At 61.7% G+C, this 57,451-nt stretch carries 49 protein-coding genes and 1 CRISPR repeat array (1 of these 50 cut by a window edge); of the genes, 19 read left to right on the top strand and 30 right to left on the bottom strand.

The features are described from left to right. Positions 1-489, bottom strand: the 5' portion of a protein-coding gene (locus tag BW995_RS09270) for an alpha/beta hydrolase (protein ID WP_076399906.1). 213 nt of this gene lie to the left of the window's left edge; 489 of the gene's 702 nt are visible here — the first part of the coding sequence; its start codon is at positions 487-489; its stop codon lies beyond the left edge, outside the window. 310 nt (positions 490-799) lie between these two features. Here BW995_RS09270 and BW995_RS09265 point away from each other — a divergent pair, with 310 nt between their 5' ends. After that, positions 800-1,717, top strand: a complete 918-nt coding sequence (locus BW995_RS09265; protein ID WP_076399905.1) for a DMT family transporter — start codon at positions 800-802, stop codon at positions 1,715-1,717. Between the two features lie 8 nt (positions 1,718-1,725). Here BW995_RS09265 and BW995_RS09260 read toward each other — a convergent pair whose 3' ends face one another. The 8 genes from BW995_RS09260 to lptF form a co-directional block, all read right to left on the bottom strand. Next, entirely contained in the window at positions 1,726-3,324 is a 1,599-nt protein-coding gene (locus BW995_RS09260) for a 3'-5' exonuclease (protein ID WP_076399904.1), read from the bottom strand. A gap of 32 nt (positions 3,325-3,356) precedes the next feature. Then, complete coding sequence (locus BW995_RS09255; protein WP_245821368.1) at positions 3,357-4,040, bottom strand: response regulator; 684 nt, start codon at positions 4,038-4,040, stop codon at positions 3,357-3,359. Positions 4,041-4,245: 205 nt separating this feature from the next. Beyond that, positions 4,246-5,205 carry a response regulator transcription factor gene (locus BW995_RS09250; RefSeq protein WP_076399903.1) on the bottom strand — a complete coding sequence of 320 codons (960 nt, stop codon included), beginning with the start codon at positions 5,203-5,205 and terminating at the stop codon, positions 4,246-4,248. An 82-nt stretch (positions 5,206-5,287) separates the two neighbouring features. After that, positions 5,288-6,175, bottom strand: a complete 888-nt coding sequence (gene rsmA, locus BW995_RS09245; RefSeq protein WP_076399902.1) for a 16S rRNA (adenine(1518)-N(6)/adenine(1519)-N(6))-dimethyltransferase RsmA — start codon at positions 6,173-6,175, stop codon at positions 5,288-5,290. Positions 6,176-6,209: 34 nt separating this feature from the next. Continuing rightward, a complete protein-coding gene (gene pdxA / locus BW995_RS09240) occupies positions 6,210-7,271 on the bottom strand; it encodes a 4-hydroxythreonine-4-phosphate dehydrogenase PdxA (RefSeq protein WP_076399901.1) in 1,062 nt (353 codons plus the stop codon). A 61-nt stretch (positions 7,272-7,332) separates the two neighbouring features. Next, positions 7,333-8,640: a peptidylprolyl isomerase gene (locus tag BW995_RS09235; protein WP_076399900.1), complete on the bottom strand. Its 1,308-nt coding sequence runs from the start codon at positions 8,638-8,640 to the stop codon at positions 7,333-7,335. Positions 8,641-8,655: 15 nt separating this feature from the next. After that, positions 8,656-10,911: an LPS-assembly protein LptD gene (locus BW995_RS09230; RefSeq protein WP_084194714.1), complete on the bottom strand. Its 2,256-nt coding sequence runs from the start codon at positions 10,909-10,911 to the stop codon at positions 8,656-8,658. Positions 10,912-10,987: 76 nt separating this feature from the next. Continuing rightward, complete coding sequence (gene lptF, locus BW995_RS09225; protein WP_245821366.1) at positions 10,988-12,058, bottom strand: LPS export ABC transporter permease LptF; 1,071 nt, start codon at positions 12,056-12,058, stop codon at positions 10,988-10,990. 532 nt (positions 12,059-12,590) lie between these two features. Here lptF and BW995_RS09220 point away from each other — a divergent pair. Next, positions 12,591-13,055, top strand: coding sequence for a hypothetical protein (locus BW995_RS09220; RefSeq protein ID WP_139332845.1), 465 nt, complete (start codon positions 12,591-12,593; stop codon positions 13,053-13,055). A 303-nt stretch (positions 13,056-13,358) separates the two neighbouring features. Here BW995_RS09220 and BW995_RS09215 read toward each other — a convergent pair whose 3' ends face one another. After that, positions 13,359-15,590 (bottom strand): CHASE domain-containing protein, encoded by a 2,232-nt coding sequence (locus BW995_RS09215; RefSeq protein WP_076399897.1) that lies wholly within the window; start codon positions 15,588-15,590, stop codon positions 13,359-13,361. Further along, positions 15,580-16,689, bottom strand: a complete 1,110-nt coding sequence (locus BW995_RS09210; RefSeq protein ID WP_084194712.1) for a cache domain-containing protein — start codon at positions 16,687-16,689, stop codon at positions 15,580-15,582. The genes BW995_RS09215 and BW995_RS09210 overlap by 11 nt, the downstream gene beginning before the upstream one ends. Before the next feature lie 206 nt (positions 16,690-16,895). Between BW995_RS09210 and BW995_RS09205 the strand changes: the two genes are divergently transcribed. From BW995_RS09205 to BW995_RS09190, 4 genes are all read left to right on the top strand, one after another. Continuing rightward, positions 16,896-18,398, top strand: a complete 1,503-nt coding sequence (locus BW995_RS09205; protein WP_076399895.1) for a leucyl aminopeptidase — start codon at positions 16,896-16,898, stop codon at positions 18,396-18,398. A gap of 2 nt (positions 18,399-18,400) precedes the next feature. Further along, a complete protein-coding gene (locus BW995_RS09200) occupies positions 18,401-19,999 on the top strand; it encodes a leucyl aminopeptidase family protein (protein WP_084194711.1) in 1,599 nt (532 codons plus the stop codon). Positions 20,000-20,145: 146 nt separating this feature from the next. Next, positions 20,146-20,427, top strand: a complete 282-nt coding sequence (locus BW995_RS09195; protein ID WP_076399894.1) for a type II toxin-antitoxin system RelE/ParE family toxin — start codon at positions 20,146-20,148, stop codon at positions 20,425-20,427. A 12-nt stretch (positions 20,428-20,439) separates the two neighbouring features. Next, positions 20,440-20,754: a HigA family addiction module antitoxin gene (locus tag BW995_RS09190; protein WP_139332844.1), complete on the top strand. Its 315-nt coding sequence runs from the start codon at positions 20,440-20,442 to the stop codon at positions 20,752-20,754. 345 nt (positions 20,755-21,099) lie between these two features. On the opposite strand, the gene BW995_RS09185 is transcribed toward BW995_RS09190, so the two are convergent. Beyond that, entirely contained in the window at positions 21,100-21,807 is a 708-nt protein-coding gene (locus BW995_RS09185; RefSeq protein WP_076399893.1) for a class I SAM-dependent methyltransferase, read from the bottom strand. Between the two features lie 197 nt (positions 21,808-22,004). Between BW995_RS09185 and BW995_RS09180 the strand changes: the two genes are divergently transcribed. The 4 genes from BW995_RS09180 (at position 22,005) to BW995_RS09165 (ending at position 24,822) form a co-directional block, all read left to right on the top strand. After that, positions 22,005-22,289 (top strand): hypothetical protein, encoded by a 285-nt coding sequence (locus BW995_RS09180; protein ID WP_076399892.1) that lies wholly within the window; start codon positions 22,005-22,007, stop codon positions 22,287-22,289. 253 nt (positions 22,290-22,542) lie between these two features. Beyond that, positions 22,543-23,181 carry an acrylate utilization transcriptional regulator AcuR gene (acuR, locus tag BW995_RS09175; protein WP_076399891.1) on the top strand — a complete coding sequence of 213 codons (639 nt, stop codon included), beginning with the start codon at positions 22,543-22,545 and terminating at the stop codon, positions 23,179-23,181. Positions 23,182-23,231: 50 nt separating this feature from the next. Continuing rightward, a complete protein-coding gene (gene acuI / locus BW995_RS09170) occupies positions 23,232-24,215 on the top strand; it encodes an acrylyl-CoA reductase (NADPH) (protein WP_076399890.1) in 984 nt (327 codons plus the stop codon). Between the two features lie 28 nt (positions 24,216-24,243). Continuing rightward, positions 24,244-24,822: a peroxidase-related enzyme gene (locus BW995_RS09165; protein ID WP_076399889.1), complete on the top strand. Its 579-nt coding sequence runs from the start codon at positions 24,244-24,246 to the stop codon at positions 24,820-24,822. 44 nt (positions 24,823-24,866) lie between these two features. Here the strand turns inward: BW995_RS09165 and arsB are convergent, their stop codons facing one another. From arsB to BW995_RS09150, 3 genes are read right to left on the bottom strand one after another with little or no spacing between them, the layout of a single operon-like run. Next, positions 24,867-25,886 carry an ACR3 family arsenite efflux transporter gene (gene arsB, locus BW995_RS09160; RefSeq protein ID WP_076400421.1) on the bottom strand — a complete coding sequence of 340 codons (1,020 nt, stop codon included), beginning with the start codon at positions 25,884-25,886 and terminating at the stop codon, positions 24,867-24,869. Between the two features lie 28 nt (positions 25,887-25,914). After that, the gene (locus BW995_RS09155; RefSeq protein ID WP_076399888.1) at positions 25,915-26,373 is read right to left on the bottom strand and encodes an arsenate reductase ArsC; all 459 of its coding nucleotides are present in this window, start codon (positions 26,371-26,373) and stop codon (positions 25,915-25,917) included. Further along, on the bottom strand, positions 26,370-26,804 hold the full coding sequence (locus tag BW995_RS09150) for an ArsR/SmtB family transcription factor (protein ID WP_076399887.1): 435 nt from the start codon (positions 26,802-26,804) through the stop codon (positions 26,370-26,372). The genes BW995_RS09155 and BW995_RS09150 overlap by 4 nt, the downstream gene beginning before the upstream one ends. Before the next feature lie 543 nt (positions 26,805-27,347). Here BW995_RS09150 and BW995_RS09145 point away from each other — a divergent pair. Then, the gene (locus BW995_RS09145; protein WP_076399886.1) at positions 27,348-28,835 is read left to right on the top strand and encodes a methyl-accepting chemotaxis protein; all 1,488 of its coding nucleotides are present in this window, start codon (positions 27,348-27,350) and stop codon (positions 28,833-28,835) included. 101 nt (positions 28,836-28,936) lie between these two features. Here BW995_RS09145 and BW995_RS09140 read toward each other — a convergent pair whose 3' ends face one another. Next, entirely contained in the window at positions 28,937-30,478 is a 1,542-nt protein-coding gene (locus tag BW995_RS09140) for a thioredoxin-like domain-containing protein (protein ID WP_084194709.1), read from the bottom strand. 417 nt (positions 30,479-30,895) lie between these two features. Between BW995_RS09140 and BW995_RS09135 the strand changes: the two genes are divergently transcribed. Next, on the top strand, positions 30,896-32,185 hold the full coding sequence (locus BW995_RS09135) for a PDZ domain-containing protein (protein WP_076399884.1): 1,290 nt from the start codon (positions 30,896-30,898) through the stop codon (positions 32,183-32,185). A 58-nt stretch (positions 32,186-32,243) separates the two neighbouring features. Here BW995_RS09135 and BW995_RS09130 read toward each other — a convergent pair whose 3' ends face one another. The 3 genes from BW995_RS09130 to BW995_RS09120 form a co-directional block, all read right to left on the bottom strand. Then, positions 32,244-32,636, bottom strand: coding sequence for a VOC family protein (locus tag BW995_RS09130; protein WP_076399883.1), 393 nt, complete (start codon positions 32,634-32,636; stop codon positions 32,244-32,246). Between the two features lie 84 nt (positions 32,637-32,720). After that, positions 32,721-33,182 (bottom strand): lasso peptide biosynthesis B2 protein, encoded by a 462-nt coding sequence (locus BW995_RS09125; RefSeq protein ID WP_139332843.1) that lies wholly within the window; start codon positions 33,180-33,182, stop codon positions 32,721-32,723. A gap of 2 nt (positions 33,183-33,184) precedes the next feature. Further along, positions 33,185-33,763, bottom strand: a complete 579-nt coding sequence (locus BW995_RS09120; protein WP_175617030.1) for a GNAT family N-acetyltransferase — start codon at positions 33,761-33,763, stop codon at positions 33,185-33,187. A gap of 231 nt (positions 33,764-33,994) precedes the next feature. On the opposite strand from BW995_RS09120, the gene tpx reads away from it, so the two are divergent. Then, positions 33,995-34,492, top strand: coding sequence for a thiol peroxidase (tpx, locus tag BW995_RS09115; RefSeq protein ID WP_076399881.1), 498 nt, complete (start codon positions 33,995-33,997; stop codon positions 34,490-34,492). A gap of 171 nt (positions 34,493-34,663) precedes the next feature. Continuing rightward, a CRISPR array of direct repeats spans positions 34,664-35,495; the repeat unit is 32 nt; unit sequence GTTTCAATCCACGCCCCCGTGAAGGGGGCGAC. Between the two features lie 385 nt (positions 35,496-35,880). Here the strand turns inward: tpx and BW995_RS09110 are convergent. The 7 genes from BW995_RS09110 to BW995_RS09080 are packed head-to-tail and all read right to left on the bottom strand — an operon-like array spanning position 35,881 to position 44,095. Then, complete coding sequence (locus BW995_RS09110) at positions 35,881-37,212, bottom strand: dihydroorotase (protein WP_076399880.1); 1,332 nt, start codon at positions 37,210-37,212, stop codon at positions 35,881-35,883. A 30-nt stretch (positions 37,213-37,242) separates the two neighbouring features. Beyond that, positions 37,243-39,045 (bottom strand): asparagine synthase (glutamine-hydrolyzing), encoded by a 1,803-nt coding sequence (asnB, locus tag BW995_RS09105; RefSeq protein ID WP_076399879.1) that lies wholly within the window; start codon positions 39,043-39,045, stop codon positions 37,243-37,245. 15 nt (positions 39,046-39,060) lie between these two features. Beyond that, positions 39,061-40,113 (bottom strand): glycosyltransferase, encoded by a 1,053-nt coding sequence (locus tag BW995_RS09100; RefSeq protein WP_245821364.1) that lies wholly within the window; start codon positions 40,111-40,113, stop codon positions 39,061-39,063. A 2-nt stretch (positions 40,114-40,115) separates the two neighbouring features. Beyond that, entirely contained in the window at positions 40,116-41,162 is a 1,047-nt protein-coding gene (locus tag BW995_RS09095) for a glycosyltransferase family 4 protein (RefSeq protein ID WP_076399878.1), read from the bottom strand. Further along, positions 41,162-41,938 carry a glycosyltransferase family 2 protein gene (locus BW995_RS09090; protein WP_076399877.1) on the bottom strand — a complete coding sequence of 259 codons (777 nt, stop codon included), beginning with the start codon at positions 41,936-41,938 and terminating at the stop codon, positions 41,162-41,164. The genes BW995_RS09095 and BW995_RS09090 overlap by 1 nt, the downstream gene beginning before the upstream one ends. Then, on the bottom strand, positions 41,931-42,896 hold the full coding sequence (locus BW995_RS09085; protein WP_076399876.1) for a glycosyltransferase family 9 protein: 966 nt from the start codon (positions 42,894-42,896) through the stop codon (positions 41,931-41,933). Before BW995_RS09085 ends, BW995_RS09090 begins: the two co-directional genes overlap by 8 nt. Before the next feature lie 2 nt (positions 42,897-42,898). Next, positions 42,899-44,095 (bottom strand): glycosyltransferase, encoded by a 1,197-nt coding sequence (locus tag BW995_RS09080; protein WP_076399875.1) that lies wholly within the window; start codon positions 44,093-44,095, stop codon positions 42,899-42,901. A gap of 234 nt (positions 44,096-44,329) precedes the next feature. Here BW995_RS09080 and ygfZ point away from each other — a divergent pair, with 234 nt between their 5' ends. Then, the gene (ygfZ, locus tag BW995_RS09075; RefSeq protein WP_076399874.1) at positions 44,330-45,247 is read left to right on the top strand and encodes a CAF17-like 4Fe-4S cluster assembly/insertion protein YgfZ; all 918 of its coding nucleotides are present in this window, start codon (positions 44,330-44,332) and stop codon (positions 45,245-45,247) included. A gap of 78 nt (positions 45,248-45,325) precedes the next feature. On the opposite strand, the gene rnd is transcribed toward ygfZ, so the two are convergent. Then, the gene (gene rnd, locus BW995_RS09070) at positions 45,326-46,504 is read right to left on the bottom strand and encodes a ribonuclease D (RefSeq protein WP_076399873.1); all 1,179 of its coding nucleotides are present in this window, start codon (positions 46,502-46,504) and stop codon (positions 45,326-45,328) included. 329 nt (positions 46,505-46,833) lie between these two features. On the opposite strand from rnd, the gene aspS reads away from it, so the two are divergent. After that, entirely contained in the window at positions 46,834-48,639 is a 1,806-nt protein-coding gene (aspS, locus tag BW995_RS09065) for an aspartate--tRNA ligase (protein WP_076400418.1), read from the top strand. 159 nt (positions 48,640-48,798) lie between these two features. Beyond that, positions 48,799-49,842 (top strand): cell envelope integrity EipB family protein, encoded by a 1,044-nt coding sequence (locus tag BW995_RS09060; protein ID WP_076399872.1) that lies wholly within the window; start codon positions 48,799-48,801, stop codon positions 49,840-49,842. Positions 49,843-50,283: 441 nt separating this feature from the next. Here BW995_RS09060 and BW995_RS09055 read toward each other — a convergent pair whose 3' ends face one another. Continuing rightward, positions 50,284-54,354 carry a coiled-coil domain-containing protein gene (locus BW995_RS09055; protein WP_076399871.1) on the bottom strand — a complete coding sequence of 1,357 codons (4,071 nt, stop codon included), beginning with the start codon at positions 54,352-54,354 and terminating at the stop codon, positions 50,284-50,286. Between the two features lie 316 nt (positions 54,355-54,670). Between BW995_RS09055 and BW995_RS20975 the strand changes: the two genes are divergently transcribed. Together BW995_RS20975 and BW995_RS20970 are read left to right on the top strand one after the other, a co-directional pair. Next, positions 54,671-54,916 carry a transposase gene (locus BW995_RS20975; protein ID WP_407656315.1) on the top strand — a complete coding sequence of 82 codons (246 nt, stop codon included), beginning with the start codon at positions 54,671-54,673 and terminating at the stop codon, positions 54,914-54,916. Positions 54,917-55,181: 265 nt separating this feature from the next. Next, positions 55,182-55,655, top strand: coding sequence for an IS1595 family transposase (locus BW995_RS20970; RefSeq protein ID WP_217696065.1), 474 nt, complete (start codon positions 55,182-55,184; stop codon positions 55,653-55,655). Positions 55,656-55,693: 38 nt separating this feature from the next. Here the strand turns inward: BW995_RS20970 and BW995_RS20460 are convergent, their stop codons facing one another. Together BW995_RS20460 and BW995_RS20455 are read right to left on the bottom strand one after the other, a co-directional pair. Then, on the bottom strand, positions 55,694-56,341 hold the full coding sequence (locus BW995_RS20460) for a hypothetical protein (protein WP_139332842.1): 648 nt from the start codon (positions 56,339-56,341) through the stop codon (positions 55,694-55,696). Further along, a complete protein-coding gene (locus tag BW995_RS20455) occupies positions 56,338-56,781 on the bottom strand; it encodes a hypothetical protein (protein ID WP_139332841.1) in 444 nt (147 codons plus the stop codon). The genes BW995_RS20460 and BW995_RS20455 overlap by 4 nt, the downstream gene beginning before the upstream one ends. Before the next feature lie 256 nt (positions 56,782-57,037). On the opposite strand from BW995_RS20455, the gene BW995_RS09040 reads away from it, so the two are divergent. Next, entirely contained in the window at positions 57,038-57,433 is a 396-nt protein-coding gene (locus BW995_RS09040; RefSeq protein WP_217696069.1) for a transposase, read from the top strand. Positions 57,434-57,451: the final 18 nt, after the last annotated feature.

Below are 57,451 nucleotides of genomic sequence, written 5' to 3'. Positions count from 1 at the left end.
ACGGCTGGCTCCGGTCAGCGCCCCGGAGAAGGTGACCACACCAGCGACCGGCTCGGCGTGACGCAGGGCGACATGCAGGGCCATCATCGAGCCTTGCGAGAAAGCGATCAACGCCAGCTTTTGATGGCCGATCTGATAGGCGGTGCAGAGTTCCTCCAGATACTGGTTGAGACGATCTGCCGCCTGAGCCGTGCCGCTGTACAAGGTATCCATGGCAGCGGCGAAGGTATGCGGGTTCCGGCGCAGCAGCTCGGGGTCATAGTCGTTGAGCGAAAACCACTGTCGCCCGAAGGCCGAGATTTCGCATTCTTCGGGGGCGTCGGGGGCGTGAAAGGCCGTATTCGGCAACTGGCGGGCAAAATAGGGGGCGAGGCTGATCAGGTCGTTGCCATCGGCGCCATAGCCGTGCAGGAAAACAACGGCGCTGTCGGTCTGGCCCGAGGCGGCGGGGCGTGAAGGGCCGTTCAGGCAAAAGGACGGGGTGGTCACGGGGAAGGCTCCTTTAGAGTATTGTGCGAAAAGTGGGAACCGGTTTTCGCAACAACAATGCGGCGCGCCAAAAGGTTAGACCAGCGTGCCTTCGTCACATTTACCGCACGCTGGTCCAGAGTGAACGAAAGAGAGCATCCATCAAGCGGGATTTGGCGGGCGGCGTCCAGATTTTCCTCCCTGTTTTCTGACAATGCATTCTCCGTGAAGTTCAGGTAAAAACGGCACCTGTCCTTTTTGTAACCTGCCTGTCCTGTGTGTAACCTGATCGCGTGCCCTGCACGATCCTCCAGCCGATGGTTCCCCCACCATGTCTCGCATGACCGCCAACCTGCTGCTTTTGCTGACCGCCTTTATCTGGGGGACGGCCTTCGTCGCCCAAAAGCTGGCCTTTGTCGGCGCCGACGGGACTGCCCAGCTCCATAATGGCGTTGGCCCGTTGACCTTCACCGGTACCCGCTTCCTGATCGGGGCGCTGGTGGTGGCGCCGTTTGCCTGGCGGGAAGGTCGGCAGCAAGGGGGATCGTTCTCCGTGGGCGACTGGCTGGGGTTTGCTGTTTGTGGGCTGGCGCTGTTTGCCGGGTCCTATGCCCAGCAGGTGGGGATCATTCTGACCACCGTCTCCAATGCCGGTTTCCTGACCGCTCTCTATGTGCCGATTGTGCCGGTGCTGGCGTTGCTGGTGTTCAAAAAGCGGCCCTACTGGGTGGTGTGGCCTGCGGCGGCCTGTACCGCCTTTGGGGCGTTTCTGCTCAACAATGCCTCGCTGACGGCCTTTGGCACCGGTGACCTGTGGGTGCTGGTCGGGGCCCTGTTCTGGGGCTGTCATGTAACGGTGGTCGGGATCGTGGCCGCGCGGACCCAAAGTCCTCTGCGGCTGGCGGTATCACAGTTCGCTCTGGCCGGTGTGCTGGGGATTGTCAGCGGGGCCATCATCGAGGCGCCGACGCTGGCCGCTTTTCAAGCCTCGACGTTTGAACTGGCCTATACCGGCCTGCTGTCGGTCGGGGTGGCGTTTACCCTGCAGGTGGTGGGCCAGAGTCACACCCACCCGGCGGCAGCGGCGATCATCCTCAGTTCCGAGATGCTGTTTGCCGCCATTGCCGCCGCGATCGTGCTGGGCGAGCGGATGAATGGCCTGCAAATCAGCGGCGCGGCGCTGATTTTAGGCGGGATCATGGCGGTCGAAGTGATGCCTCTGCTGATGCGGCGTTTGAAACCCCTGTAAAAACCGTCTTACCAGCCCATCGCCTGCTGGCGGGCCAGCAATTGGGTTGCCTTGCGGCTGAAGGCATAGGCTTCGGCATAGGTATGGACCCCGGCGGCTTCCAGTAGCGGCAGCAGGCGGACGTAGACGTCTGCTGTCACCAGGGCATCCCCCAGAGCGGTGTGGCGTCCGTGGATGTCAACCTCCAGTGCCTCGGCCACCCGGTCCAGAGTCAGGGCCGACCCCGCAGGCAACAGCAGGCTGGCCAGCAGGACCGTATCGAGGGTGGGGGGCTGGATGAATGGAAGGCCCGCCAACCCACATTCCCGCCGGACCATGGCAATATCAAAGCCAATATTGTGGCCGATCACCACCGCACCCCGGAACAGGGGTTCCAGCGCTTCCCAAACCTCGGTGAAGGGGGCCGCATCACGCACCATGTCATTGCTGATACCGTGAATGGCAGTGGCATGAGGGGGGATGGGGCGCTGTGGATTGATCAGGCGGTCAATGGTGGCGACATGGAAAATCCGTGCCCCGTGCAGGCGGACGCCGCCGACCTGCACCAGCCGGTCGCCTTTGACATCCAGCCCGGTGGTTTCGGCATCAAAGACCAGCACCGGCAGGTCTTCCAGCGGGGTATCGCGGGGGATCAACAGGGGGGACGGGTCATTCACATCGGGGGCCGGGCGATCATGCAGGCTGAGATCCCACTCGCTGGGGGTGGTTGTCCCCATAGAGGCGGCGATGGCCCGGCTGGCAATGTCTTCGTCGTTGTTAAAGCAGCGCAGGGTGGGCCGTTCACGGGGGAGGGCCGGGACACTGGTCGGGCCGTTGCTGTCCGATGCTGCCACCAGCGACAGCGCCGGACGGGGGGCGTGGGCCACCGGGGCAGGCGGTCGGGCCCGCTGGCTGGCATCGGGGCTGAGGCGGATCACCGTCCCCGAGTGGCCGCGCAAATGGGTGATGCGGGCGGTGTAATGCGTTCCGTCCACATCCGCCAATGTCCACGAAATGGGGCCACTGGCGCTTCGGGCCTGCTCGATGGCTCCGACCAGTTGCAGGCGCTCAAAGCAGGCAAAGGCCGACGCCCCCAGATGCAGGCGGTCTTCACCCAGCATGGTTTTGGCGGCGGTGTTGGTCAGGCTGATCTGCCCGTGTTCAGTGACCACCAGAATGCCTTCGTCGATCGCCCCCAGAACGGCGCGCAGCCGTTCGTCGGTGGTGGCATTGGGGAACAGGCGACGGCTGATCAGGATTTCAGCGGCATGGCGCAGGCGGTCGGCCTCGCGGCGCAAGGGCAGGTGTTTCAGGGCCGGAAAGGCGGGCAGGCGCCCATCCGGGTTGGCCGAGGCAATCAACAGCGCCGCCCGCAACCGTTCCAGGCTGCGGAAATGTTGCTGCAGGCAGACCTGCACGGCAATCATTGCCAGCGTCAGGATCAGGCCCCCCGCCAGCGTCAGCCAGGCAAAGGCACGCGGCGGTGCATCCGGCAAGGCCGGAAAGGGAGTTTCGAACAGAAGCGCCGCCGCAGCCCAGATGGCCCCGGCCAGCGCAATTCCAGCCCCAATGCTGAGCAGGGCGGTGGTCATGCCCCGCAAGGACACCGGGAGTTTTCCCGTCGCCATGACTGTTCCTCGCCTGTTTCTGCGCCGCCCCTTCACAGGGATGGCATCGCCCGGACCGTCCCCAGCATTTTGCTGGCATTCAGCACGGCCTGCGTTCGGCTGTTGACGCGCAGCTTGCGCAAGATGGCCGAAACATGCGCCTTTACAGTGCTTTCGGCAATATCCAGTTCAAAGGCAATCACCTTGTTGGACTTGCCGAGGACCAGCATTTCCAGCACCCGCCGTTGCTGGCCGGTCAGGGCGGCATAGCCTTGCTGGAAATCATCATCAATCATCATCTGGCCACGGGTGAGCGGAGCACTGAGGTCAACCGGCATATAGACCTTGCCGCTGATCACCTCGTGCAGCCCCTGCACCATGCTGGCTTTGGCCATCGATTTGGGAATGAAACCCGCAGCGCCAAGGGTCAGGGCCTGCTGGATGGTTTCCCGTTCCTCGTCGGCTGAAACCACCACGATCGGCGTGGCCGGAACGGCATTGCGCAGGGCGATCAGGCCGTTGAATCCGTTCATGCCCGGCATGTTGATGTCGAGCAGCAACAGATCAAGGTCATCATGGGCGGCGATGATCATCGCTTCGTCGAGGGTGCTGGCTTCCAGTACAGCGGCGTCCGGGAATGCCTGATCAACCACTTGCTGCAGGGCATCGCGGAACAGCGGGTGATCGTCCGCAATCAGGATCTTGCTGTGGGGGGGGGCCATGGATTGCTCAAGCATGGCCGTGCGTCCGTACTGTCATGGTGCTTTCTCCTCCCTGAGCCATGACGGCTGTCATACGGCACCATCCCGTCCCCGGGCGCTCTTGTCGGCGCGGTATGGCGGGGGGGATTGTTATGGCATCCGTGAGGCTATTCTAAAGCATCATGAGAAAAAGTGGGAATTGCTTTTTCGCCACACCGCTGTGCTCCCCACCGGAGAGCTGTCAGGCACCTTTGGTGGCGGAGATACGCTTTTTGATCACATCTTGCGTCAGGGGGGCATGGAACAGGTTGGGATTGACCCCAAAGTCGTGCACCGCCTGCAACGCCAGTCGTTCCAGCAGTTGCAGTTCGGGTTCCACACCGGAATCAATGGCCTGCAGCATCACCTGCGCGGTGCGGTGCAGGGTGTTGATATTGGTGCAGGCACGGGCATAGCTGCTGTCGCCAGCACGGCGGATCAGGGCGCGGCTTGCGTCAGACAGGCGGGCGAGGCCATTGCGGGCCACCGAGCTGCTTTGCTGGCCTGCGGCCCCCAGCGCGGTGATTTCGCCCGCAAGGCGGATGCAGAGTTCTGCCAGCCGCAAAATCTTGTCGATGCTGACCCGCTGGGCCATGGCGCGGATCTGGTCTTCGAGGGTGGCGTTGCTGAGCCGGTCAAGGGCTTTGGCCTTCAGCGGGTTGGGCACGGTAAAGGGTTTGACCATGGCGGCGTTGGCCTCGTCGCGGCTCTTTTGGCGCCGGTCCGGCCCGATGTAGTCCGAGGTCACCACGAACGGTTTGCGATTGTGGATCAGGTTTTCCAGCCGGGCATCGACGTAGCTCTCGCTCCACGGGTAGGGCAAAATGTCATCGACACCGGCATCAACCAGGGCCTTGACCTGTTCCGCCGTCGGATTGTGGGTTACCGCGACGACCGGCAGGAACGGATTGGAGGCCAGTTCCCCGTGGCGGATGGCGTTCACCATGGCCGGGGCCGTTCTGGGGCTGCCGATATCGGCCTGTAGCATCAGCAGGTCACAGGGGGCCGAGTCCAGGCGTTCGCGCAGGACGCTCAGGTCATTGGTGAAGCTGATTTCGCGGCAGCCCAGATGATACAGGTTGCTACGCACGGCCTGTCGCAGGACCGGTTCGACGATCGCGATCTGAACCGTGACGTACGTATAGAAATAAGTAGCAACCATTCTCGTTCCTGTCTGCCCTGCGTCTTATGTCCCCGGGAAAGGCGCTGTCTTGCATATACAGGGTTTCATATGCGGTTGTACTCTACGCATTCCGGGTGGGGTCGGTAAATGGTTCCAAGGTACATGTCAACATACAGAAGTCCACCACGCTCAGCTCCTCGGCCCGCATCGTCGGTTCAATGCCTGCCTTGGCACACAGCTCTTCGGGCGAAGGCATACCGGGATAACGGCCTGACAGCCCCTTGAGGCTGGCGCGCAGCATCTTGCGGCGCTGGTTGAAGGCCGCAGCCACAACAGCTTCCATGACATCAAAGCGGCAGGGAACCAAAGGCTGCGGGCGCGGTGTCAGGCGGACAACTGTCGAGGTCACTTTCGGCGGCGGGGTGAAGGCGCGGGGGTTAACGTCAAACAGCGGTTCGACCGTACACAGCCATTGGGTCATCACCGACAGGCGGCCATAGTCCTTGGTCCGGGGCTGGGCGGCCAGACGGTCCACCACTTCCTTTTGCAGCATCACCACCAGACATTCAAAGTCGGTGATGTGGCGGTACCACTGGAACAGCAGGACGGTACCGACGTTATAGGGCAGGTTGGCGACGATCCGGCGAGGGGCCTCGCCAAGGGTGTGGGCCTGGATTTCGAGCGCGTCGCCTTCGATGACCTCAAGGCGACCGGGGTAGGCTGCCTGTATCTCCGACAGAATCGGGCGGGTCCGCTCGTCCCGCTCGATGGCAATCACCCGCCGGGCACCGTTATCCAGCAGTGCACGGGTCAGCCCGCCGGGGCCGGGGCCGACTTCGATGCAGGTGCCTTCCTCCAGCGTGCCTGCGCCCCGGGCGATGCGACCGGTGAGGTTGAGGTCAAACAGGAAGTTTTGGCCGAGCTGTTTTTTCGCACTGAGCCCATGGGCTGCGATCACGTCGCGCAACGGGGGAAGGGGAGACGGCGTTGACGGATTTTGATCGCTCATCGGGACTGGGACTCGTGTGGGAGAACAGGAAAGATCAGGACGGGGTGTGTGCCGCAGCCCGCTCGGCGGCCAGGACGGCCCGCTCGTGGCGGATCACCATTTCGGCGGCTTGTCGCAGGGCGGCAACAAAGCTGGACGGGTTGGCCTTGCCGCTGCCGGCAATCCCGAAGGCGGTGCCATGGTCCGGCGACGTGCGGATGAACGGCAGCCCGAGGGTGACATTGACTCCGTGATGGAAATCAATGGTCTTGATCGGGATCAGGGCCTGATCATGATACATGCACAGGCAGGCATCATAGCCATCACGGGCTTCGGGATGGAACAGGGTATCGGCCGGGGTCGGTCCAAAGGCATCAATGCCTTCGGCCTGCAATTGCGCTACCGCCGGGGCGATGATGTCGATTTCCTCGCGGCCCATGTCGCCGTTTTCTCCGCCGTGCGGATTAAGGGCGGCCACCGCCAGACGGGGATTCGGACGGGCAAAGAAATCCCGCAGGGACTGGGCAACCTGCCGACCGGCAGTGACAATGGCTTCGCTGGTCAGCGAGACGATGGCATCGCGCAGGGACAGATGGACTGTCACCGGGATCACTTTGACCGCATCACAGGACAGCATCATGATCGGGGCAACAGCAGGGTGCCCGGCCTTTTGTGCCAGTTCCGCGAGGTATTCGGTATGGCCGGGGTGGGTGAAGCCCCCTTGATGCAGGATGTGCTTGGAGATCGGCAGGGTCACCACGCCAGCGGCCTCACCGCCCAGAGTCAGGGCAACCGCCCGGTCGATCGAGGCGATCACTGCCGGGGCATTGCGGGGATCGGGTGAACCGGGGATGACCGACGTTGCCAGCGACTGCGCCAGCACCGGCAGGGCCTGATGGAATGTGTCGCGGGCTTCGGCGGGGGTGGTGATTTCCCTGACCGGCACCTCAAGGCCCAGACGACGGGCCAGACCGATCAGACGGGCCGGTTCATCAATGACGAAAAAGGGCGGCAGGGCACCACCATGCTCGACCCAGGCTTTCAGCAGGATGTCCCCGCCGATCCCGGCAGGCTCGCCCATGGTGACGGCAAGGGGCAGCTTTGGCATACGAGACATGGTGGAACCTCCTTTTCCTGCCGGTTGGGTCTGTCGAGCGGGACAGACGGTCGCAGGGGTGTTACAGGCGGACGTCGATCAATGCCTGACGGCGCAGGTCGCGCAGACGGCGGTCGGCCAGACGTTCAAGTTTTTCCCGTTCCAGACGGCTGGACACGTCGTCCCGGCTGGGCAGGCCGTTGGGGTCGATGCGCTTGCAGACCATCAGCAGTACTTCGGCATCCCCCATGTTGACCGGCGGACTGACCTTTTGCTCCGGCAGACCCTGTATGGCCTGGGCAATTGCCGGGGGAAGGTCAGACAGGCGCTGCTGGCCGATATCGCCCGAGCTGGGCAGTTTTTCCCGCTCGGCAAGCAGGTTCAGGTCTTCGCAGCTGGTGGCCTTTTGCGCCGCCTGTTCAAGAGAGGCGCGTCTTTCCGGCGTCACGGCGATTCGCCCACTGAGCGGCATATAGATCTGGCTGAGGGCGTAGCGGATGTTGGCCGGGTTTGCCGCCGCTGGCTGGTGCTGGTCAATCAGCAGCAGCAGGGTATAGCCGGTCGCCGTGCGGATGGGGGGGCTGACCTGACCGGGGCTGAGGCGGGTTGCGGCCTCATCCAGTTCCGGCGAGAGCTGGCCTTCGACCAGCCATCCCAGATCGCCGCCGCGTCCGGCGGTGGCTGCTGCCGAAAACTGTTGGGCCAGCGCGCTGAACTTGGCCCCCTGTTGCAGTTGTTCGATCAGTCGTTCGGCCAGAGAGCGGGCCTGCTGTTCCTGATCGGCGCTGTTGACCGGTACCACCAGTTCCGCCAGACGCCGTTGCGGCTTGCCTTGTGCATTGGCAAGCTGGGCCAGCGTGGCATCGATTTCTTCCGGCTGGATGATGATCTGGCGGCGCAGGGACTGCTGGGCCGCCTTGACCCAGGCCACCTGGGCATGCACCTGACGTTTCAACGCGTCATAGGGGACACCGGCGCGGCTCATCATGCCTTCGGTGGCACCGGCGGGCAGGTTGTTGTTTTCTTCGATGCGGCGGATGGCGCTCATCACGTCGGCATCGCTGATGGTGATTTTCAGCCGTTTGGCTTCCTGTTCGCGCAGCTGGTCATCAACCAGCGCCCGCACCACGTTGGGCAGGATTTTTTGCTGGTTTTCCGGGGTGTTGGGAATGGCCGATGTCACCATCGTCAGGGCCAGCCGTTCCTGCACATCGCGGATCGAGATGATGTCATCGTTCACCACGGCAGCAATACGCTGCACCTGCTGGGCTTGCGCGCGCGCATCGTGGGGGACCGTCAGGACGCCGGACCACAGGGCTGCGATCACGATGCTGGTCGTCATGGCAGAGCGGGCGGTCCACAAGGGCTTGCGAGGGGTCATCGGCAGCATCTGTCCCTATCCGGTTTATTGCGACGCAGAGGTCTGAACTTCACCCAGTGTCTTGAATGTCACCCGCAAACCGATGCGGTAGCCATCCTCATAGTCGCGATCATAGGTGTAATCGCGCCCGGCACTGAGATCCATGGTAAAGCATTCATCGTCATAGCGGGCGGTGCCGGTGACACGCAAGGGGCCACCATTCTCCCCGAGGTCATGGTAGGTTTCAAGGCCCAGACGCCAGTAGCGCGATACCTGCGAGCTGAGGCCGACCTTCAGTTGCTCCTGCTCGCGTTCGCTACCAGTGGTCAGCGGCTTGCTGTCGAGCATGTCATAGGTGCTGGAAAACCGCAGGGTCGGCGGGCCAACCCGCAGCCCGACCTCGTTACGGCGGGCTTCGAGTGAATCCTTGTCAAAGCGGAAGCGGTACAGCACATCGAAGTTGCTGGTGGGCCGGACCTGGACCCGTCCAACGTAGTCGGAGAACTCTTCGCTCAGACCCGACAGGGTATCAAAGGTTCCATCCGGCGTCGCATGCCAGGTCTGCCCCAGGGCGACATCAATCTTGCCGTTGGCGTTGTTGTAGGCCGAATAGCGCATGGCGTAGTTGACGCGCGTGCCGCTTTCCGTCCGGTCCCGACCAGTGAAGCGGTTGGTGCTGAACAGGTTGGTGTCATCGAATTCAAAATCGATGCTGTCTTCGTTGGGAATCTTGTCGCTGTTCTGGCCGCGCGGACTGACCACCGCCTGAACCATCGGCTCGATGATTTCATGGTACTTGCGTTGCGTGCGGTCAAAGGGGAGCGACCAGGTAAAGGCTGCTTCGGGGATCACGCGACCGACGGTGCCGGTGTAGAGGCTGCCGTCTGTCTGCAGCACGTCCTCGACGCTATAGGCATCCCCGCGCACCGACAGGTCCATTTTGTAGACATCACCAATAGGACCAACGTAGGGGAGGTGCCAGCCATAGCTGGCCGACAGGCGACGGCTGTCGGCAGACTGGCTGGTGTTGGTGCTGTCGCGCAACAGCGAGACAAAGCCCAGATCGGCGGTGTGATAGGCCCCCTTGCTGGTTGGGGCACTGCTGTAGTTCCATTGCAGGGATGGCACCACCACCGGCGCTTCGATGGTCGAGCTGGAGCTGCGCAGATCCTGGAAGTAATAGCCTTCCATCACTGCATAGGAGCGGCGGCTGAAGGCTTCGACATAGGGGCGGCTGATCAGGAACGATTGTGACCGGAACCCGTAGCGACGCATGTAGGTGTCGTCCGAGGTCAGATTGATATCGGCTCCGGCCCGCCAGGTATCATCAATCGCCAGCTTGCTGAACAGCTTGAAGTGGTTGCGGATCCGCTCGTCATTGTCCTTGGTGATCGAGCCTTCCATTTTCAGCTCGCCCTTGGTTCCGCGCAGACGATATTCCCCGCCCAGCATCACCCCTTCATCGGTGGTAAACATCGGAGAAAAGGTGAAATCCTGATAGGGCGAGATGGCAAAGTAATATGGCGTGGTGAGCGTTGCTCCCAACCCTGACGTGCCGCCGTAGCTGGGGGCGAGAAAGCCCGATTGCCGTTTCACCGACGGATCGGGGTGCGACATGTAGGGGGTATACATCACCGGAACGCCAGCCAGCTCGACCCAGGCATCGTGATAGGTGACGTCTTTGGCCTCCTGATCATGGACCACCTTCAGGGCCTTGATCTGCCACAGGGGAGGCGCAGACGGGTCTTTGGCGCAGCTGTCGCATGCCGAATAAACGGCGTGGTCCATTTCGGTCCGGTTGCCACCGCTGCGGACGGCCTGACGGGCTGCGGCGCGCGAGCCATCGGTCAGGATCAGGCGGAATTCTTTGGCCACCCCGGCGGTCAGCTTGTCATCCAGCTCGACATGTTCGGCAAACAGGGTGTTTCCGTCGGCCTCGAGGATGGTGACGTTGCCGGTGGCGCTGGCATGGTCCTTGCCGGGCTGATAGTTGACGGTATCGGCCAGCAGGATGCGACCGCCATACTGGATTTCAACCCCCCCACGGGCGGTGACCGTATCAAGGGTCTTGTCGTGGATCAGCTCGTCGGCAGTAATCTGCGCCCGTTCATCCTGCGCTGAACCGGGGCCTTCGAGTGGGGCGCCGTTTTTCGGGGTGACGGTCTTGCCGCTGGTCGAAGACGGCTGGGCGGCCGCCCGGACCTGATGCGGCAGGAGCAAGGCAGGCCACAGCACGGCCATGGCCGTCAGGGGGGCCAGGACTGTTCTAAGGGCTGTACTGCCGTGCAGGGCTCGGATCATCGAACGGTGCTCGTACCAGGAAGGTGGCCAGAAAAAGGATGGGCGCAGGAAGCAGGGAACCTTTGGGGCAGGAAATCTATTTCCGTCTGAGCAGATACCGCAGAACCTGGGGCCGCACCAGCACCAACAGCGCCAGCCCCCCGGGGAGAAGGACAGAAAGATAGATCAGCGGGATCAGCATCAGGCTTTTGACCGCCATGTTACCGGAACCGATCATCAGGATTTCCACCAACACCAGCGCGCCGACGGCAAACAGCAACCGCTTGCCCGATCCGCGCCGGTCAAAGGAACCGGTCAGCAGAAACGCCAGAGCGATCAGGGTCAGCGAGACGGCGCTCAGGGGATTGGCAATGCGCTGATGGGCTTCGACGCGGAAACGATGGATGTCGTTTTCGGACACCGAGGCGTCGCTCCCACTGTGAATGGTCAGCAATTCGGACAGGGGACGTTCGCGGGCATCGCGGAAGCGGTCGGATTTTTCCCCGCCACCGCTGGTCTTCAGGTCCAGGGTATAGCTGTCGAAGTACAACAGGGACATCTGCCCGGTACCGGTGGTGACTTCCTGACGGTTGCCGTTGACCATCAGGACGCGCGGGCCGTGCTCGCCTGCCAGCAAGGCACCCCGTTCGGCCATCAGGGTAACCGTCTGTTCCGGCTTGCGGGAGTCCTGTACCAGCAAGCCCTGCAGGACGCCACTGGCCAGCCGCGACCGGACGTAAACCGTTACGCCGGGCATCACCGTGTTGAAGGCGCCTTCGCGGATCAGCAGGCGGCCGACGTCATTGCGGACAGTCCACTGCATTTCGCGAAAGGCGCGCACAGACTCCGGGACGGCGTAAAGGGTCAGAAACCAGCCCGTCAGGCTGAGCACGCCAGCCAGCAGCAGGGCCGGGCGGGCCAGCCCCAACGGGCTGAGACCTGCGGCGCGCATCACCACCAGCTCGCGGTCGGTATTGAGCTTGTTGTAGCTGAACAACACCACGCCAAACAGGGAGATGGGCAAGACGAAAATCAGGAAGTTGGGCAGCAACAACCCGGTCAGGCTGAGAAACGTGCCGACGGAAGCCCCTTCATTGACGATGAGATCAATGAAACGAAGGGACTGTGTAAGCCACAGGATGCAAAGCAGGCCGACCGTGACCAGCACGGTTCCCGTTACAAGCTGTCGCAGAATATAGAGTGTGATCCGACCCATTGTGGCGCGGAGTATAGCGTTCCCATCCGGCATAACCAGAGGGAAAAGTGGCGAGGATGGAAAATGCGGCATCCGGGGCAGGGGAAAGATCTTGGCCTGATGGTCAGGGTTTTGCGGTGATGGCCCGGCGGGGTCATGACCATCGGTAGCGGGATCATTGCCCTGATGGTACAGTGGGGGTTGTGCCGCCATCCCTTGCCATGGTTCCGGCATGGTGCAGGATCTGATCCACATGGGGTATCCACAAGAGGATTGGACGGCAGACGCCAGACATGGCACCTTTGCCAATACAATCTGCCAGAAGGCAGGGATGAACAAGGCGTTCGCAACGTCATTCGGGAGGTACATATTGGATAGCCATAAACCTCCAGCCACAGGACATTCCGGCTCTGACAGGGCTTTGCGGCATCATGGGCCGGACCGGGCTTCGGGGGGCCGTGGCCCGGAACAGCCCTCCCAGTCCTCCCCTGCTGCTTCGGCTGCCGTGACGCCACGCAGCATTCCTCATCAGCCCCATGAACGGCGCGATCCACACATTCGCCGCCAGCGCCACCGGCGTGTTGCGCGGCATTTGTTCTGGCGGCGGTATCGCTGGCTGGTCGTCGTGGGGGCTGGCCTTGCCGGAGTGCTGGCTTTTGTTGGCGGGTTGTGGTTGACGGCCTTGTTGCTGGCAGGCGGGGGGCATTCAGACAGGATTGCTGCCGCAGAGGATTTTTCTCCGGCGGTCATGCAGACCTGTCAGGAGTCCATGCAACGGGTGAGCTGCGGTTGTTTCTGGGACCGGTCACAGAGTGTTTATACGGCTGAAAACATTTCCGGGATTTTACAGGCTCTGGTCGAGCGGGAGCAATGGGGCCCGGCGATTACCCGTGCCCGTCTGGTGCGGGCCGCCGGAGAGGACGGGGCGCGGGTGATCGGGCGGGCACTGTATGATTGCGTCCAGATGTAGCCGGAGCCTAAGAGCAGCGTGCGTTAAATCTGATGCCACAGGACACGACAGTTGGTGGAGAATGGCGGGCTGCCGTCCGCGCCTGCCCGGGGCCTCCGGCCCCGAACGTTCACTTGGGGACGATGCTCCCCCCCCCACACACTTTTTCTTTCAATATCAAAAGAACGGGGTCCGGGGCCTCAAGGCCCCGGCGAGGTTTGGAGCAGCGCTCCATGATCCTGTTTTCTGTTTGTCGTGTACCGTAATCTGACGCAGGGCCGCATTGTTTTTGCGAAAACCGGTTCCCACTTTTCGCATAATGCTCTAACGGGGACCGTAGAGGGTTTCGAGGGCCCCCTTGTCCTCAGTGTCCTGGCTGTCTGTTGGTGCCGCAGGCAGGCAGACGTGGAAAATGGTGCCTTCCGGGGTGCCATCGGCGCGGTGGTTGGGGGTAATCCAGACCCGCCCTTTGTGCCGTTCAAGGATACGTTTCACCAGAGCAAGGCCAATGCCTGTTCCTTCATATTCTTCCGGGCCGTGCAGACGCTGAAAAATCAGGAAAATACGGGTGTATTGATCCGGGGGGATGCCGATACCGTTGTCTGCGATGTCGATTTCAACCATATCGTGATTGAGACTGGCGGTGATGACCACATGCGGAGGGCGTTCGTCGGGGCAATATTTCAGTGCGTTGCCGACCAGATTCTGGAACAGGCTGGTGATTTGCCCGGTGTCGCCCATCACCGGTGGCATGCTGGCGGGGACGTCGATGGTGGCCTGCCTGGCTTCGATGGAAACGGCCAGGTTGGTCAGGGCCTGCCGGATGCACTGGGGAAGCTGGGTTGGCTGCATGCGTTCTCCGGCCGTTTCAACACGGGAAAACGTCAACAGGTCATTGATCAGCCGTGACATGCGCCGTGCGCCCTGAACGGCAAAATCGATAAACTCGTGGGCTTCCTTGTCGAGCGTGTTGCCATACCGCCGTTCCAAAAGTTGCAGATAGCTGGAAACCACCCGTAATGGTGCCTGCAAGTCATGCGAGGCCACATAGGCAAACTGTTGCAGGTCAGAGTTCGAGCTTTCCAGGGCGCGGGTCTTTTCCGTCAGGGCATTACGCAGCATGGTGGCATCGGTGATATCGGTAACCATGGCGAACACGCTGTCAATGGCTCCGTTTTCATCCCGCAGGGTTGAGGCGGCGATATGGGCAATCAGCGGCGAGCCATCCTTGCGGATCAGGGTGATGTCGTACACCCGATGCTCCCGGCTCCACAGTGAGTCAATCTGCTGGCTGAAATCTTCCACCAGTTCGGGTGCGCAGAAGCGGATGGGGGAGTGACCAATGATTTCATGCCGTTCATAGCCCAGCATTGTGCACAGGCTGGAATTGACCGCCACCGTCTGGCGGGTGATCGGGTCGATTTGCCAGTACCCTTCCACAGTTCCTTCGACGACCGACTGGTAATGACGCTCGCGGTCATTGAGCTGCTGCAGTGTCTGGACGGCGAGCAGGCGGGATTGCTGGCGGGAAATCAGCAGCAGGTAGGCCCCGGCCGACAGGGCCAGCGCCAGCAGGATGTTGGCAATCAGCGAAGACCATGGGTCCCGATACAGCCGGGCTTCCAGACTCGGGGTGCTGTGGACTCTCATCAGCCAGCTTTGCCCGGCGATGATCAAGGTCCGCTCGCTGCTTAACCGCGGCTGGCTTGGGTCGGTATCCGGGTGGTCATCCATGCTGATCAGTTGGCCGTCTGCCTTGCTGACCAGCAGGTGGGCATCATACCCCCGTGTGCGGGCGGTGCCGAACAGGGTTTGCGCCAGACTGTTGCCGTGTAGCCCCAAACTCACCCAGCCCTGCAAGGCAAGGCGGCGCTGTTCGATGGTGCTGGTGGGGAAAAACGATTTGTAGACCGGGGTGACCATCAGGAAATCAACATTGGTGCTTCCTGCGGTGATCAGTTGCAACGGCGGACTGAGGACGGTTTCTCCGCTGTCACGCGCCTGCAAGGCGGTATCCCGGCGGGTGCTGTTCTGGCTGAGGTCCAGCCCCAGCAGGGTGTTCCGGTTCTGGAGATAGGGTTCAAAGTGGGTGATGATGATGTGCTGATGGTCTGTTAAATCCGACGGATTGCGATCGTCCTGGCTATGGCTTTGCAGGGCAAAGTCGGGACTGATCTCTTGCCGCATGCGCAGCAGAAAGGCATCGAGATCCTGATCGGTGACCGGCTGGGCATAGGCAAGGGCATCAAGGCCGGGGAAGTTGCTCCACAGCTTTTGCCGGTCCAGATAGGCCTGCCAGTCTTTGCGGCTGGCAAAAGGTGATGTTTCCCAGAATGACGCACCACTGCGCAGGGTCATCTGGTACAGCCGCATTCTTTCGGCAACGCTTTGGGCCAGTTTGTCGACGTCACTTTCAAATGTCGTTTCGATGGCCTTGTTCTGGCTGGTCTGTTCGCCATGCCAGACGATTGCCGCCAGCAGTAGCGCAGCAGCCATAAAGGCCAGCAGGAACAACCGCTGGGGCCAGGTCAGCAGGGAAAAGGTTTCACGAGCCATGGCGCACCGGCCAGAGCCATGCCACAAGCACGGCTGCCAAAAGGAGGAGGAAGGCAAAGCCGTACAGGCGTTCGGGTGTCAGCAACACCGGCAGGCGGGGCAGGGCTGCTGGGGGCATGAAGTCGCTGAGGTGGGCAGAGGCATAGACCACCCATTCCACACTGCCGTCATTCAGGCGCTCGACCCAGGCGGCTCGCTTGCTCTGGCGGCCAGAGTCCGGGTGGGGCCAGTCAAACAGCACCAGACCGCCGCCTTCATGGGCTTTGTGCAGGATCAGGGCTTGCACGGCGGCACCGTTGGCGATGGAAAAGGTGTCCTGCGGCACGCGCTGGTTCTGGCTGACCTCGGGGAACAGCACCATCTGCCCCATCGGGTCAGCAAGGCCGATGGCACCTGACTGACCAAAGTGGACGGCGGACAGACCCGGGGTGGCTTCGTCGATGATGCTGCGCTCCATCGCCGGGACGTACTCGCCCGCACCGATCAGCCAGTCATAGGGGGCGAAATACCGGACGTAGGCGATTTTCTCGACCATCCGCTCCGTGCTGTCGGGGGCATACCAGCGATAGGAAAAATACCCTGATCCTCCCGGCTGTTGCGCCGCATGGATCAACCCCTTCATGATGAAGGTGCCTTGATCATCGCGGTTTTCCAGCAGGTTGCGGCCCTCGTTTTGCGGATGCAGGGGCATCAGCACCACATCGCCATTCATGCCATCAATGAAAAAATAGCCCCGGCCCGCGAAAAAGCGGATGTTCCGCAGGCTGTCCCGGATCAGGGTCTTCAGGGTATTGGGGGGCAGGACCGGCGAGGATGTGCTGTAAATGGCGCTGATGATGGCATGGGCACCATCAACCTGTTCGGCCAGCCGCTGTTTGAGGGTGGTCAGGACAGACTGTTGCTGCGTGCTGAGGTAGGTATGTGCATGGTTTGCTTCATTGCGCAGGGCGGATTCGGCCAGCCGCAGGGCTTCGTCTTGCCGCTGGCGGGCTTCCTGATCGGGGTCCGGCGTACCGGCGGCCTGAAAGACCAGCAAGGCAGCCAGCAAAAGGGCTGGCAAAACGCCTAAAAGACGCCACATCCAGTGTGGTAGGCGCATGCCCTCCCCCCTATGGCCGATGTTGTTTTTGGGGGACGATCCCCTCTTATGAGGATACTATAGCATGAATATAACGCCATCTATAGGACGAAAACCCGCTCGCCGGGCGCGTGCTTATCTTCCCCTTCCTTTTGGCGGCCAAAGGTTTACAGTGCTTTCTGTATGCCCGTTTCCCTGATCGCCTCTCCGCAGGAGTTCCCGTATCAATGAAGATCAGCTTTGCCAAATCCGGCCTGCCGAAGGCCGGTGCGCTGGTGGTTGGTGTGTTCGCCAACCGTGCGCTGTCGGCCACGGCCCGTCTGGTCGATGACGCCACCGGTGGTACCCTGACCCGTGCGATGGACGCCGCCCGTTTTGACGGGAAGGCCGAGCAGACCCTCAGTCTGCTGTGCCCGTCGGGCGTCGATGTGACCCGGGTGATTGCCATTGGACTGGGCGAGCCGGGAGACCTGTCGCTGGCGTCGCTGCAGACCTTTGGCGGTGTGGCCTGTGCCGCCCTGTCCAGCGGAACCGAAAAGCATGGCGCGATTGCGCTGGACCTGCCCGCTGACAGCGATCTGGACGCGGTGCAGGCGGCGGCCAATGTCGGCTATGGCGCGCGTCTGCGCAGCTATCGCTTTGACAAGTACCGTACGAAGGAAAAGAAGGAAGACAAGCCGCAGCTTGAAAAACTGGAAATCCTGTCGGCGGTTGGCAATGACGCCAAAAAGACCTTTGGCCTGCTGGATGCGGTGGCCGACGGGGTGTTCCTGACCCGCGACCTGCAATCCGAACCGGCCAACATCCTCGGCCCCGAAGAACTGGCCAAGGAATGCACCCGTCTGGAAAAGCTGGGTGTCAAGGTCACCGTGCTCGGTGAAAAGGACATGCGCAAGCTGGGGATGGGCGCCCTGCTGGGGGTCGGTCAGGGCTCGGCGCGCGAAAGCCAGCTGGTGGTGATGGAATGGACTGGTGCGGCTGAAAAGGATACGGCTCCGCTGGCGATCGTTGGCAAGGGTGTCTGCTTTGACAGCGGCGGCATTTCGATCAAGCCGGCCGGCGGCATGGAAGACATGAAGTGGGACATGGGCGGCGCTGGCGTCACCGTTGGCCTGATGAAGGCACTGGCCGGTCGCAAGGCGAAGGTCAACGTCGTCGGTCTGGTCGGTCTGGTGGAAAACATGCCGTCGGGGACCGCCCAGCGTCCGGGCGACGTGGTGACCTCGATGTCCGGGCAGACCATCGAAGTGATCAACACCGACGCCGAAGGCCGTCTGGTGCTGTGCGATGTGCTGACCTATTGCCAGCAGGAATACAAGCCGAAGGCGATCGTCGATCTGGCGACCCTGACCGGCGCGATCATCATCAGTCTGGGCAGCGAGCATGCCGGCCTGTTCTCGAACGATGACAGCCTGTCCGACGCTCTGACCGCCGCAGGCAAGGCCACCGGCGAAAAGCTGTGGCGGATGCCGCTGGGCGAAGCCTATGACAAGCAGATCAAGTCCGACATTGCCGACATGAAGAACGTCGGCGGTCGCGAGGCCGGGTCGATCACCGCTGCGCAGTTCCTGCAACGCTTCATCGACAAGGGCACGCCGTGGGCCCACCTCGATATCGCGGGCGTGACCTGGGGCAGTAAGGACAAGCCGCTGGTGCCAAAGGGCGGGACCGCGTTCGGTGTCCGTCTGCTGGATCGTCTGGTGGCGGAACAGTACGAAGACAAGGCCTGAGCATGAGCAGCATGGAGACTGCCGCCCGGTCACCGGGCGGGCGGGAGCGTGGGGCAGCCTCTGCTGCGGCGTCCCGTTCAAACCCGGGGAAACGGGCGGTGTCTCCGGTCGAGGTCCAGTTCACCGGGCGTCCTCTGGCGCAGGCCGAGGCGCTGGTGCTGGGGGTGTGGGAAGGCGGCAATCCAACCGCCGCCGCCCGTGCCCTGGGGGCCGACCGCTGGATCGGGCAGGCGCTGCGCCGTCTGCCTGCCTTTACCGGCAAAAGCGGCAACGCCTTGCTGCTGCATCCCCCCCGTTGTGATGACAGTGGAACGCCGCTGCCTGCGCAGGTCGTGCTGACCGGATTGGGGCAGTTTGGCGCGATGGATGCCGAAACCGCCCGGCGCTGCGGTGCCGAGGTCGGCGCTGTCCTGATGGCCAATGGCATTACCTCGGCGGCCATCGATCTGGGGCTGGAGCCGCTGATGGCGGCGTTCTTTGTGCTGGGGCTGCGGTTGCGTTGTGCGCCGATGCCCGACTATCGCCGCCATGAGGCTGATGGGCCGGAGGCTCCGCGCCCGTTGCGGCTGATCAGCGTGCGGGTCGGTGATCCCAGAATGGCCGAAACGGCGTGGGCCCAGTTGCGCGCCGCCGCTGAAGGCGTGGAACTGGCCCGCCGTCTGACGGCAGAACCGGCCAATATTTTGACTCCGGCCCGGATGATCGAAAAGGCGCAAGGCTTGAGCAAGCTGCGCGTCAGTGTCGAGGTGCTCGATGCCGAGCGTCTGGCCGCCGAAGGCATGAACTTGCATCTGGCCGTTGGTCGCGGCAGTGCCCATCCGCCTGCTCTGGTGGTGATGCGCTGGCGCGGGGCTGGGGATGGCAGTGCGCCAGTGCTGGTGGTCGGCAAGGGGCTGACCTTTGACAGCGGTGGGCTGTGCATCAAGCCAGCCGCCGGGATGGAAGAGATGAAGGGCGACATGGGCGGCGCAGCCACGGTGCTGGGGCTGTTGCATGCCGTTGCCACCGCCCAGACGCCGGTCAATGTCACCGGGATCATGGCACTGGCCGAAAACATGACCGATGGCGCCGCCTATCGGCCCGGCGATGTTTACACCAGCCATGCCGGTCTGACCGTCGAAGTGATTGATACCGATGCCGAAGGCCGGATGGTGCTGGCCGATGCCCTGTCGTGGGGCTGTGCCACCGAAAACCCCAAGGCGGTGATTGATCTGGCGACCCTGACCGGCAGCATTGTGGTGGCGCTGGGGCATCATCATGCCGGATTGTTCTGTAGCGATGATGCGCTGGCACGCGGGCTGATCCGCTCGGGGCAGTCAACCGACGAACTGTTGTGGCGGATGCCGTTGAGCGAGGCGCTGGATGAAGATCTGAAAAGCGACTGTGCCGATCTGAAGCAATGTGCCTCGGCCGGGCGCCTGTTGCCCGACGCCTTGCACGCGGCGCGCTTTCTGTCGCACTTCGTTCCCGACGGAACGCCATGGGCGCACCTTGATATTGCCGGGGTGAGCGAACGGGCCACCGCAACGGCGCATATGCCGGTTGGTCCCACCGGATTTGGGGTGTTGACCCTGTTTGACTGGCTGACCGATCAGTTTTGATCGGGGGGCTGTGATCATTGCACAGGTTGGACCCCGGCAAGTGTTTGGCGCTGGTCTAATTTCTGGCGCCAGAAAAAGAGGGTGCTGACCTTGCTCATGGTATCATTTGATGATACAATTACAGTATAACAATCAGGACCGCCGTTGTGATCCGATCGTTTAAAGGGAAGCATGCCGAAGCCATCTGGGCCGGACAGTCCCCCAAAGGCTTCCCCGCCGACGTCCTGCGGACCGCCCAGCGCAAGCTGGTCATGATCATGGCTGCTGTTGACCTGAATGCCCTGCGCCAGCCACCGGGAAACCGGCTGGAAGCCCTGAGCGGGGACCGCAAGGGACAGCACAGCATCCGCATTAACGACCAGTGGCGCGTTTGCTTTCGCTGGTCAGACGGGGCCGCTGAAGATGTTGAAATCGTTGACTACCATTAAGGAGGCGCTGCCATGATGCACGGTCCCGCCATTCACCCCGGCGAAATCCTGCGGGAAGAGTTTCTGGTGCCGCTGAATCTCAGCGCCTATGCCGTCGCCAAAGCCTGTGGCATTCCCCGCACCCGCATCGAGCGGCTGGCCAAAGAGGCAACCCCGATCACCGCCGATACGGCCTTGCGGCTGGGGCGGGTGTTCAATACCGGTGCCGAATTCTGGATGAACCTGCAAACCCTGTACGACCTGAACGCCACCGGGCGGACGCTGGATCTCAGTCACATCGTCCCCCTGATTGCAGATCAGGCCCCGGCCCGGATGGCCCCCTTCTGACCGCTCAACGCTGGTGCAAGGACACCACGTTTCTTGCTGCCACTTCCCCGCTTGTGATCTTCTGCAGGCTCGCTGCTCTAACTTTTTGTTTTGTCGTATTGTTGTTGCGAAAAGGCCGATGCGGATCATATGGCATGGCTGTCATGCGCCAAAGAACAACGGGCGGCCTGGTCGGGAGGGCCGCCCGTTGCGTTTGGGGCATCAGGGTGTATCTGACCAGGAGGCCGATGCCCCAAATCCTGTTTAGAGCAGCGTGCGTTAAACCGGACGCAGGCACGCTGCTCTAACCTTTTGTTTTGTCGCATTGTTCTTGCGAAAACCGGTTCCCACTTTTCGCACAATGCTCTAGGGGCGGGAGAACAATAAAAACAGGTGATGGGGCATATGGGGATTATGCATCATGTCGATAAGCCGCATATCCATCGCCGTCTCAGCCATCCGAATGAAACGCTTTTTCGGCAATCCCGGACGGCCAACCTCCCACCAGTGCTTGGCGAATTGGGCCTCTTTGGGAAGCTGGTGAAATGGACGACTATCAATCGCACGGCCACCCAGTCCATCGGCGGTAAAGGTGATGGTCTTTGACCACGACCTGAACGGAATCCGCAGCGTCCAGGACAGACCGAACCATGCCCCGCTATATGGAACTGAAATATAGACGTATTTGCCTGAGAAGCGCGCCATGTGCTTCAGCATGCCCGGCACATTCTCATAAGGATTGTGCTCAAGACATTGGAAAGAACAGACCATATCATACGTTTTCCCATCAAACGGGAAATCATCAATAGTCGATACTACATCCGGATAAAATCTATCAATAGCATCGACGCTTGTATAGTCCAAACCAATATGGCGCATCAGGGTTCTGGTCACATCCCGACCACCACCGAATTCCAGAACAGATGTGATATCCGGGCGTTGCGCTGCGACACTGCACTGATAATAGATGGACATCCAATGCGGTTGGCGGTGTTCCATAAAATCCTGTGCGAAGTAACGCCAATCCGCACCTTCTTTTCCACCGAACTTCTTTAAAGGATCGTATTCCGGCATCCTTCGGTCTCCATATTCCTTAGGGCCAGAGCCTTGAATGTGGACAGCACTCACAGCTCCAGGCTTTTGTTTTACCGCATTGTTTTTGCGAGAACTGGTTCCCGCTCTTCGCGCAATGCTCTAGAGAAGCAGCATTTCCACTCATTCGCGGGGCAGCTTACCCTGATAGCCTCTCGACAGGAAGATGGCATTATGAGATGGCCCCGTCCCTTTGGACAAATGGGCGAGGGCCTAAACTAAGCACCAAGTTAAAAGAATGGCGGCTTCTACCTGACTTCGCCGCCTTCCGAGCCGAGATAAAAAAGGTTTTCAAAGCCGATATTCCGTTATCTGAACGGTCCGACCGGGAAGACTGGATCACCCGTGACCGTGCCGAAATGACCCGCCTATCGGCAGAAACCACCCAAGCCGAAGCCCAGATTGATAAGATCGTTTACCAGCTTTTCGACCTGACGCCCGATGAGACTGGGCTGTTGGAATGAGGTAGCCTCGGAAAATCGGACAGAGTGATAAGCTAATCCCGACCTGATAAAGGACGGAAAAATGGGTAAGGTTACACGGAAACTATATTCGGTAGAGTTCAAGCCGAAGGCTGCCCTTGAAGCGATCAAGATTTTCCGGCAAGGCGGAAGCGGCAACTACGACTGACCCTGCCGAGATTGGCCATCTGCATGCGAAAACGGGCTGAATTTCTCCCATTGCCATTTTATAGACGACCAGTCTAATATCCATCCCATGGACACGCACCCCACATCCCCCCGCCGCCGGGGAAGACCCCCCAAACAGCGCGACGAGCTTGTCGATACGCGTGCCCTGTTGCTGCGTGCCGGGCTGGAAGTCCTGACGGAAAAAGGATTCTCTGCCACCGGCCTTGATGAAATCCTGAAGCAGGTCGGTGTTCCGAAAGGCTCGTTTTACCACTACTTCGACAGCAAAGAGGCTTTCGGGCTGGAGCTGGTCAGCCTGTACGGCGCGTTCTTTGCCAAAAAGCTGGACCGGCATTTTCACAATCACACCCTGTCGCCACTGGCACGGGTCCGGGCCTTTATCGACGACGCCAAAGACGGTATGGCCCGCTACGGCTATCGCCGTGGGTGCCTGATCGGCAATCTGGGGCAGGAAATGGGGGCCTTGCCGGAAAGCTTCCGCCTTCGCCTGCACGGGACTTTCAAGGACTGGCAAGACCGCCTCGCCGGCTGCCTGAACGCTGCCAGACAGGCGAACGAAATCGCCGATACCGCCGACGTTGACCAACTGGCGGCTTTTTTCTGGATCGGCTGGGAAGGCGCCGTTCTGCGCGCCAAGCTGGAACAAAGCCTGTCGCCGCTCGACACCTTCGCCGACCATTTTTTTACCTGCCTGCCCCGTCGCTGAGTTTTTTTACCAGTCTCTAGACGATCAGTCTAATATCCCGGGAGGAAATCATGCCCAAAGGCATCCTGATCGACAAAGACCAAACCGGCTATCACGCCCGCCTGCAAGAGATCGACGACAGCGCCCTGCCAGACGGGAACGTCACCGTCCGGGTCAGTCACTCAACCCTCAACTACAAAGACGCCCTCGCCATCACCGGCAAAGGCCCGGTGGTGCGCAAATTCCCGATGGTCCCCGGCATTGATCTGGTCGGCACCGTCGAAGACAGCAGCCACCCGGACTACGGTGCCGGTGATCAGGTGATCCTCAATGGCTGGGGGGTCGGCGAAAGCCATTGGGGTGGGCTGGCGCAAAAGGCCCGCCTGAATGGTGACTGGCTGGTGCCGCTGCCAGCAGCCTTTTCGCCGCAACAGGCGATGACCATTGGCACGGCGGGCTACACCGCCATGCTGTGCGTGCTGGCGCTGGAACAGCACGGCGTCACACCGACCGATGGCGAAATTCTGGTCACCGGCGCCGCTGGTGGTGTTGGCAGTGTGGCGGTGGCCCTGCTGGCCAAGCTAGGCTACACGGTGGTCGCCATGACCGGCCGCCCCAACGACAGCGATTACCTGACCCACCTTGGCGCCGCCGAGATCATTGACCGCGCGCTGTTTACCTCACCGGGCAAGCCGCTGGGGAAAGAACGCTGGGCCGGGGCGGTCGATGTGGTCGGCAGCCACGTTCTGGCCAACGTTTGCGCCACTACCAAATACCGTGGGGTGGTCACCGCCTGCGGTCTGGCGGCGGGAATGGATTTCCCGGCAACGGTGGCTCCGTTCATCCTGCGCGGGGTGACATTGGCAGGCATTGACAGCGTGATGTGCCCACGGGCTGACCGCCTGCGCGCCTGGCAACGGCTGGCCACCGACCTTGACCTCGAAAAACTCGGAACCATCGGTCAGGAAGTGAGCCTTGCAGAAGCTCTCTCCCTCGCTCCCCGCCTGCTGGACGGCGCGGTACGCGGGCGACTGGTCGTCGACGTCAACCGCTAACAGCAGACACATCAGAAAGGCTTCTTTCATGCCTCAGAATGACACCCGGCCGGTCAGCCGTTTCACCGTCCCGGCGCTGGCTGACATGCCCGACGATATTCGTGAGCGTATTCTTGCGGTACAGGAAAAGTCCGGCTTCATCCCGAACGTCTTCCTCACCCTCGCCCATCGCCCGGACGAATTCCGCGCCTTCTTTGCCTATCACGACGCCCTGATGGACAAGCCCGGCGCCCTGACCAAGGCCGAGCGGGAAATGATCGTGGTCGCCACCAGCAGCATCAACCAGTGCCAGTATTGCGTGGTGGCTCATGGTGCCATCCTGCGCATCCGGGCCAAAGACCCGCTGATTGCCGATCAGGTGGCAACCAACTACCGCAAGGCCGACCTCAGCGACCGCCAGAAAGCGATGCTGGACTTCGCCGTGAAAGTCTCGCAGACCGCCCATCTGGTCGGCGAAAGCGACTTCGAGGCACTGGCCGGACACGGCTTTAGCGAAGACGACATCTGGGACATGGCGGCCATCTCGGCCTTCTTTGGCATGTCAAACCGCCTTGCCAACGTCACCAGCCTGCGCCCGAACGCCGAGTTTTACAGCATGGGCCGCTGACAGGCCCCTCCGCCCGGGATTGGCTTTGGCCCGTCCCGGGCCCCTTATTTGGCCTCGTACCAGCCCTTGGAGGCATTGACGATCCGCACCACCGACAGCATCACCGGCACCTCGATCAGCACACCGACCACGGTCGCCAACGCCGCCCCCGACTGAAAGCCGAACAGGCTGATCGCCGCCGCCACTGCCAGTTCAAAGAAATTGCTGGCCCCGATCAGGGCCGACGGCCCGGCCACGCAATGGGCAACCCCCAGCTTTTTGTTCAGCAGATAGGCCAGACCGGAATTGAAATAGACCTGAATGGTGATCGGCACCGCCAACAGCAAAATCACCATCGGCTGGGCGATGATCTGTTCCCCCTGAAAGCCGAACAACAGCACCAGCGTCGCCAGCAAAGCGGTCAGGGACACCGGCCCCAAAACCGCCAGCACCCCGGCCAAAGCCTGCGGCCCACGCGCCAGCAGCACCCGCCGCCACAGTTGTGACAGCGCCACCGGTACGACGATATACAGCACCACCGACAGCAACAGGGTATCCCACGGCACCGAAATGGCCGACAGCCCCAGCAGCAGGCCAACAATCGGCGCAAAAGCCACCACCATGATCGCGTCGTTCAACGCCACCTGCGACAGGGTAAAGTGCGGCTCGCCACGGGTCAGGTTGGACCAGACAAAGACCATCGCCGTGCAGGGGGCCGCCGCCAGCAGGATCAACCCGGCGATATAGCTGTCAATCTGGTCGGCGGGCAGCAAGGGCCGGAACAGGGTGGCGATGAACAGCCAGCCCAGCAAGGCCATCGAGAACGGCTTGACCGCCCAGTTGATGAACAGCGTAACCCCGATCCCTTTCCAGTGCTGGCCGACCTGATGCAAGGCGCCAAAGTCGATTTTCAGCAGCATCGGGATGATCATCAGCCAGATCAGCACCGCCACCGGCAGGTTGACCTGCGCCATTTCCAGCCCTGCAATCGCGTGGAATGGTCCGGGAAACAGATGCCCCAGCGCCACCCCGGCAACGATGCACAGGGCAACCCACAGCGTCAGATAGCGTTCAAAAAAGCCCATGGCCGGTTTTTCCTGTCCGTCGGACATCTCAGACCTCCCCCGCCTTCTCAAGTCCCAGCGTGATCAGCCGCTGCATGCGGACAGAGATCATCTCGTAAACCTCGCGGAACACCGCCAGCCGTTGCTGGTGGCTGCCCTCGGCGGCGGCGGGATCGGGGAACCCGACATGCAGCTTGCGCGGCACGCCCGGCCACAGCGGACAGACTTCACCGGCGGCGTTATCACAAACAGTGATCACCAGATCCATCACCGGCGCATCGGGGCGGGCAAATTCATCCCATGACTTTGACCGCAGGCCCGCAGTGGCATGGCCCTTTTCCTGCAGGATTTCCAGCGATAGCGGATTGACCACCCCCGTTGGATGACTGCCCGCGCTATAGGCTTTCCAGGCACCGCCCCCCAGATCATTGATCAGACACTCGGCCAGAACCGACCGCGCACTGTTGCCAGTACACAACACCAGCACATTATGAACCGTCCCGTTCATTCTGATGGCCTCCCACAGCAGGGCTGCACCGCACCTGCATCATCGTTCAGGATCATCCCGTCCAGTGCCGAGCGCCCCTGATCACACAACACCTGAAGAGGAACCCTGTTGACCTGTGCCAGCACACGCCGATCCTCGGCAATGGTCGGGCAATCAGACAGGGCATCGGCCACCACCGCCAAAAAGCGCGGGGCATCCGCGTTCAAAGGACGATCAGCCAGACGGTAATAAACCCACTTGCCCTCCCGCCGCTGCTGCACCAGCCCCGCGCCCTTCAGTGCCGACAGGTGCTTGGAGATGGTCGCCGGAGCCAGCCCCAGAACAGTGGTGATCTGGCACACGCACAGCTCGCCGCTGGCCAGCAGTTTCACTATCCGCACCCGACTGGGGTCCGCGATTGCCTTGGCAACGATTTCGAATGTTTCCAGCATGACCCTTCGCCACTATCATTTCGCTAATTGAGAAATTGATAGAACCGTAGATATCATGCTGTCAAGGGCATCCCGATCCGGGATGGTCGGAATTACGCGGGGACAGCCTTTCGACATGACTCGCGTGACGGTTGCTCAGACCACGCGGCAAATTAGGCATCAAGAGTATCAAATCAATAAAAACAACTATAAATAGCAAAAATGAACGGTGAATACCAATGAAACAACTACACATGTCAACAATAATTGCAAAATTAAAATCACAAAAAAGAGAATCCTGTTTTCACTCAACAGAATTGGACATATATCAGAAACACATACTTCTTAGAATACATTGCAAAATGCATCTGCCATCACCTTCCTGCAACGCAAAATGCAAAATTATCCCTAAAATAAATAAAAAAAATATATATCCACACAGCACACTCAAATAGTTTCATTCAGAATCAGATCGTTGCCCAGCATATGATTGATGACATGCAATTCATATCAATGGCACGTTTCATGCTTGTCACATTATGAATGGTGCAAATGGAGGGTGGCATGCTGATGGAATTCGGCTCTAAAAAATCTGCGGTGGCCTTGTCGAAAAAGATGGCGTCAACGCTGATTGCCGCATTGGACAATCAGCCCACCTCGATCATGGTGATGGACCTGCAGAGCTTCACCATCATCTACGCCAATCGTGCCAGCATGAAAATGCTCCGCTCTGTTGCATCCCTGCTGCCCATTCCCGTTGATTCAGTTGTCGGTTCATCGATTGATGTCTTCCACAAGGTACCCGACCGTCAGCGGACCTTGCTGCGCGATGTGAAAAACCTGCCCTATCACACCATCGTTTCCCTCGGTGACGAAAAGCTCGACCTGCATATCTCCCCGATCCTTGACGAGGCTGGCAGCTATTACGCCGCAGCCCTGACATGGTCGGTGGCCACCCAGCGTCTGGCCATCGAAGCCGAAAACTACAGCCACCTGCAGATGCTCGACAACATGCCGGTCAATGTCCTGTACTGTGATCTGGATGGGGTGATCACCTACATCAACAGTACGGCCAGAAAGACACTGGAAACGCTGGCATCCTACCTGCCGTGCAAGCCTGACCAGATCATCGGCCAGACCTATGACATCTTTCATCGTCATCCCCAGCACCAGCGCAAGATCGTCAGCAACCATGCGTCCCTGCCGCACCGGGCAAAGGTCAAGCTGGCCGATCAGCACCTTGACCTGACCATCAATGCCGTGCGGAACGGTAAGGGCGAGGTGATCGGCACCATGCTGACCTGGGCGGTAATTACCGAGCAGGTGAACCTGTCACTGGCGGTGACCGAGATGACCTCCCGCCTCGGCTCGATCAGCCAGAACCTGCAATCGCAGGCGGCTGCCGGAGCCGCCGCCGCCGAAGAAACATCGGCGCAAACGCAAAGCCTGCAGGCTGCGACCGAACAGCTTCACAGCTCTATCGAAGAAATCGGCCAGCGCACCACCGCCGCTGCCGACATCAGCACCCACAGTCTGGGCGGGATGGAAGAAGTCAATACCCTGATCGGCGACCTGTCCGAAACCTCGCGCGAGATTGGTGAAGTGGTGTCCCTGATCAACACCATCGCCAGCCAGACCAACCTGTTGGCCCTCAACGCCACCATCGAAGCCGCCCGCGCCGGTGAAGCTGGCAAAGGCTTTGCCGTGGTGGCCAATGAAGTGAAAAGCCTGGCTCGCCTGACCGCCTCGTCCACCGAGAAAATTACCGGCCACATCAACACCGTGCAAACCATCGTCCGCAAGTGCAGCGAGGTGGCCGACACGGTTCTGGCGCAATCCCGCCAGATGACCGAAATCACCGTGCAGATTGCCGCCGCCATTCAGGAACAGTCTGCCGCCACCAGCGAAATCGGGGCCAGCATCGATCACGTTTATCAGGCGTCGTGCGACAGCAGCAAAAGCTCGATCGAAACCCTGTCGTCGGCCAATGAAATCACCGACTCAAGCTCGGAATTGCGCGGCAACATCCAGAAGTTCATCGACAACACCTGATGGCTACTCTGGAATACAACACCACAGGGGTCGATCGTTCTGGATAACGATCGACCCCTGTGCGGTTTTGTGCGGATACTCTGGAACCAGCCCCCTTGCCATCACTGGCAAAAAACCCGATAAACCCCGGCCGCAAGATCCACCGATACGATGCGGTGGTTATTGGTATCACTGATCAGCACGCGACGGGCATTTTCGGCCCACACCCCGGCAGGCTCCCCCAAAGGCCGACACAGCGGATCCAGACATTGCCCCAGATCCAGCGTTGATACCTGCTGCTGATGGGGAATGACGTGGCGCAGAACGGCATTATAGCTGTCGGCAACCAGCAGGCTCGCCAGTTGATCCGGCTGCTCATCCGGTAACAGGCACACCCCCAGCGGATGCTGTAACTGCGCCTGCCGGATCTCCCCATCCCGATGGCCGAACTCGAACAGTCCACGCCCGATCATGGTAAACACCTGTTGCCTGTCCGCATCAGCCTCCAGCGTCAGACCGCGCAGGGCCGATGTTTCACTGTCGGCAAACCACAAAATCCCGCGCTGCCGATCCAGGACCAGCCCGCTGGGCTGGGCCAGCAGAGCCGTCTCCACCGGCCCGTCAACGATATTCTCGCCCCCCGTACCGACAACGGCCACCACCTGCACCCCACCATCCGGCTGGACCTGCAATCCCAACAACTGATGCGTTCCGGCATTGGCGACGTACAACAGGGGCCCGGCACTGGCGACAACCTCCACATCCCATGGCGATGCCAGTTCCAGACGGTCCCCCACAGCCACCTGTTCGCCCGTCCTGATCACCCCTCCGCGTCGACCGCTTCCGGCCAGCGTCGATACCGTTCCGTCAGCCAGATCAATCCGCCGCAGGGCATGGTTCCCGGTATCTGCCACGTACAGCGCGTGACTGTCAGCCACCAGTCCTTGCGGCGAGCGGAAACAGGCTTTGCCCATCGTTCCGTCCTGCAAAGCAGCCTGCCCGCTGCCAAGACGGGCACACACCGCCCCATCTTGATCCAACAGGACAATCTGATGGTGCCCGGCATCGGCCACCGCCCAGCGCGCCCTGTTGGCAAAGGCCGGAGGCACCGGAAGCGGCTTGATCTTGCCGGGGAACGCCAGCGCACCATCCAGCATCGGAGCATCCTCAACCGGAAACGGCAACAAATCCGCCGGGACGATTTCCCTCCGTTCGACAAAGCCATGCAAAATGGCCCCCAGCCCCTGAATCAGGCGTTCAGGATCAGGTTCGCCCGACACCTGCCCGATCACATAGCCATCGGGGGACACCAGCACCAGCGTTGGCCATGCCCGCACGGCGTATTCCTGCCACAGCTGCATGTCGGGATCATGGATCACCGGATGGCGGATCTGATAGCGATCAATGGCCGCCCGCACATTGGCGCTGTCGTGTTCGGCGGAAAACTTGGGCGAATGCACCCCGATCACCTGCACCAGACCGGGAAAGGCCTCTTCCACCTGATGCAGGGTTGGCAGCACATGCATGCAGTTGATGCAGCAAAAGGTCCAGAAGTCGAGTATCACCAGCCTGCCCCGCAGGCTCTGCAGCGACAGGGGCGAAGGGCTGTTCAGCCACATCAAGCCGGGACGATCAATTTCCGGAGCACGCGATAGACCAATCATCGAAACGTCCTGCATAAAAACCGTACGGGATCAACCCCATACGCTTTGCATCGAAGGAAGGGTTATAGCGAGATGTCGTCATTCCACGAAGCCCCTTCAATCCCTTGCCGAAAAGTTCGCCCCCTGCCTCTCGGTACACGGCAAAAACAAAACGATCATGGAGCGCTGCTCCAAACCTCGCTAGGGCCTTGAGGTATCAGACCCCATTGTATTGATATTGAAAGAAAAAATGTGGGATTCGGGGGCATCGCCCCCGGGCAGATTCGGACGGCAGTCCGCCATTTTTCACCAACTGTCGTGTACTGTGGCGTCAGGTTCACCACACGCTGGTCTAGCCAATATGCACTCTGCACGATATACTATGGTAGAAGTGCGATCATACCATATCCGCCGCTCCCTCAGGTTTATCGAACGACCATGCGCGTCTTTCTTTCCCATGCCCGGCATCTGCAATGCTTGTCCCGCATCCTTCGCCCGCTGGCGTTCGGCTTTGCCCTGTTGCTGTTGCCCCCCCTGACCGCGTTCGCCGCCGAGTCCGGCTTTACCGGTATGGAAATTCAGGCTGCAGATCAGGGATTGCGGCAGGCTGTCGGACTGAAGGACGGACACGGGGGCATCATCATCCGCGACATCATGCCCGGCAGCCCCTCTGAACAGGCCGGGCTACAGCGTGGTGACATCCTGACGGATTTTGATGGCGTCAGCATCCAGAGCCTGAATCAGCTGGTGGCCTACATGCAAGGCACCAAGCCGGGGCAGACGGTCGCCTTCACCCGCTGGCACGGCGGCAAAAGCAACCCGCAAACCATCGCCCTGTCCACCTGGCCGACGGGCTGGGACATCCGGACCAACGCCGCCGCCGTTGTCCCCCGTCTGGGGTTGACGCTGGTTGCCCTTACGCCCGAGGTGCGCGAGAACGCGGGCCTGCGCTGGGGACGCACCGGTGTCCTGATCCGCTCCCTCGACAGCAACGCCCCCGCGCTCAAATGGGGCCTCGAAGCGGGCGACCTGATTGTCAGTGTTGGCCGTCAGTTGATCAGCAATCCGGCTGATGCCGATCAACTTCTGGCCCGGATGGGCGATCATTGGTACCTGCTGGTCGAACGTGACAATCAGGTGTTTCTGGCCGGGCCATCAATGGACAAGGCTCCGGTGGTTGCCACCGGCACCGTCCTTGCCGCCAAACTGGCCGATGGCCCGTTTGTGATGGATGTGGCCACAACCTCCTACCCCGGCTCGACCAATACGGCCCCCTTGCCTTCCCGGGCAGGGACACTGCCCGCCATGCCATCCCCCCTGCCGTCTCCGGCTGATCAGGAACAGGCTCTGGATCACCTTGGGTTGTCGGTTGCCACCCTGACCGATGCCCGCCGCAAGGACATGCGCCTGCGCTGGTCCTCACAAGGACTGGTGGTCACCCGGGTTGAGGCAGGCAGCCTGGCCCATCAGGCCGGACTGGCACCGGGCCATGTGATCTGGTCGGTCAACCAGAGTGCTCCGCCATCCATTGCCCACATCACCACCGCCTTGCAGGCCCCGGCCACAGATGACCGCTCGGCCGCCAACGCCGCCCTGCTGGTCGAAGCCCGCAACGGCTTCTTCCTCGTCACCCTGCCGCTGCGTGACACTCAGGCAGGCACCCTGACCGATGCCAACCCCCTCGCCCGCTTTATGGAAGACGGGACAAAGGGGCAAACCACCCCCTGACCCCGCCCCCTGACCTCTATCGTTGCGCCCCGGTGCGGCCGCGATCTTTACACGCTGCTCACCCCCCGACGGGGGTGCAGAGTTCGATCAGCGTGCCTTCCAGCGATCGAACGTAGGCAATCGTCTGCCCCCACGGCTTTTCGACCGGCGGATGGACCGGGGTCGCACCGGCATCAACCGCGGTCTGATAGGACTGCGCAACATCTTCGGTGACAAAAGCCAGCTCAATGCCGGGGGGAAGCGCGTCGGGCTTTACAGGGGCACAAGCCCCGTGGAAATTGGCCTCAGCCAGCTCCAGAGAGGCAAAGGCCAGCGTCGTGGAGCCGGTCTCCAGCTCACCGTACTCCCCTGAGTCATGTAAAAATCTTGTTTTGAAACCAAAAGCCGTCTCATAGAAGGCCAAGGTGTGGGCGACCGAAGCAACATAAATAATCGTGTAGCCAAAACGCATAAGGCACTCCTCCATCAGATTTGAAAGCAACTCCGAACAGACCAGCCCGTCTGCCTCACCGGATTTGCCGGATACCCAAGAACGTTAACACTCATGCTCCTGCCCCGCCCGCAGGATGGCCACCGTCTGGTACACCCCGGCCTCGGGAACGCCCGTCACCGGATGACCATTGCTCAGGCTCCAGGCGTGGGCGGCAAACACTCCGTTCTCTCGCCGGACACCCAGATGCACATCCACCGGCAGGCCACGCCGCCGCAGCATCAAGGCAGCAGCAAACGATTGCTGCAAACACACCGCCCGAAACGGTGCCCGCGCCGCCATGCGGGCAATCATCCCGGCCACCGCCGAAATCCGTGGGTCCAGCGGCCCGAGTGGTCCCGTCCTGTCCGCCGACTGCGGCACCGGCCGCAACCCCACCAGCCGCAGCGCCAGACGAAAGGGCATCACCAGACAGGCCAGCCGCGCCAGCGCAAGGCACACCATCGCCTCCACCGGCAAGCCAACCCGCCCGCGCCACTGCCGCAGGGTGTAACGGAGACCGGTCACCACTATGCCCCCAGCGGAGCAGGCTGCCAGACCATCTGCCAGTGCATCCCTGTCTGCCCGCTGACCACAAAACCGGCCCGCTGATACAGCGCCAAAGCCCGAAGATTATCGTCCAGCACCGACAGCCCCACCTGACCACCCACCGCCTGCGCCCGCTCCTGCAAGGCCCGCAGAACCGCCGATCCGATCCCCTTGCCCTGCCAGTCCGGCAGCAAGCCGATATCAATCAACCGCACGACAGAGGACGACAGGTCAACATACAGACGGCCAATCCGCCGCTCACCGTCCATGATCACCAGAAACTGCGCCAACGGATAGCGGCGGGTCCAGTCGGCATGCTGCAAGTCAAACTGGCTGGTGCAGAAATCGGCCCTGGCCTGATCAGACCATCCCGAGGGACGCAATTCCTCGGCCCGCAGGCTGGCATACAGCGTGCGCAAAAAGCCCTCATCCTTACGCGTTGCGGGCCGCAGGCGCCATCCGGCAATCCGTAAAATCGCCCCCCGTTCGGCGGGCCGCGCCGGAGAGGGGAAACCGAAAGCCTTGCCTTTGCCAGACAGGTGACCAGCCATCACGCTCATTCTACATGCTCCACAGGATACCCCGACAACGACAGCAACAGCAGTACCGGAGCCGCCCGGCCGGAACAACCCCCTGTTACAAAAAGGCAAAAACTCGCAAGTCGGGAGATGGCGCGGGCAGGGATGCCTCATGTCCGTGCAAAAATGTCGGAATAAACAGGGTCCGGCCTTGCCAGAGCCTCACCTTTCTGCCTACATGGTGTTATCTTTCAACACCATACAGGATAGATCATGGCCTCCATCACCCTGAAGGGAAATCCGGTTTCCACAGTCGGAGATCTGCCCGCCGTTGGTACCGCCGCCCCGGAGTTCCGCCTGACCCGCACTGACCTGTCAGAGGTCACTCTGGCCGATCTGGCCGGCAAGACGGTGATCCTGTCCGTCTTCCCCAGCGTTGACACCCCAACCTGCGCTACCTCGGTCCGCACCTTCAACGCCAAGGCCGCCGCCCTGCCGAACACCGTCGTGCTGTGCGCCAGTGCCGACCTGCCGTTCGCCCATAAGCGCTTCTGCGGTGCCGAAGGTCTGGACGCGGTGGTCTCGGCCTCGGACCTACGCGACAAGGGCTTTGGTGCCCGCTATGGCCTGACCATTGCCGCTGGCCCGCTCGAAGGCCTGCTGGCCCGTGCGGTGCTGGTGATCGGTGCCGACGGCGTGGTTCGTCACGCCCAGTTGGTCAGCGAAATCGCCGACGAGCCGGATTATGCCGCCGCGCTGGCTGCCATCTAAAGCAGGACACAGGGGAAAACAGGGACGTGGAGCGCTGCTCCACACCTCGCCGGGGCCTTCAGGCCCCGGACCCCATGAGTTCAGGTATGACGCAAAAAGGCTGCCCCCGTACAGGTTCGGGGGCAGCCTTTTTTTGCTCGGGGATCGTGGAGGAGAGGTGTGTTGGATGCCGACACAATCCGCGCCCCGGTGAAGAGGGCGACTTGATACCAACATCAACGTCTACACCGAGCACGGGTTTCAATCCACGCCCCTGTGAAGGGGGCGACCTCTTTAGGAGATGTTTATGTGGTATCTTGAAGATGTTTCAATCCACGCCCCCGTGAAGGGGGCGACCGCCCAACCATCACCAAGACATATATTACTACTAAGTTTCAATCCACACCCCCGTGAAGGGGGCGACCGACCTGATGGGGCTGGCCCGCACCATCAAGATGTTTCAATCCACGCCCCCGTGAAGGGGGCGACACACTTAAAGCATCAATACTCAGTTGGTCCGTGAGTTTCAATCCACGCCCCCGTGAAGGGGGCGACCCGGCAGGTCGCCCAAGAGCTGGGCCGGGACCCGGTTTCAATCCACGCCCCCGTGAAGGGGGCGACGTCTCTTGTTCCGCTTGCCATAAGCCATAATGGCGGTTTCAATCCACGCCCCCGTGAAGGGGGCGACCATCGCCCCTGACAGCCAGGGCCCACTTGGTGACCAGTTTCAATCCACGCCCCCGTGAAGGGGGCGACTTTGCTGATTATGAGGATGCGCAGTTGATGCGGCAAGTTTCAATCCACGCCCCCGTGAAGGGGGCGACCTCCAGCAGCGGAGCAGCCTGGATCAACGCGCCGTTGTTTCAATCCACGCCCCCGTGAAGGGGGCGACAATGATGCAGTAGAGCCGCCGCGCGCGGCGCCCGTTTCAATCCACGCCCCCGTGAAGGGGGCGACGTTCGAGGGCTTGCGCGGACTTGCGAGTCTCACGCGTTTCAATCCACGCCCCCGTGAAGGGGGCGACTCCCGGTAGTGTAACAGATTATATTTCTTCAGAAAAAGAGGGCATTTGCGCGAACCTCGACCATTTTTCCGGCAAAACATACGTATACAAATAATACAGGAATCAAGATCGTTATTTTTCAACGCGATAGAGCAGCGCGAACCTCCCGGAGTCTCCCGACACGCTTGCGGTTCGCGCCAACGCGCACCGCCCCCCATGACACCAGATAGATCATCAAGGAAAAAAGGGGGGATCGGGGGCATTAGAGCATTTTCAAGTTGACCGTCTCCGGTCAACGGCTCGGAAAATGCGGCACTCAAAGGGAAGAGCGTTTTCGCTCGGTGTGAAAACGCTCTAGCCCCCGAACGGGCGTGGGCGGTAGCCCACACTCCCCCCCAACAAACCCTTACAGCAGCGTATCGAGGAACCGCACCGGCTCGCCGATGGCCTGCCCCTGCAACTCGTCGTCGCGCATGACGATCTGGCCGCGCACCACCGTTGCCGTTGGCCAGCCGGTGGTCTTGAAGCCATCGAACGGCGTCCAGCCCGCGCGGCTGGCGATCCACGAGTCACTGATGGTGCGCGAGGCCTTGCGGTCGATCACCGTAAAGTCGGCATCATAGCCCAGCGCGATGCGGCCCTTGCCCTGAATGTTGTAGATGCGGGCCGGACCGGCGCTGGTCAGGTCGATGAAGCGTTCCAGCGACAGCTTGCCGTTGGCGACATGGGTCAGCATGACCGGCACCAGCGTCTGCACGCCGGTCATCCCGGACGGCGACTGCGGATAGGGCTTGGCCTTTTCGTCGAGGGTGTGCGGCGCATGGTCCGAGCCGAGCACATCGACCACGCCCTCGGCCACCGCTTTCCACAGGGCATCGCGATGACGCTCGTCGCGGATTGGCGGGTTCATCTGGGCCTTGGTCCCCAGCCGGTCATAGGCATCCGGTGCCGCCAGCGTCAGGTGCTGCGGCGTGGTTTCGACGGTGGCCCAGTCCTTGTGATCGGCCAGATAGGCCATTTCCTCGGCGCTGGTCACATGCAGCACATGCACCCGCCGCCGGGCGGCTTCGGCCAGACGCACCAGCCGCTGGGTGGCGCGCAGGGCGGTTTCCTCGTCGCGCCAGACCGGATGCATGTGGACCGGCGCACCGTCCTTGACCAGTTCCCAGCGTTCCTTCAGGCGGTATTCGTCTTCGCAGTGGACGGCAATCCGGCGATAGCCCTGTTGCAGCACGCGGGCGACTTCACCGTCTTCGGCCACCAGCAGGCTGCCGGTGGACGAGCCCATGAACACCTTGATCCCGGCACAGCCCGGCAGGCGTTCCAGCCCGCCGAGGGTGTCGATGTTGTCGGTCGCCGCCCCGATGAAGAAGGAAAAATCGCACCAGGCGCGGTTTTTCGCCCGCTGCACCTTGTCGGCCAGCGCCTCGGCGGTGGTGGTGCCCGGCTTGGTGTTCGGCATTTCAAAAATACCGGTCACGCCGCCAAGCACCGCCCCACGGGTGCCGGTTTCCAGATCTTCCTTATGCTCCAGACCCGGCTCGCGGAAATGGACCTGGGTGTCGATCACCCCCGGCAGGATGTCCTGACCCTGACAGTCGAGGGTCTGCTCCCCCTGCCCTGCCAGCGCGCCAAAGGCCACCACCCGCCCGTCCCGGACGCCGATGTCCGTCTCTACCGGGCCGCCCGGCATCCAGACGGTGCCTTTGCTCAACACCAAGTCGAAACGGTCACTCATGGACTCTTCTCCACAATCAAAAGCGCACAGTTACGCCGCTGCCAGCACGCTGGCCACATCACCATCGCACCGCTGCCCTTCCAGATGGTGTCGCGCCCACAGCGCGTAAACCAGCAAACTCCAGGCCGCGAACAAACGATCCTTGTCGGTGGCGACGAACAGACCGCGCACCGCCGCCGGATCGGCAATCTCCTGCACCGCCGGAGTTGCCGCCACCCACTCGCCCAGCCGGGCACCATCGCGGGCGATCCATTCCCCCACCGGCACGGTAAAGCCTTTCTTGCGGGCAAAGGGCTGCGCTTGCGGCAGGGCCTTGTCCAGCCAGCGCCGCAGCAGCCATTTGCCGGTGTTGTCCTTCAGGGTCAGCCGGTCATCCAGCCGCATCGCCACCCCAGCCACCACCGGATCGAGGAACGGCACCCGCCCTTCGACCCCGTGGGCCATCAGGCAGCGGTCGAGCTTGGTCAGCAGGTCGTTGGGCAACCATTCGGCCACATCGGCGGCCTGCAAGCGTTTCAGGCGCGAGGGATGGGCCAGCCACTGCTGCGGAGCATCGGCAATCGCCCGCTCGGTCTGCGTCAGACCGGCCCGCCAGCCAGCCCCGGCGCGCAGCACCCCCAAGCCGTCAAAGGTTCCCCGCCGCCGCATCGGCTTGGCGAACGGCCACGGACGCAGCGCCGCCCGATAGCGGCCATACCCGGCGAACAGCTCGTCGCCGCCCTCGCCGGACAGGATCACCTTCACCGACTGCCGGGCCTGCCGCGCCAGCAACCATGTCGGCACCACGGCATAATCGGCCACCGGATCATCCAGACTGGCGACAATCGACGGCAGCCAGCGCCAGAAATCCTGTTCAGTGATTGCCAGATCACTGTGTTCGGCTCCACAGGCCTTGGCGACCAGCGCCGCCTGCGACCGCTCGTCATGCACCCCGCTGCCGGGGAAGCCGGCGGTAAAGGCCCGCACCGGCTGATCGTTCAGGCGGCTCATCAGCGCCAGCACGGTGGCACTGTCCACCCCGCCAGACAGGAACATGCCATAGGGAACATCAGACCGCTGGTGCGCCGTCACGCTATCCAGCAACGCCGCTTCCAGCGCCGCCAGCGCCTCGTCTTCGCTGCGCAACAAGGGGCCGTCGGACGGGATCAGCGCATCGGACAACGCAAAGCGCCGCTGCCGCGACACGATCCGCCCGCGTTCGATCACCACCGTTTCGCCGGGCAACAACCGCTCGATGCCCTGCAACGGCGTGCGGCTGCCGGTGGAAAACTGCAAGTTCAGCATCTCGACCGCCGCCGCCGTTTCGACGCGGGCGGCAGGCAACAGCCCACTGGCCAGCAGGGCGCACGGCTCGGAGGCAAAGGCCACGCCAAAGTCCCCCTGCGCAATGTACAGCGGCTTGATGCCGAACGGGTCGCGGCACAGCACCACCCGGTCGCGCGCCGGATCGGCCAGCGCAATGGCATACATGCCGCGCAGGCGGCTGGCAAAGGCGGTTTTCTGCGCTTCGGGGGCTTCGTGATAGAGGAACAGCGGCGCTTCGCAGTCCGACCCGGTGCGGAATGGTCGCCCGCTCAATTCCTGTCGTAACGGCAGATCGTTGTAAATCTCGCCATTGGCCACCAGCACCAGCCCGTCCGGCCCGTACAGCGGTTGATCGCCGGTGGTCAGGTCAACGATTGCCAGCCGGGCATGGGCCAGCCCGATGGCACCGACGCGGACGCTGTGGCAGCCATCGGGGCCGCGATGGGACAGCGCCTGCGCCATCCGGTCGAGAACCGCCGTCTCGGGAGCCTGACCGATGGCGCTCGCCACCCCGGCAATGCCGCACATTGTCCCGTCTCCCCGTCAGACCGCAGGTGCCGCAAGGCGGCGGAAAAAGTCCTGATAGCGGGCAACCACCGCCGCCTCGGTAAACTGTGCCTGATAGGCGGCCCGCCCGGCCTCGGCCATCGCCGCCAGCGCCGCCCGGTCGGCCAGCGCCGCATTCAGAGTGTGCGCCATCGCCGCCACATCGTCCACCGGCGTCAGCAGGCCGGTCACGCCGGGAGTAATCAGCTCGCACGGTCCCTGACTGGCTGCGGCCACCACCGGCGAGCCTTGCGCCCACGCCTCGATCACCACATTGCCCAGTGGCTCGTGGCGCGAGGGGCAGACGAACAGGTCGGCAGCCGCGTGCAGGGCCGGAGCATCGTTGCGCCAGCCCAGAAGGCGCAAGCGGTCGGCCACCCCCAGTTCCTGCGCCAGAGCCTCCAGCGCCGCCCGTTCGGGGCCTTCCCCGGCAATCCACAGATAGGCCCCCGGCACCTGCGCAAAGGCGCGCAGCAGGGTATCAAAACCCTTGTTCCCGTGCAGTCGGCCCAGCGCGAACAACACCGGAGCCGTCTCGGGGGTATTCAGGCTGACCCGACTGACCGGCGGAGCGGAAACCTCTTCGGCGAAGTTCGGCAGGTAGTGCGTCCGTTCGCTCGGCCAGCCTTCGCGGATCACGTACTCGACCAGATCCTGCGTGTTGCAGACCAGATGGTCGCAGGCCTGATAGTATTTCAGATCGTAATAGCCCCCCAGCCGCGCCACATGGACAAAGCCCTTGCCGGTGGTCTTCGGCGGGGTGAAGCGGGTGGCGCGGTTCATCCAGCTCAGCACCACCTGCGGCGCAAAGCGGGTGATTTCAGCGGCAAAGCGGCGTTTGGTGGTAAAGTCGAACAGCCCGCCAAAGGGCAACTCGACGGCGGCAATACCGCCTGCCTGCAACGTCGCCGCCCGCTGGGGGTTGCGCCGGATCAGCACCCGTTGCTCGGTCCCCGCTCGGTGCAGGGCGAGGGTCAGTCGTTCGAAAAACAGCTCGGCGCCCCCGTGGGCGGCCCCGGCCATTGCTTGCAGGACGCGCACTGACTGCACGGTCACACCTCGTTGATCAGCCGCTCAAAGGCGGCAGCCGTTGTATCCCAGCTCCATTGACGCTGGTGCGCCAGACAGGCCTGATGCTGAGCCTGCCACAGACCATCGTCGCGCAACAGCCGCAAGGCGGCTTCGGCAAAGGCCTGACGGTCTTCCACCGGCACCACAAAGCCGGTTTCGCCGTCGTTCACCCGCTCGGGCAAGGCCCCGACCGCCGTCACCACCGCCGGAACCCCCATCGCCTGCGAGTCCGCCACCGCCAGACAAAAGGCCTCGCCCGGCTCGCCGCGATACAGCAGCACCCGCGCCGAGGCCAGTTCCTGCGCCAACTGTTCCTTGGGCAACGGCTGCCGCAACCGGACGCCCTGCGCCTTCAGCCCTTCGGCCCGGCGCAACAGGGCGGCCATCCGGTCGGCCTTGTCGCCAGCGGCGTGATAGGTCGCCGCACCGGAAAACAGCTCGAGCACTGTCCCCGCCGGAGCCCTGGGGGCAACATGGTGTTCCCACACATCCAGCACCCAGTCGAGGCCGTGCAGCGGGTTGGACAGGAACACCGCGCGCGGGGCAGGCAGCGTGTCTGCCGGGGGGGTGGTCAGAAAGGGGGCGGCAATGCCGTGGCCGATCACCACCCGCGGCCCGCCACTGGCCCACGCCGGATAGGTGCGGGCATGGGCCTCGCTCAGAAACACCAGCGTCGGGCGACGCAGGGCCAGTTTCCACTGATAGCGCCATTTCAGCAGGTACGAGGCCGGATTGTGCAGCCAGAAGGCCATCGTTTTGGCCTTCGGCACCGCACGCAACAGTTTGTCGCTGCGGTTGGCAATGAACAGGTCGGCCGAGGCAGGCAAACCGGCCGCCGCATCGCCCCAGCGCACCCCGGCCAACTCCAGCGCGCGGCCCCCCTTGGTGAAGGCCTCAACCCGATGACCACGGGCGGCCAGCGCCTCGGCCAGCGCCACAAAGGTGCTCTCGGCCCCGCCCAGCGGGCCGTCGCGGACGGTCTGACCATCAAAGGCCAGCCCCCAGTCGGCCATCACCACATGGGCCATCAGCGCGGCTCCCCGTGTTTCTGCTGCTCGGCGGCCTTGATGTGCGACACGATCGGATAAAGCGCGGTGCAGATGGCAATCATCAGCCCCAAACGGCCTTCCTTCCAGCCCTTGCGGCGGACGAACACCCGGAAAAAGCGCGACAGGCCCGAACGCAAGGCATTGGCCAGCGAACCGATATTGCCCGTCTCGCACAAATCCCGCGCCCGTGCCGAGGTATAGCGGTCCAGCCGCCGCAGCATGTCGGAAACGTCATTGTCCACCCAGTGGACCAGCGGCGTTGTCAGGTTCGGCCCCTTGCGTCCCCGCCATTCCAGCGACGGGTGCACCCGTTGCGAGCCCCAGGTCTTGATGCCGCGCCGGAACAGGGACGGACTGCCCGCCTTGCCAAAGGATGATCCCCAGCCATGGCGGACCAGCGTCGGGCCGATGTAGTTGTCCACCGGCAGCACGTACCAGTCAAAGGCCGCCGTGGCGATGGTGGCGCGGATTTCGGCGGCCAGTTCGGGCGTTACATGCTCGTCGGCATCGACTTCCAGAATCCAGTCGCACTGGCAGGCGTCCAGCCCGCTGTTGCGGCGCGGGCCTTCCAGCTCCCAACTGCCTTCGACGATCCGGCTGGCAAAGCGTTCGGCAATCGCCTTTGATCCGTCGGTGGTCTTGTCCAGCACCACCACGATCTCGTCGGCAAAGGTCAGGCGGGACAGGCAGGCCTCCAGCCGGGCTTCCTCGTTATGGGCCACCACCAGCGCCGACAGGGTCGGGGTCTCAGCCATGGTCCGGCCCCCACAACAGGTCTTGCGCGGTGTGCTGCACCATATCAACCGTGATGCTGTCCATCAGGCTGTCAGAGTCGCGCAGGTCCACCCCCGGCGGCATCAGCTCGGCATAGGGAACGGTGGTCTGCACCACCGCCGTCCGCAGCCCGCAGGGGCCGAAATGATCCACTCGCGACGGACCAAACAGGCCAACGGTCGGCGTGCCCATCGCCGCCGCCATGTGCATCAGCCCGGAATCATTGCCGACAAACAGCGAGCAGCGTTGCAGGCACGCCGCCACCGTCAGCAGGTCGTTGGCCCCGACCAGCGAAATCCGCCGGTGTTCCGGCACTGCTGCCAGCACCGGCGCCGCCTGAGCTTCTTCGCCCGGCCCGGCAATCACCACCACTTTTCCGCGCGGCAAGGGGCCGTCTTCGGCGGTCAACCGGCGCGCCAGTTCGGCAAAGTTCTCCGCCCGCCAGGTCTTGGCCCGCCAGTTCGCCGCCGGACCCAGCGCCAGAATGAAATCATCATCCGGCACCACCGCCGCCGCCGTCGCCCGGTGGTGAGGCAGGGTCCACAGATGCGGCAGGGGCGGATTGGCTTCGCGTCCGATCACCGTCGCCGCCGCCTGCACCCGGTGCAGGTGTTCCGGCGCTTTGCCCGGCACCAGGCGACGCTGAACCAGCGGCAGCGTCCAGGCCATCGCCGACCCGCGCAAATCGACCACCGTATGCCACGCTGTCCCCACCACCTGCGACCACAGGCTCAGCCAGTGGCCAGCCCGCTTCTTCTTGGGCATGGCAATCAGGCGTTCCAGATTCGGCACACCGGCAAACAACGGTGCCGCCACCGGTCCACAGGCGACAGTGACCAGTGGCCCGTTCATCTCTTCGATCAGGTAGGACAGCAGCCCCGAGGTCAACACCGCATCACCAATGCGGGTCGAGGTGATAAACAGCAGGCGGTCGCTCATGATCAGCCCTGCCTGTTGTCAGCGTCAGCCTGACTGTCGGGAGGGTCCCCCGGCAGGGTGTTTGCCGGATCATTGAGGTCATCATCCGCGGCCAGCGCCAGATCAATCGCCGACAGGGGAGCCACCGCCGCCGGGGCTTCGGTCGTTGCCGGAGCTTCGGGCACGCTTTCGCCCCACAGCAATTCGACATCCAGCGCCACCACGTCCCACGACCGCCGCCGGGCCAGACTGCCTGCGGCTTCGGACATGCGGTTGTACAGGCTGGCATCGGACAGGATTTGCGCCGCCACATTGACCACCGCTTCGTCATCGGGGACCAGATAGCCGGTCTGGCCGTTGGTGACGCAGTCCATCGTTCCGCCAACCATCCGCGCCACCGCTGGCAGGCCACAAGCATGGCTGTCATACAGGGTCCAGACGGCGAAATCATCGGCATGGCCGGGATGCAGATGCACCCGCGCCTGCTGATAGACCAGCGCCATCCCGCGATCGGGCAGCGGTGCCTTGATCTTCAGGCCGAGGCCCTCGTTGGCAGCGATCAACTCATACAGCGCCTGCTGGGCCTCGGGCACCGGCCCGGCAGCGCGCAGGGGACGCGACAGCAGCGACGAATAGATATGCAGCTCGGCCCCCGGCACCACAGGGGCCACCTTTTCCAGCCACAGGCGGATCAGGCTTTCCAGCCGGTAATCGGGAGAGGCGGTCACAATCGCCACCGGCGGCGGCAGCCGTTCCACATCCGCCGGACGATAGACCGACGCCACCCCCGGCAGCACCACCTGCGCCGGTTGCCGCCCCTGATAGCGCCCGGCCTGCATCGAGCCGATGAACCACAGGTCGGCATTGCGTTCCCGCAGGGCCTGAGCGTTATCCCCCTCCAGCAGGGTTGCCGGGTCGGCGACCGACCACAGCACCCGCCGCGATGCCAGCACCCGCCCGTTCATGCCATCGAGCAACGACGGCTTGCCGCAGGCGATCAGCAGATCATACGAGGTGGTCAGCGCCTCGCCGAACGGCAGCCAGCGCACCCCATCGACCCAGCGTTCGGCGTCTGCATGGTTGATCACCGTCACATCATGCCGCCGCCGCGCCAACGCCGCAGCCAGCCCGGCCACCGCGCGCTGAAAGCCGCCAAGGGGGCGCTGGTCAGGGGTCAGACCATCAAACGGAAGGGAGTCTTCGAGGAGGCAGATTTTCATCGGGGATCAAATCTTTGACAAGGGGCAGCCCCACCTGTCACCGGGGCCACTGGTTGTTATAGGAGGTTGCCGCGCCGGGAACAAGCCATCGCAACACATTGTCCCTGTAACATCCGCAAACAGACACCATTTCCCCAGAGTCCCCCCTTGCATCCATCGCCGCCGCGCCCCAAAGTTGACAGCGTGGGTAGGCTCCCCCCGTGCGGCCCGCATCAGACACAATGGATGAGCAGTATGAGCAAAACCTTTGCCTCCCTTTCTCCCCGCCGTGCCGTGCTGGCCGTTGGTGGCGAGGAACGCCAGACGTTTTTACACGGTCTTTTCAGCTGTGCGACCAAATCCCTGACCAGCGGACACGGCACATGGGGAGCCCTGCTGACCGCCCAGGGAAAATTCCTGCACGATGCGTTCATCCTCGCCTGTGACGAGGTCTTTTTGCTGGACGTCGAAGCCGACCGTCTGGACGACCTGCTAACCCGCCTGAAACGCTACAAGCTGCGCAGCAAGGTCACGCTGGAGCCGCGCCCCGATCTGCTGGTGGCGGTCGCGTGGGGCGACGATATCCCCGTCCTGCCCGCCACGCCGGGACAGGTCATGGCAGTCGCCAATGGTCATGGCTGGGCCTTGCGCGACCCGCGCCTGCCCCCTGCCGGATGGCGGCTGATGCTGCCCGCAGCCAGCGCCCTGTCTGCCTTGCCGGAACTGGAACCCGCTCCGCTGGCCCGGTGGGACGCCCACCGCATCGCCCTCGGCCTGCCCGATGGCAGCCGCGATCTGGAGATCGAAAGCGCCACCTTGCTGGAACACGGCTTTGCCGAACTGAACGGGGTCGATTTCAAGAAAGGCTGCTTCGTCGGGCAGGAAGTCACCGCCCGCATGCGCTATCGCGGCCTGACCAAAAAGCGCCTGATGCCGGTGACCGTCACCGGCCCGCTGCCCGCCCCCGGCACCATCCTGCGCACCGCCGACGGAGCCGACGCCGGGGAAATCCGCTCGCTATGCCTCGATCCTGCTGTTATAGCGGACACGGCTCCGCAGGGGCTGGCACTGGTGCGACTGGCGGCCCTCGACGCCGGGCCACTGCTGGCCGACGGCGCCACCGTTCAGCCGCACCGGCTCGACTGGATGGTGTTCCCGGTGGAAAAGAGCTGAAACGACAGCTTAAACGACAACGGCCCCGCCATCCCGGATCACTCCCGGAATGGCGGGGCCGTTGATGCATCCCAGCCGTTACTCTTCGTCGACCAGTTCGACCGCCTCAACGTGCTTGCCATCTTTGGACAGGGCCAGCGCCAGACGGCCATGCTTCAGGTCAATGGCGTCCTTGCCGAAAATCTCCCGCCGCCAGCCCTTCAGGGCCAGCACGTCGGCCTCGTCATCCAGCGCGATCTGTTCCAGATCGTCGCTGCTGGCGACCAGCTTTTGCGCCACGTCGTTTTCTTCGCAGCGCATTTTCAGCAGGACTTTCAGCAGGTCGCAAATCGGACCAATACCCTGCGGCAATTCCTTGCGCTCCGGCGGATCGGGCAGTTCGGCGTCGGGCATCGACTTGCCGCGTTCGACGGCATCAAGAATCGCCTTGCCGATCTTGCCTTCGGCCTGCCCCTTGGAGAATCCACGGGTGCGTTCCAGCGCATCAACGGTGGTCGGGGCGTGGGCGGCGATTTCCAGCAACATTTCATCGCGCAAAATCCGCTGACGCGGAATGTCCCGAGTCTGCGCTTCGATTTCGCGCCACGCCGCCAGTTCCTTGACCGTCGCCAGAAAGCGCGGAGTCTTGGTGCGGGTCTTCAGGCGGCGCCATGCCTCGTCCGGGTCAACGCGATAGTTGTCGACCGAGGTCAGCAGCGCCATTTCCTCGTTCAGCCAGTGGGCGCGGCTGCTCTTTTCCAGACGGCGGCTGAGCTTTTCGTACACCACCCGCAGGTGGGTGACGTCAGACAGCGCATAGCGAATCTGCTTGTCGGTCAGCGGGCGCCGGGCCCAGTCGGTAAAGCGCATCGACTTGTCGATATGCGCCTTGGCCAGCTTGGTGGCCAGCGTCTCATAGCCGACGGAATCGCCAAAACCGCACACCATTGCCGCCACCTGGGTGTCGAACAGCGGTTGCGGAAAATCGCCCATCAGGTTGTAGAAAATTTCGAGATCCTGCCGCGCCGCATGGAACACCTTCAGCGTGCGCTGATCGCGCATCAGGGTGAAAAGCGGTGCCAGATCAATGCCGTCGGCCAGTGGGTCGATGGCACAGGCTTCGCTGGGACCGCCAACCTGCACCAGACACAACTGCGGCCAAAAGGTCTTTTCCCGCATGAATTCGGTATCGACAGTGATAAAGGCCGCGCCAGCCATACGGTCACAAAAGGCCGCAAGGGCGTCTGTGGTGGTGATCAGAAGGGGGTCGGAGGTCATGAGAACCGGTGTACCTTACCATACATTCTAAGGCGTGTTTGCCCCATCAAACCGCCTCTCAGGGGGAAAGTTCAAGCCCCAAAAACACAAGATCACCACTTTTTCTGTGCATGCCCCGCGGGGACGGCCCGTATTGGAGTGCAGCATGTCTGCCACAGTGCGGCAGGAACAACACGCCTCCACCGTCGTGCGCTTGACAAAAGACCCAGAAAGGTGTGCCTTTCGCCGGTTAGGGTGAACGCCTGAACCGCGCTTTTCCCTTACCATGTTGTGCCTGTAGCAGCGGCACCGGTACCTTGACCAAGATCGTTAAAGAGGGGATGACCTCCATGCACGCTTACCGTACCCACACCTGCGGCCAACTCCGGAAGGAGAACGTTGACGCCGAGGTGCGGCTGTCCGGCTGGGTCCACAGCAAACGCGACCACGGCAATTTGCTGTTCATCGACCTGCGCGACCACTACGGCATCACCCAGGTGGTGGTTGACGTGTCCTCGGACGTGTTCAAGGTGCTGGAAGGGCTGCGTCCGGAAAGCGTGATCACCGTCACCGGCAAGGTGATCGCCCGTACCGCCGAAACGGTGAACCCCAAGCTGCCGACCGGCGAAATCGAAGTGCGTGCCGCCGCCGCCGAAGTCCAGTCGTCGGCCGATGTGCTGCCGCTGCAGATTGCCGGGGATCAGGAATTCGGCGAAGACCTGCGTCTGCGCTACCGCTTCCTCGACCTGCGCCGCGACAAGGTGCACCAGAACATCATGCTGCGCGCCAAGGTGATCACCTCGCTGCGCAACCGCATGACCTCTCAGGGCTTCACCGAATTCCAGACCCCGATCCTGACCGCCAGCTCGCCGGAAGGCGCGCGTGACTTTCTGGTGCCGTCGCGCCTGAACCCCGGTCGGTTCTATGCCCTGCCGCAGGCCCCGCAGCAGTTCAAGCAGCTGCTGATGGTCGCGGGCTTTGACCGCTATTTCCAGATTGCCCCCTGCTTCCGCGACGAAGACAGCCGCGCCGACCGTTCGCCGGGTGAATTCTATCAGCTCGACTTTGAAATGAGCTTCGTCACCCAGGAAGACGTGTTCGCCGCCATCGAGCCGGTGCTGCACGGCCTGTTCGTCGAATTCGCCAACGGCAAAGAGGTCAGCCCGATGCCGTTCCCGCGCATCCCGTATGACGAATCGATGCTGAAGTACGGCTCCGACAAGCCGGACCTGCGCAACCCGCTGATCATCGTTGACGTGACCGAACATTTCCGCGACGGTGGTTTCGGCCTGTTTGCCAAGCAGGTTGCCGCCGGTTCGGTGGTGCGCGCCATCCCGGCTCCGGGGGCCGCTGGCCGTCCGCGTGGCTGGTACGACAAGCTGAATGAATGGGCGCGTGAAAACGGTGCCGGTGGTCTGGGCTACATCCAGTTCGCCGAAGGCGGCGAAGCCAAGGGCCCGATTGCCAAGAACCTCGAAGGCGACCGCGTGGCCGCCATCAAGGCCGAACTGGGCCTGAAGGACGGCGATGCAGTGTTCTTTGCCTGCGACAAGGCCCTGAAGGCCGCCAAGTTCGCCGGTCTGGTCCGCACCCGCGTCTGCAACGAACTGGATCTGGGCGAAAAGAACATCTTCAAGTTCTGCTGGACCGTCGATTTCCCGATGTACGAGGAAAACGAAGACACCGGCGCGATCGAATTCAGCCACAACCCGTTCTCGATGCCGCAGGGTGGCATGGAAGCGCTGGAAACGATGAACCCGCTGGACATCAAGGCGTTCCAGTACGACATCATCTGCAACGGCATTGAACTGTCGTCCGGTGCCATCCGTAACCACCGCCCGGACATCATGTACAAGGCCTTTGACATCGCCGGCTATCCGGCCGAAGCGGTGGAAGAAAAGTTTGGCGGCATGCTGAACGCCTTCAAGTTCGGCGCCCCGCCGCACGGTGGTGCCGCTCCGGGTATCGACCGCATGGTGATGCTGCTGGCCGACGAGCCGAACATCCGCGAAGTCATCGTCTTCCCGATGAACGGCAAGGCCGAAGACCTGATGATGAATGCGCCGAGCACCGTTACCGAAAAGCAGCTCAAAGAACTGCATATCCGCCTGGATCTGCCCAAGCCGAAGCCGACCGTGGCCAAAAGCGAAGGCTGACCTCCGCCTGGAACGTCTGCCACTTTGGCGTTCAAAGTGGCAGACAGCCTTGCGGCAGGCGGGAATTTTTGCGGGTGAGGGTTGGCAAACTCCCCTGCGCCGATCATGTTAAAGGGCAGAGAATCTGCCCTGCACCCGAACGATCATAGGGTTTCCGTCATGTTGTCGCCCCACGCCTTCGGGCGTTTCACCTGCCTGATTACTGGTCTGGTGCTATCTTTCGGGGTAGCTCTCCATCAGGGTACAGCCCGTGCGGCTGGTCCTGCTGCTGCGCCTGCCCTGGCTGCAACGTCGGCTGCTGGCGCAGGTGTCACTGGCTCGGCCCTGTCTGCCAGCACCACCGCCGAACAAAACATCATGGTCCCCCACGAAGCCACCTATGAAATGCGGCTGGCCAGCGTACGCGGCAGCGCAGGTATCGTCGGTGCCGGTGGAACCATGCGCTATACCTTCAGCAACAGTTGTGATGGCTGGACGGTGGAAACACGCACCGACCTGACCATGTTGCAAACCCAGGGTGGCCCGGTCCAGACCTCGTGGGATTTCCTGTCGTGGGAAAGCAAGGACGGCAAGACCTATCGCTTCCGGGTGCGCAACCTGCGCAACGGTCAGGTGATCGAGACCTATGACGGCGAAGCCCACATGGGCGACAACGGCACCGGTACCGCCGTTTTCCATCTGCCCGACGAAGACGATCAGGTGTTCGACCTGCCGAAAGGCACCATGTTCCCGACCACCCACACCATCGAGTTGATCCACAGCGCCCGCAAGGGCGGTAAATTCCTCGCCAGCCCGATCTTTGACGGCTCTGCTGTACAGGGGGCCTTTCAGGTGACCGCCGCCTTTGGTGCGGCCAAACCGGCCATGCCGTCGCTGTCGCCGCTGAAGCCCGCCGACAAGATTTCCACCCTGCCCGCCCCGGCATCGGCCAGCCCGGTCGCCGCCAACAGTGCCGACACCAAGACCCCGGTGCAGCAGGACGTGGTGGCCCAGGCCGTTGATCAGGCCCTGCTCGGTACGCCGTCGTGGCCGATGACGCTGGCGTTCTTCAACCTCGATGGCCCTGGCGACATGCCGGACTTTGAAGTGCGCATCAGCTACCACGAAAACGGCATTGCTGACGCTCTGCTGCAGGACTTTGGCGATTTCGCCCTGCGTGGCACGCTGGTAAAGCTGCAGGCCCTGCCGAAATCCGACTGCTGAGGGCGCTAGACCAGCGTGCGTTAAATCTGACGCGGACACGCTGGTCTAACCTTTTGTTCGGTCGCATTGTTGTTGCGAAAACCGGTTCCCACTTTTCGCACAATGCTCTAAAGCGTCCTCAGCGGCAAGATCAAGACAAGACGACGTGCAGAGAGTCTCCTCTGCACCTGCTCGGGGGGTAATGCCCCCGATTTTTTATTTGGTCTTCGCGCTGTAGGCGCGGTTCACATCACGGGACACGACAGTAAGGAAACAAGGACGTGGAGCGCTGCTCCACACCTCGCCGGGGCCTTGAGGCCCCGGACCCCATTCCTTTGATCATAAAAGAAAAAATGGGGGTTCGGGGCCTCAGGCCCAAGTGAACATTCGGGGCCGGAGGCCCCGGGCAGGTCCGGGCGGCAGCCCGCTCTTGTTTTCAAACGGCCCTCCCCTGCCCGCTTATCATTCCATCGACACGCCACCCCGCTCGGTCGAGCGGGCGAGCACCGTATACAGCCGCCCCATGTCCGAGCTGGTAAAGACGGCGGTCAGCACATCCGCACGCTCGTTCACGCGGGCAGCCTTGATCAGAGCTTCATACTCGCTCATGTAGCGCACGGCATAGTCACGGAACTCGCTGTCTTCCATGAATGTCTTGCGCACAGCGGCGGCCTGCTGGCGGGTGATGGTCTTGGCCGCATGGCGCAGGAAGGCATTATGCTCGCCCTTGTAATAGCGCTTCCACAGGTCTTCCTCGACCGTAGGAGTAAACAGGCGGGTGATATCGACGGCGGTTGATTGCAGCTTTTCGACCGCATAGGAGGTGTCCTTGAGGAACTTCTGCAGCTCGACACGATCGCGAGCAATTTGCAGTTCCTTGGCGCGCTTTTGCGCCACCTCGGCAGCCCCCAGCAGCAACTCGGCCTGACGGGCCAGTTCCGAGCCGGTCTGCTGCATGGTTTCGACCGCCTGCGCTCCGGCATCGCCCAGCAAGCCCTGCTGCTGGTCGATGCTGGCCGACGCCTTCTGGATGTTGACCACGCTGGTGTTGGCGGCATTGGACAGGTCGGTCAGACGCTGTTCCAGTTCGTTGCCCACCGACCCCATCGCCTCGGCGGCGTGCAGGGCGGTGGCTTCGAACACCTCCGCCGACACCCGCAGGCGTTCGCCCGAGCTGTCCACCCGGTCCGAGCTGCGTGCCACCCCGTCTTCGAAGGCATCCAGTGCCTTTTCCAGTGCCGCCTGCAAGCTCTGCGCCTTGTTCAGCGACGCATCCGCCGAAGCGAACAACTGGTCCGTCTCGCGGTGCATTTCCTGACCCAGACGGCTGAGGGCTGCCAAAGCGCCATTGGCAGCATCGGCCACCCGTTCGGCATCCTCGGCGAACGACACGCTGGCCGAACACAGGCCACTGGCACCCTTTTCGATTTCCTGCGCCACATTGCGAATGGTGGCGGTGGCATGTTCGGTTTCAGAATTGACCAGACGCACCGCGTCCTTCACCTCGCGGGCGGTGGTTTGCAGCTCGCCCAACCGTCCCTTGACGCCTTCGGACACCGCCTCGATTTCGACGGTTGCGCGGGCGGTGGTCCGTGTCACATCCACCGCATGGCGCGCCAGCAGGTCGGCCATATGGCGAATGCGCTCGCTGGCCTTGTCGATGGTCTGGTTGATCGCGGCTCCCTGATCTTCGACCACGCCGCCAGCGGCCCGAATGCTGTCGGTCAGGACCTGAGTGGCCTGTTGCAGACTGTCGGTCTGGGTGACGATCAGGCGACGGACGCCATCGGCCTGTTCAGCGGCGTCCCGAATCGCCTCGGCAGACTGGCGCGCCTCGTTGATCACGTCAGAGGCACTGTCGCGGAAGGCATTGAAGTCATTCAGGGCCGCTGCGGTGGCGGCATCCAGTTCCTGCGTTGCCAACTGGCCGGCCTGCATGATCTTGCGGTGCTGTTCCGCCAGCGTATCGCTTTGCTTGCCCAGCCCCTCGGTCAGACGGCCCGACTGCTGCAGGCAATTCTGCAACTCGTTGCCGATCCCTGCCGCCTGCTGCATCAGGGCCTTGCCTGCGTCTTCGAAGGTCAGCGTGCGCTTGGCCAGCGAGCGGGTCACATCCTCCACCCGCTGCCCCAGCTCTTCGCTGGCGGTTGCCAGCGCATGGCTGGCCGAGCGGGCGGCTTCGATCTGCACATCCTGCCGGGCCAGCAATTCGGAAACCGCCGTGGTCCGTTCGCCCATTTCACCGGTGATCAGCGCCAGCGTTCTGGTTTCCTTGTTCAGCACCGATGCCAGCTTGCCCGACTGCTGTTCCAGATTACGGCTGATCGCCGCCACCTGATCATTCAGCGCACTGCTGACGGTGACCGCCTGCTGTTGCAGATAGGCCAGCGCCTTTTCATTCCGCTGAACCATCTGCTGGTCCTGCGCCTGAATTTCGCGCACCAGCGCATCGGTCTGGGCCATCATCTGTTCGGCCAGACCATCAGCCTGCTGTTGCAAGGCATCGCTGTTGCTGGCCATCACCGAGCCCAACTGGGCACCACCGGTTTCCAGTGCCTTGATCAGAGCGGTCAGGTGGTCTTCCAGACGGATTGCCACATCATTGGCCTGATGATCAAACGTTTCCGCGCTGCTGGTCACCACCGAGCCCAGTTGCTCACCGCCATGCTCAATGGTCTTGACCAGCGCCGCCAGATGACTTTCCAGACGGGCACCGACATCCCTGGCCCGGCGGTCGAGCAGGTCGGCACTGGTTGCCACCACCGTTCCCAACTGGTTGCCACGGGCATCGACAGCCTTCAGCAAGGACGCCAGATGTTCTTCCAGCCGCAGGGAAATGTCCTCGGCCCGACGATCAAAGACATCAGCGCTGCGATTGACCACCGTCCCCAACTGGTCACCATGATCATCAATGGTACTGACCAGTATTTTCAGGTGCTCCTGCAGACGGGCCGCCACATCGTCGGCCCGCAGCCCCAGGGTTTCCGCACTGTTGGCAATGATCTTGTTCAGATGCGATCCCCGGCTGTCGACCGCCGCCACCAGCGCCGCCAGATGTTCCTGCAGGCGGGCAGAAACGTCGTTGGCATGCCTGTCGAGGGTTTCCGCACTGCCCTTGACCACCGCCCCCAACTGGCCGCCCTGGTGTTCAAGGGTACGGACCAGTTCGTTCAGATGCTCGCTCAGGCGGGATGTCACGCCGTCAACCTGACCGTCCAGCACATCGACCGTATCCGCGACGGTGTTGGTGACATGGCGCGCCTTGGTATCGAGCGAGGTCAGCAGACCCGAAAGGCGGTCGTCGATCTGCTTTTGCACCGACTTTGCCTGATCGTTCAACACCTCGATGGTGCCTGCAACGGCCTTGCCCAGGCCCTGCGCCTTGGCGTCCAGCGCATCGCCCAGCACGCTGATGCGGCCTTCGACCTGGCCCATCATCGCCGCCGCCTGCGCATTCAGCATGTCGGCGCTGATATCAAGCGTTGACGCCAACTGTTCGCCGCGGACCTCCAGCGTTGCGGACAGTGAGGTCATCTTGTTTTCGACCTGCGACAGGATCGCCCCGGCCTGCTCGTTCAGGGCCCCGGTGCTGCCGGTGATGATCCGGCCCAACTCTTTCCCGCGTGCATCCAGCGTTTTGACCAGCGAGGCAATCTGGGCTTCGACTTCGACCACCACGCTGTCGGCCTGCTTGCGCAGGCTGGAACTGGCGGCGGCCACCTGCCGATCGAGGACCTCGGCCACTTCCTCGATTTTTTCCTGCATGGTCGAAGCCAGCGCTTCGGCAGCCTGATTGGCGCGCTCGCTGGCCTCGTCAAGCGCCAGTTGCCGGGTCACCAGCGCCAGATCGTTTTCCTTGGCACTGTCGCTGATCTGCCGCAAAAGGCCGTGCAGGTTGTGTACTTCAGAGCCGACCTTGGTCAGAATCTGGCGGGTTTCGGTTTCGATCTGATCGTTCAGGCGCGCCAGTTCGCGGGTTTCGGTCGACAACACCTGCCGCATCGCTTCGGCCTGATCGGCGGCATAGCGGGTTGCCCCGGACAAGTCGCGGGCCTGACTGCGCAGGGATTGGGAAATCGCCGCCACCCGTTCCTTGCCTGCCTGATCGGGATAGCTCAGCAGGGCCAGTTGCTGGCGCAAGGCAGCGGCTTCGGCCCGAATGGAGGCACCACGGTCCACATAGGCCACCACCAGCCACAAAAAGGCCAGCGGGACAAAAGCGGTCCCCAGCAGAGCGGCAATATCCAGCGCCCGCACCTGCACCACCACATCACCGCCCAACAGCCAGTACAGACCGGCAGCACAGGCCACCATCCACAACACGCTGATAAAGCCACTGACGGCATAGAGACTGGTATTGACCTCGACCTTCACCGGCTTGATACCTCCGGTGCTCCAGTCGGCTTCGGCGGCGACTGCCGGTGGCGCCGTTTCCTCGGCGGCACCCTCAGCAGCCTTGCCATCACGGTCAAGGTTCAGACGAACCACCGTTGACTGTTGGGGAAACCCACCGTTGCGAGGTTCTTCCGCCATGACCGCTCCCGCCTTGTGCCCTGTATCATCCACGCCCTGACGGGCGTCATCACCGAGAGGCAAGATGATGCACAGACACACGACAACGGATGATGGTCCGATTGGCCATGGCCTAGCACTATTTATCTATAACCCCCGTCTACTGTAGCAATCTGCCGTCCGGGTGTAAAGAATGGCCCCTGTCCGACGATCCCGGCACGGTCCCGGCATGGTCAGGGGATAAAAGGAAGGCTCTTCCCATGTTTCAGGGTGATGGCTCTGATGCGTCGAAGGTGCTCAGGTTAGCGTGATTTTTTTGCCTGTTCAGCACGTTGAAATGCTGCTTCGATGCAGCCCTTGTTCCCGCTTTTGGTCTGGTCCGATGTCCACTGCCATCAACCTGTCGCTTTTGATCAGCGACGAGAAGTGCTTTGAGCTTGTGCGCCATCATCGCTGGCCTGCTGGCGTTCGCTACCCCAAATGCACGAGCCATAATGTGGTGCGCAATGGTCATGACGATCGCCAGCGGGACCGGCAACGCTACCTGTGCCGTGGGTGCGGGGAGAGCGGTTCGACGATCTGACCGGGACAGTTCTGGCCGGGCATCACCAACCGCTGCGGATGTGGGTATTGTGTTTGTATTTCATGGGGTTGAACCTGTCGAACCGGCAGATTTCCGGGGAGCTGGGACTGAATGAGAACGACGTTTAGGTGATGACCGCTCACCTGCGCGCAGGTTTGGTCGCAAAACTCCCTGACATTGTTCTGGAGGGGGAGGTCGAGATCGACGAGGTCTATGTTGTGGCCGGTCACAAAGGTCACCCGGCCGCCGTCCAAAAAAAGGTCGGATGGGCCGCCGCAACCGACTCAAGAGCGCTCGTGGCCGGGGCACGCTGGAGAAGGAAAAACCGCCGATCCTCGGTCTGATCCAACGCAGCAGCCAGGTCGTTCTACGCATGCTGGAGAATGTCCGGCAAGTCACCATCAAACCGGTCATCACCCAATGCATCAAACCCGGAACCAGCGTCTTCACCGACGAGTACCATATCTATACGCGTCTGCCCGACTGGGGATATCACCACAAGACAGTCTGTCACGGGCGTGGTGAATACGCCCGTGATGAGGATGGTGACGGCTTCCATGAGGTTCACGTCAACACCATGGAGGGCTTCTGGTCCCTCCTGCGATCCTGGTTGCGCCCCCATCGCGGAATTTCACAGGAAAAACTGCCGATCTACCTCGCCTTCTTCCGGTTCACCCACAACGTATGCCGAATAGGAAAAGCACTCCTCGGGGCACTGGTCGGCGCATTGGTCGCCTGATGGATTCCCATCACCCCAAAACACGGGAAGAGCCTAATTTAATTGTGCGGTGCTATTAATTGTTTATTAACGGGCTGTAGGCCGAGAATAATTACATGGCGATTCTTGTCGGGAGTTTCATCTGCGGATTTGAATGACAGTACATCAGAAGAAGCAAATTTTACATTTAACTCTGCTGTGCGTGTACTAATTTTTATGGCTGTAACGCGTCCAGTCACGACATAAATGTCATTTTCATTCACTCCCTCAACGGAGGGGGATTGGCATGCTTGTCCCTTGCTTGCGCCTTCTAACGAAACTCCTTCCAAGTGAGCGTCCACGTACCCCTCTTTAGAGGACGCTGCTGCTGTCACACCAAGGGTGTTTGGGAGAGTAGGAATGGCGAATCCACCTTCGGCGGAAACAGAATAGATTTTGCCAAAATCCATGGGTCTATCAAAATATTCAGATTTTAGGCAGTTCGTCCCGACGATTCTTCCTGTGCTAATGTCAATTATATCTCCAAGATTGAAGTCCACCATCATCTCATTATGTATATATTTATTTCCGTCTTTCTTGGATGTTAGTAATTGTATTACGCTTTTCACATCCGTGGTCGGCTCATTGTAATATTGGGTGCCAAGGAGAGGGGTGCAGGCAGCGCTAAATGCAGCCATAGCAATAGGCGCAAGCCACGTCCGGATCATTTTTTTACCCCAACTAGCTCGGCAATGATCAGATAACCGTCTGAATAAGCGTAAGCAACATTCGTATGGGTAAAACTTGGATATATGAATGTCCTCCAGGCATTCTCTCCATCGTCTGGGTTTTTTGTCAAAATACTTAGCATTTCGTCATCGTAGTGATCATAGCCAGCATCTACACCAAGTCTTGGTATGTCATGTGTAAGGCAAACATGTACATGATATTCGGATACATCCTGTCTAGCGCAATTGCGCTCAATAGCATTGTAAGGCATTGATATTGCGCCCATCAAAACGCCGCCTGCGTGTATGGTTCTCTCCAACGTAGGGCAAGGCGCTTTCCTCTCGATACATGCCGACAATTCTGCTATGACTGGCAGTGATTCATGTATGCCTATTTTTATATTAGCTACTCTTACAGCTGCAGAGTTGGCGCCGTCCATTGCATGCCAATTTTTTAATTCCTGGCTTTGATCAACATAAGTTGACGATGTGCAGGCGCTTACAAGGACGCAAAATATAAAACTAGAGGAGCGCCGGAGATGTGGGTGCATTATATGTCTCGCCTATCTAAATTTTGACAAATGCGAATGTCTTCTTTTTAATAAATATTAAGGTATTCCTTCTTCTATAGCAATAGGTTCTTCCCGTGTTTCGGGGTGATGGCTTTGGTGCGTCGAAGGGGCTCCGGTTAGGCCGATCCTCGGTCTGATCCAACGCAGCGGCCAAGTTGTTCTACGCATGCTGGAGGATGTCCGGCAAGTCACCATCAAACCGGTCATCACCCAATGCATCAAACCCGGAACCAGAGTCTTCACCGACGAGTACCATATCTATACGCGTCTGCCCGACTGGGGATATCCCCATAAGACAGTCTGTCACGGGCGTGGTGAATACGCCCGTGATGAGGATGGTGACGGCTTCCATGAGGTTCACGCCAACACGATGGAGGGCTTCTGGTCTCTCCTGCGGTCCTGGTTGCGCCCCCATCGCAGAATTTCACAGGAGAAACTGCCGATCTACCTCGCCTTCTTCCGGTTCACCCACAACGTATGCCGAATAGGAAAAGCACTCCTCGGCGCATTGGTCGCCTGATGGATTCCCATCACCCCA

Source organism: Insolitispirillum peregrinum (assembly GCF_900156605.1).
Lineage (GTDB): Bacteria > Pseudomonadota > Alphaproteobacteria > Rhodospirillales > Rhodospirillaceae > Insolitispirillum > Insolitispirillum peregrinum.
The sequence above is the reverse complement of the archived record's forward strand: the minus strand, read 5'-3'. Positions and strand labels throughout refer to the sequence as shown.

What these genes read in the sequence shown, in the direction of transcription:
- BW995_RS09265 (WP_076399905.1), top strand. Translation starts at nt 800, where the DNA reads ATGTCTCGCATGACCGCCAACCTGCTGCTTTTGCTGACCGCCTTTATC.
- BW995_RS09260 (WP_076399904.1), bottom strand. Translation starts at nt 3,324, where the DNA reads ATGGCGACGGGAAAACTCCCGGTGTCCTTGCGGGGCATGACCACCGCC.
- BW995_RS09255 (WP_245821368.1), bottom strand. Translation starts at nt 4,040, where the DNA reads ATGCTTGAGCAATCCATGGCCCCCCCCCACAGCAAGATCCTGATTGCG.
- BW995_RS09250 (WP_076399903.1), bottom strand. Translation starts at nt 5,205, where the DNA reads ATGGTTGCTACTTATTTCTATACGTACGTCACGGTTCAGATCGCGATC.
- rsmA (WP_076399902.1), bottom strand. Translation starts at nt 6,175, where the DNA reads ATGAGCGATCAAAATCCGTCAACGCCGTCTCCCCTTCCCCCGTTGCGC.
- pdxA (WP_076399901.1), bottom strand. Translation starts at nt 7,271, where the DNA reads ATGTCTCGTATGCCAAAGCTGCCCCTTGCCGTCACCATGGGCGAGCCT.
- BW995_RS09235 (WP_076399900.1), bottom strand. Translation starts at nt 8,640, where the DNA reads ATGCTGCCGATGACCCCTCGCAAGCCCTTGTGGACCGCCCGCTCTGCC.
- BW995_RS09230 (WP_084194714.1), bottom strand. Translation starts at nt 10,911, where the DNA reads ATGATCCGAGCCCTGCACGGCAGTACAGCCCTTAGAACAGTCCTGGCC.
- BW995_RS09215 (WP_076399897.1), bottom strand. Translation starts at nt 15,590, where the DNA reads ATGGCTCGTGAAACCTTTTCCCTGCTGACCTGGCCCCAGCGGTTGTTC.
- BW995_RS09210 (WP_084194712.1), bottom strand. Translation starts at nt 16,689, where the DNA reads ATGCGCCTACCACACTGGATGTGGCGTCTTTTAGGCGTTTTGCCAGCC.
- BW995_RS09205 (WP_076399895.1), top strand. Translation starts at nt 16,896, where the DNA reads ATGAAGATCAGCTTTGCCAAATCCGGCCTGCCGAAGGCCGGTGCGCTG.
- BW995_RS09200 (WP_084194711.1), top strand. Translation starts at nt 18,401, where the DNA reads ATGAGCAGCATGGAGACTGCCGCCCGGTCACCGGGCGGGCGGGAGCGT.
- BW995_RS09190 (WP_139332844.1), top strand. Translation starts at nt 20,440, where the DNA reads ATGATGCACGGTCCCGCCATTCACCCCGGCGAAATCCTGCGGGAAGAG.
- BW995_RS09185 (WP_076399893.1), bottom strand. Translation starts at nt 21,807, where the DNA reads ATGCCGGAATACGATCCTTTAAAGAAGTTCGGTGGAAAAGAAGGTGCG.
- BW995_RS09180 (WP_076399892.1), top strand. Translation starts at nt 22,005, where the DNA reads ATGGCCCCGTCCCTTTGGACAAATGGGCGAGGGCCTAAACTAAGCACC.
- acuR (WP_076399891.1), top strand. Translation starts at nt 22,543, where the DNA reads ATGGACACGCACCCCACATCCCCCCGCCGCCGGGGAAGACCCCCCAAA.
- acuI (WP_076399890.1), top strand. Translation starts at nt 23,232, where the DNA reads ATGCCCAAAGGCATCCTGATCGACAAAGACCAAACCGGCTATCACGCC.
- BW995_RS09165 (WP_076399889.1), top strand. Translation starts at nt 24,244, where the DNA reads ATGCCTCAGAATGACACCCGGCCGGTCAGCCGTTTCACCGTCCCGGCG.
- arsB (WP_076400421.1), bottom strand. Translation starts at nt 25,886, where the DNA reads ATGGGCTTTTTTGAACGCTATCTGACGCTGTGGGTTGCCCTGTGCATC.
- BW995_RS09155 (WP_076399888.1), bottom strand. Translation starts at nt 26,373, where the DNA reads ATGAACGGGACGGTTCATAATGTGCTGGTGTTGTGTACTGGCAACAGT.
- BW995_RS09150 (WP_076399887.1), bottom strand. Translation starts at nt 26,804, where the DNA reads ATGCTGGAAACATTCGAAATCGTTGCCAAGGCAATCGCGGACCCCAGT.
- BW995_RS09145 (WP_076399886.1), top strand. Translation starts at nt 27,348, where the DNA reads ATGCTGATGGAATTCGGCTCTAAAAAATCTGCGGTGGCCTTGTCGAAA.
- BW995_RS09140 (WP_084194709.1), bottom strand. Translation starts at nt 30,478, where the DNA reads ATGATTGGTCTATCGCGTGCTCCGGAAATTGATCGTCCCGGCTTGATG.
- BW995_RS09135 (WP_076399884.1), top strand. Translation starts at nt 30,896, where the DNA reads ATGCGCGTCTTTCTTTCCCATGCCCGGCATCTGCAATGCTTGTCCCGC.
- BW995_RS09130 (WP_076399883.1), bottom strand. Translation starts at nt 32,636, where the DNA reads ATGCGTTTTGGCTACACGATTATTTATGTTGCTTCGGTCGCCCACACC.
- BW995_RS09120 (WP_175617030.1), bottom strand. Translation starts at nt 33,763, where the DNA reads ATGAGCGTGATGGCTGGTCACCTGTCTGGCAAAGGCAAGGCTTTCGGT.
- tpx (WP_076399881.1), top strand. Translation starts at nt 33,995, where the DNA reads ATGGCCTCCATCACCCTGAAGGGAAATCCGGTTTCCACAGTCGGAGAT.
- BW995_RS09110 (WP_076399880.1), bottom strand. Translation starts at nt 37,212, where the DNA reads ATGAGTGACCGTTTCGACTTGGTGTTGAGCAAAGGCACCGTCTGGATG.
- asnB (WP_076399879.1), bottom strand. Translation starts at nt 39,045, where the DNA reads ATGTGCGGCATTGCCGGGGTGGCGAGCGCCATCGGTCAGGCTCCCGAG.
- BW995_RS09095 (WP_076399878.1), bottom strand. Translation starts at nt 41,162, where the DNA reads ATGGCCCATGTGGTGATGGCCGACTGGGGGCTGGCCTTTGATGGTCAG.
- BW995_RS09090 (WP_076399877.1), bottom strand. Translation starts at nt 41,938, where the DNA reads ATGGCTGAGACCCCGACCCTGTCGGCGCTGGTGGTGGCCCATAACGAG.
- BW995_RS09085 (WP_076399876.1), bottom strand. Translation starts at nt 42,896, where the DNA reads ATGAGCGACCGCCTGCTGTTTATCACCTCGACCCGCATTGGTGATGCG.
- BW995_RS09080 (WP_076399875.1), bottom strand. Translation starts at nt 44,095, where the DNA reads ATGAAAATCTGCCTCCTCGAAGACTCCCTTCCGTTTGATGGTCTGACC.
- ygfZ (WP_076399874.1), top strand. Translation starts at nt 44,330, where the DNA reads ATGAGCAAAACCTTTGCCTCCCTTTCTCCCCGCCGTGCCGTGCTGGCC.
- rnd (WP_076399873.1), bottom strand. Translation starts at nt 46,504, where the DNA reads ATGACCTCCGACCCCCTTCTGATCACCACCACAGACGCCCTTGCGGCC.
- aspS (WP_076400418.1), top strand. Translation starts at nt 46,834, where the DNA reads ATGCACGCTTACCGTACCCACACCTGCGGCCAACTCCGGAAGGAGAAC.
- BW995_RS09060 (WP_076399872.1), top strand. Translation starts at nt 48,799, where the DNA reads ATGTTGTCGCCCCACGCCTTCGGGCGTTTCACCTGCCTGATTACTGGT.
- BW995_RS09055 (WP_076399871.1), bottom strand. Translation starts at nt 54,354, where the DNA reads ATGGCGGAAGAACCTCGCAACGGTGGGTTTCCCCAACAGTCAACGGTG.
- BW995_RS20975 (WP_407656315.1), top strand. Translation starts at nt 54,671, where the DNA reads ATGCTGCTTCGATGCAGCCCTTGTTCCCGCTTTTGGTCTGGTCCGATG.
- BW995_RS20970 (WP_217696065.1), top strand. Translation starts at nt 55,182, where the DNA reads ATGGGCCGCCGCAACCGACTCAAGAGCGCTCGTGGCCGGGGCACGCTG.
- BW995_RS20460 (WP_139332842.1), bottom strand. Translation starts at nt 56,341, where the DNA reads ATGATCCGGACGTGGCTTGCGCCTATTGCTATGGCTGCATTTAGCGCT.
- BW995_RS20455 (WP_139332841.1), bottom strand. Translation starts at nt 56,781, where the DNA reads ATGGACGGCGCCAACTCTGCAGCTGTAAGAGTAGCTAATATAAAAATA.